Origin of the sequence: Sinorhizobium sp. NFACC03, from assembly GCF_900103435.1 — a bacterium.
Classification (GTDB): domain Bacteria; phylum Pseudomonadota; class Alphaproteobacteria; order Rhizobiales; family Rhizobiaceae; genus Ensifer.
In genome coordinates this window covers 1-57,671 of sequence record NZ_FMXF01000015.1, presented here as the reverse complement: position 1 = coordinate 57,671, position 57,671 = coordinate 1, and the positions used below count along the sequence as shown (strand labels likewise).

Sequence of the window (57,671 nt, the reverse complement as noted above, 5' to 3'; positions counted from 1 at the left end):
ACGAGGCGCGCGAGGGCTACGTAAAGGCGCTCACCTCCCAGCGCTTCGGCTAAGATTGCCCTTTCGGCGCCCGCGTCTTTGCCTGTCGGGCAACGTCCGGAAGGATGAGACATCGAGAGCGGCCCCTCACCCTAACCCTCTCCCCGCGAGCGGGGAGAGGGAACACGGAGGGCGCGGCATTTCCCTTCTCCCCGCCTGCGGGGAGAAGGTGGCGGCAGCCGGATGAGGGGGCAATCGCCCCGTCCCCGCTGCGCACCCATGAGGCACCACGAACGATCCGCCTGCGCGGACAATGCTATAGGAAACGACTAACATGATCCGCTACGGAACCAACCCGATCGCCTGGAGCAACGACGACGATCATACGATCGGCGCGCATCTGACGCTCGAGGATTGCCTCTCCGATTGCCAGAAGATCGGCTTCGACGGCATCGAGAAGGGGCACAAGATGCCAAGCGATCCGGAGGCACTGAAGCAGAAGCTCGCCTCCTACGATCTCGTCTTCGTTTCCGGCTGGCATTCGACCAACTTGCTCACCCACGACGTCGAGGCCGAGAAGAAGGCGATCCAGCCACATCTCGACCTCCTGAAGCACAATGGTTGCAAGGTGGCGATCGTCTGCGAAACCTCGAACGCCATTCATGGCGACGACACGAAGTCGGTTGCCAACGATAAGCCGGTACTGCCGGCCGACCAGTGGAAGAAGTTCGGTGCCGACCTCGAAGCGATCGCTGAGTATTGCGCCGGCCAGGGCATCGACCTCGTCTACCACCACCACATGGGCACGATCGTCCAGACCGGCGAGGAAATCGACCTCCTGATGCAGAACACCGGGCCGGCGACCAAGCTGCTGCTCGATACCGGCCACGCCTGGTTCGGCGGCTCCGATCCGGCGGAAGTCGCAAGCAAGTACATGCACCGTGTACGCCACATCCATTGCAAGAACGTGCGGCCGGCCATCCGCAAAGTCGTCGAAGGTGAAGACCTCTCCTTCCTCGAAGGCGTGCGCCGCGGCGTCTTCACCGTGCCCGGCGACAGCGAGGGCGGCGTCGACTTCCTGCCCGTGCTGAAGATCGCGGCCGAGCACGACTATTCCGGCTGGCTGGTGATCGAGGCCGAACAGGATTCGGCCGTGCGCAACCCGTTCGAATACCAGTCACTCGGGCTGAAGTCGCTGAAGGCCCTTGCCAAGGAAGCCGGGCTCGACAAGTAAGCTCACGGTTTCGGTCGCCGGACTTCACGGGGATTGCCCCTCATCCGGCTGCCGCCACCTTCTCCCCGCTTGCGGGGAGAAGGGATATGCCGCTGGCTCCCCAATTCCTCGCGACGTAAGGTGGAGAGCATGCGGCAAACTCCAGATTCCCTCTCCCCGGCTGCGGGGAGAGGGTTAGGGTGAGGGGCAAGCCACACGTTCAGAGCGCCCCGGGAAAGGAATCAGGGAGACCGTCACATGTCCAAGCTGCTCGTCAAACCGAAGGCCAAATCGGGCCTGATGCAAAACGTGACGCCGGAGAGCGCCGGGTGGACCTATGTCGGCTTCGCGCTTGAACGGCTGAAGGCCGGCGAAACGACCGAAGGCGAGACCGGTGACAAGGAAGTCTGCCTCGTGCTGGTCTCCGGTAAGGCGAAGGTATCCGTTGACGGCGAAAGCTTCGGCGAACTCGGCGGGCGCATGACGCCGTTCGAGGGCCAGCCCTATGCCGTCTATGTGCCGAAGGGCAGCCGCTGGCAGGCAACGGCGACTTCGGATCTGGATCTTGCCATCTGCTCGGCACCGGGCGGCGAGGGCTTCAAGGCGAAGGTCATCGCGCCGGGCACGCATCCGCAGATGACGCGCGGCAAGGGCACCAACACCCGCTACGTCACCAACATCATGCCGGAAGATGACGGTTCGGCGCAGTCTCTGCTCGTCGTAGAAGTGATTACGCCCGGCGGCCACACCTCCTCCTACCCGCCGCACAAGCACGACCAGGACGACCTGCCGGCCGAAAGCTATCTGGAAGAGACCTACTATCACCGGCTGAACCCGCCGCAGGGTTTCGCCATGCAGCGCGTCTATACCGACGACCGCTCGCTGGACGAGACCATGGCGGTCGAGGACGGCGACGTGACGCTGGTGCCGAAGGGATATCACCCCGTTGCCGCAGTACACGGCTACGACGTCTACTATCTCAACGTCATGGCCGGGCCGAAGCGTATCTGGAAGTTCCACAACGCCCGCGAACACGAGTGGCTGTTCACCGGCGTGTAAGTTTCTACTTACGCAATCGTGGCCCCATGCCTCCAGCCGCTGCAGCCAGTGGCGATTGTCGTCGATAGTCAGGCGTGAGCTATCCAAGCTCAAACCCGGAAAGCGGCATACACTTTTTGCTGCTCCGCTCTAGCTTCTGTGCTTTCAGGGAGGCCTCCATGCGCATCGACGGGCAATGCCACTGCGGCTACGTGACCTATGAGGCCGAGATCGATCCGGGCGACGTCGCGATCTGCCATTGCACCGATTGCCAGCAACTGACGGGATCCGCCTATCGCGTGACCGCAGGTACTGCCCGCGAGAACTTCCGGCTGACCGGCGGCGAACCGAAGCTCTATACGAAGGTCGCTGAAAACGGTCGCCAGCGGCTGCAGTTCTTCTGCCCGAACTGCGGCTCGCCGATCTATACGACCGGCACGGACGAGGATGCGTTGGAAGTCGGCATCCGGGTCGGCACGATCAACCAGCGCCGGGAGCTCAAGCCACGGTCGCAGATCTGGTGCTCCTCGGCGCTGCCCTGGATCGGCGACGTCAGGAAGCTGCCCGGACGCGACCGCGATGAGGCGCCCTACTCTTAGATCACGATGGTTTAGAGCGGGATGCGGGCGGAAAACCGCACACACTTTTCCTCATCCCGCTGGCCGCTCAAGCGGCGGCCAGCAGGCCTTGCTTCAACGGCGCCCAGGCTTCGCCGATGACGACGGAAGCAGGTGTCGCCGTCATCTGCGACGGGTGTGCATCGGGGTTCGCTGCGAGATAAGTTTTCACAAGGTGATAGCCGATCGTATAGCCGGCCCAGCGCGGCAGCGCACGATCGCAGCCAAAGAACCAGCCGGCATGATCATAGCCCTCCGCCCAGAGTTCCCGCTCGGCGCGCTCCAGCAAATCTGCCCAATCGCCCGCTGCAATCGCGTGGTTCCAAGGATGGCCGTCGCCGCCATTGATCTCGACATCGAAGGCATCCGCAAGGCCCTCGGTGACCAGAGCTTCGCCGAGCTTGGAGCCGTAGCCGCAGGTCGCGTGGCGGAAGGAATGATGCAGCTCATGCGTCAACATTCTCCGCAACTCGCCGGCGGCAAGGCTGACATGGAAGTTCTCGTTGTCGGGGTCCAGCGTCAGGTAGACCAATCCTCTGCGATAGCAGCTACCGGCCACACCCAGTTCGGGAATGGTCTCTCCCGGCCTGTTTTCGACGACGATATCGATGGGAGCGGCACTGTCGGCGGCAGGAACACGCGCGCCGACCCGCTCGGCCGTCTCGTCCACCTGGCGCAAAATCTGTTCGCGCCAAGCGGCAAGCGATCCATAGGCCTCAAGTAAGTGAACACGCAGGTCCAGCATCTGGCGAATCTCCCGTCATCGACATCACTCTACCGCGCGGCAAGGTAAGCATGCGGCCGGTGATTGCAACGCCGAGCGAGAGAAGGTTTCAACCTGCAAGCGAACCTGCGGCAAAAGGCGCAGGTCGGATGGCCGCCCTCGGCACCCGCCTGACGCCAAAAGCGGCACCTATGCCGATCAGGACCGGATCGTCGTAGCCGATCACGGCGATGCCTGTGGCAAGGTCGCGCAAGGCGCCTTGCCAGCGCCGCTCGTTGTCGCGACTGACATTGGCCGAGATGACGACCGGGGTCTCGCCGGATAATCCCTCCGCCTGGAGGCGCGCGGCGATAGCAGGTGCAGTGCGACCGCCCATGTAGAAGATCGTCGTGGTCTTCGGATCGGCCAAAGCGCGCCAGTCCATGTCCGACGGCAAACCGCCATGACGGGAGTGGCCGGTGACGAAGCGCACCGCCTGGGCATGGTCGCGATGGGTGAGCGACAGGCCGAGACGCGCCGCCATGGCGCTTGCGGCGGTGATGCCGGGCACGACATCGACCGGGATCCCTTCCTGCTCCAGACGGGCGATCTCTTCGCCGGCACGGCCGAAGATCATGGGATCGCCGGCCTTCAGGCGAACGACACGTTTGCCGGCGCGCGCCAGCGCCACCATCATGTCGTTGATGTCCTCCTGCCGGCAGCTCTCGCGCCCGCCGCGCTTGCCGACCAGCATGCGCTTGGCCTCGCGCCGGGCGAGCTCCAGAACCTCGTTCGAAACGAGATCGTCGAACAGGATGACGTCGGCGGCTTGTAGGGCCCGTACCGCCTTCAGCGTCAGATACTCGCTGTCGCCGGGGCCAGCGCCGACAAGCGTCACGCGACCGGTGGTGGCATGGTTCGCCGACAAGCGCTCCATCTCCGCCACCAGCCGCGTCTCGACACCCTCCTCCGGTGTCGCTTGAAAAGCGAGATCGACGAACCGCTCCCAGAAGGCGCGGCGCGGCGCGCCGGGCTTGAGCCGGGCATTGACCTCGTCTCGCAAAGCCTGCGCCAGCGCTGCCCAATCCTTCAGCACCGGCGGCAGCAGCGTCTCGATGCGCCGGCGGATCGCCTGGGCGAGGATGGGTGCCGCACCATCGGTCGAGATCGACACCACGACCGGCGAGCGGTTGACGATGGAACCGAACTGAAACTGACAGAAAGCGGGCTTGTCGATGACATTGACCGGTACGCCGGCCTGTTGCGCCGCCGCAAAAAAGGCTTGCGCTTCGTCGTCGCTCTCGCAATCGGCGACCGCAAGCGCGGCACCGGCAAGCACATTCGCCTGCCAGCTCTCGCGGTGATGGACGAGACGACCAGTGGGATGAGCGGCGCCCTGGCTGATCAAAGCCGCGCAGACCTCGCCGAGCTCTTCCTCCGGCGCATAGATATGAACCTCGGCGCCGCAGGCGGCCAGCAGTTCCGCCTTCCAGGCCGCGGCATCGCTGCCGCCCGCCACCACGACACGCTTGGCTTCGAGCGACCAGAAGACCGGCAGCTTGGCAAGCGCGGCCATGCGCACCGGCTCGCGGCGCGATTGAATTTCATTCCGCAGCGGCAGCAAGGCATCCATCGACGATCCCCCTGATCTCGGCGCGGCAGGAGCCGCAATTGGTTCCGGCGCTCAGCGCCCGCCCGACAGCTTCAACCGAACGGCAGCCGCCGCGGACAGCCGCGACGATCTGATTGACGCCAACATTGAAACAGGAGCAGACGGTCGCTCCGGGGTCCGGCCGGTCGGCGCCCGGCCGGCCGGCAACGAGCGCAAAGCGCGTGCGCAGGTCCGTATGCGAGGCGCTCAGCTGTTCGACCGCCCAGTTGCGGGCTACGGCGACGGGTTCAGGTGCGAGAAACAGCGCCAGCAGCAAGCGATCGCCGTCGAAGAAGGCGAGCCGTCTTTGGCCGGAGGGCCCATCCGCATAGCCGATCGGCTCGATGTCCCCAGTAAGGCCAAAGGTCTTCCGGCACCAGGCGACCCAATCCTCCGGCGTCGTCTCTGCAGCAAGTTCCAGACGCCAACCGCCCCTCGCCTTGGCAACGGCCCAATAGCCGAGATCGAGACCCGAGGGTTTCGACGCGCTGACCGCAAAGCCGTAGGTCGAAGCGGAAAAACGGCGGATCGCAACGGCGGCATTTTTCGAGGCCGGCTGGCCCGAGACCGGATCGGTAACCGGCGGGACCAGCGCATCGATGCGCGCCTTGGCGGCAAACTGGTCGTTCCAGTGCATGGGCACGAAGAGATTGCCACGCGCCTGGCGCTCAGTGATGAGTGCGCGGACGATCGCCGAGCCGTAAGGGCTCTCAAGGGAAACGAGATCGGCGGGGGCGATGCCAAGATCCATCGCGTCACGCGGGTGGATCTCGACGAAAGGTTCGGCGAGGTGGGCGGAGAGGCGCGCGCTCTTACCGGTGCGGGTCATCGTGTGCCAGTGGTCGCGCACGCGGCCGGTGTTCAAGGTCAAAGGGAAGCCGCCACTGACGCGGGCCGGCACGGCGCTCGCAACCGCGACGAAGCGGGCACGCCCATCCGCGTGGAAGAAGCCACCATCGGCAAAGAAGCGGGTCTCGCCCTCTGGCTTCCCCAGCGATTGCGGCCATTGGAACGGCGCGAGCGCGTCGTAGGCCGCAGCATCGATCTCCGCATGGGCGCCGATGTCGAAATCGCGCCGCCCGTCATTCTCGAACGCCGAAAGACCAGCATGCTCGGCGAAGATTTCTGAGGGTGAGGTATAGGCGAAGGCACCCTGGAACCCCATACGGCGCGCCACTTCGTTCAGCTGCCACCAGTCGGCGCGGGCCTCCCCCGGGGCCGCGAGAAAGCCGCGCTGACGGGAAATGCGGCGCTCGGAATTGGTGACCGTCCCGTCCTTCTCGCCCCAGCCGAGCGAGGGCAGGAGCACATGGGCGTGACGGGTGGTGTCGGTCTCCTGGAGCACATCGGAGACGACGACGAAGGGACAGGCCTTGAGTGCGGCCTCGACGGCGTCGGCATCCGGCATGGAGACCACGGGATTGGTCGCCATGATCCAGATCGCCTTGATCCGGCCGTCTGCAACCGCACGAAACATGTCGACCGCCTTCAGCCCCGGCCTGGTCGCGATCGATGGCGCGCCCCAGAAGCGGCGCACCTGATCGCGGTGCCCGGCCTTTTCGATGTCCATATGGGCGGCAAGCATGTTGGCGAGGCCGCCGACCTCGCGGCCGCCCATGGCATTGGGCTGACCGGTCAGCGAAAACGGCCCCATGCCCGGCCGGCCAATGCGGCCGGTGACGAGATGACAGTTGATGATGGCGTTGACCTTGTCGGTGCCCGAGGAGGACTGGTTGACGCCCTGGCTGTAGCAGGTGACGACGTTTTCCGTCGTTTCGAACAGGCGGAAGAAGGCGGTGATTTCCGACGGTTCGAGCCCGGTCGATTGTGCCAAGGCGGACTCGTCAAGCGCGCTCGCCGCTGCGAAGGCTTCGGCGAAGCCGCTGGTATGGGCAGCGATAAAGGACCGGTCGTTAGTGGGGCTGGCGGCCAGATGGGCGAAAAGGCCGTTGAACAGCGCCGCGTCGCCATCCGGCCGGATGGCAAGATGCATGTCGGCGATATCGGCGGTCATCGTGCGGCGCGGATCGATCACCACCACCCGCATCTCGGGCCGCGCCGCCTTTGCCGCGGCAAGGCGCTGGTAGAGCACCGGGTGGCACCAGGCGAGATTGGAGCCCGTCAGCACCACGAGATCGGCAAGCTCCAGATCCTCGTAGCAGCCCGGCACCGTGTCCGAGCCGAAGGCGCGGCGATGACCGGCGACCGAGGAGGACATGCAGAGCCGCGAATTGGTGTCGATGTTGCCCGAGCCGATGAAGCCCTTCATCAGCTTGTTGGCGACGTAATAGTCTTCGGTCAGCAACTGCCCGGAGACATAGAAGGCAACCGAATCCGGCCCATGTTCTGCGATCGTCTGAGCGAAACGTGTGGCGACGATATCGAGCGCCTCGTCCCAGCCGGCCTGCTTGCCGTCGACCTCGGGGTAAAGAAGCCTGCCGTCTAGATCGAGGGTCTCGGCCAACGCCGAGCCCTTGGAGCACAGCCTGCCGAAATTGGCAGGATGCTCGACGTCGCCGCGAACGGAGACGGCGCCGTCCTCGGCCACCGTCGCGATAACACCACAGCCGACACCGCAATAGGGACAGGTGGTTCTCGTCTCAGAGGGCATTGCCTGTCCTCCTCCGGCATCGAGGCGCTGTTGAACCGGCGCCCTGAAGCCCTTCCTCCGTCATTCCTGTGCTTGTGACAGGAATCCAATCACGCGAAATCTTTCGCGTGATGGGTCCCCTTCGCGCCGTGGACGCGGCGCTGCTGGATCCCTGTGACAAGCACAAGGATGAGGAAGAGCGTGAGGTAGCGCGCAAGAGAACAGAACGGGGAACGCAATCATCCATGCGATTACTCCGCCGCGATCAGCAGGCTTTCGAGTGCGATGAACAGCGCGCCGCCGTCGTTGCGCACCGGGATCGTGCGCACTGCGCCGTCGTCGGCGCCGAGCGCCTTGCCGGTTTCGAGCGAGATCACCCAATTGTGCAAGGGGCAGGTCACTGCCGTGCCGTGCACGATGCCTTGCGACAGCGGTCCACCCTTGTGCGGGCAATGATCCTCGATGGCGAACACCTCGTTTTCGCCCGTGCGGAACACGGCGATCTTGCCCTGGGGTGTCTTCACGCAACGCGCGCCCCTCAGCGGAATGTCGGAGATGTCGCCGATTGAGATCCAGTTCATATCCATCCCCTCACTCCGCGGCTTCTGAAAAACCGACCGTCGCCATCGGCCGGAACTCGTGCTTGTCCTTGCCGGAGACGCGCTCCGACCAGGGATCGACCTGGGCGAATTTCTGGCTGAAGACGAAGCGGTCGAAATAGGCCTTGCGCTTGTCGGCATCGCCCATGATCTGGCGGCGGATTTCGTCTAGGCCGACGCGTTTCGCCCATTTGTAGATGCGCTCGAGATAGCGGGCCTGTTCGCGGTACATCTGCGTCAGCGCCACGATATGCTCCAGCGCCTCGTCTTCGGTCTTCACCAGCCCGAGCACCTCCGTACCCTTGATGTCGAGCCCGGCAGCACCGGCGAAATGGATCTCGAAGCCGCTGTCGACGCAGACGACGCCGATGTCCTTGCAGGTGGCTTCCGCGCAATTGCGCGGACAGCCGGAGACCGCCATCTTCAGCTTTGCCGGCGTCCAGGAACCCCACATGAACTTCTCGATGCGAATGCCGAGCCCCGTCGAATCCTGGGTACCGAAGCGGCACCAGTCGGAGCCGACGCAGGTCTTCACCGTGCGCAGGCCCTTGGCATAGGCCTGGCCGGAGACGAAGCCGGCCTTGCCGAGATCCGCCCAGACAGCCGGCAGGTCTTCCTTCTCGATGCCGAGCAGGTCGATGCGCTGGCCGCCAGTCACTTTGACCAGAGGGATCTCGAACTTGTCGACGACGTCGGCGATCGCCCGCAGTTCCTGCGCGTTTGTGACGCCGCCCCACATGCGCGGGACGACCGAGTAGGTGCCGTCCTTCTGGATATTGGCGTGGACGCGCTCGTTGATGAAACGAGACTGGTAATCGTCGGCATATTCGTCCGGCCAGTCGCAGACGAGGTAGTAGTTGAGCGCCGGACGGCACTTGGCGCAGCCGCAGGAGGTCTTCCACTCCAGCTCCTGCATGACGGCCGGAATGGTCTTCAGCCCCTTGGCCTTGATCAGCCGGCGCACGTCATCATGGCCGAGCTCGGTGCAGGTGCACATCGGCTGCACGGCGGCCGGATTGTAGCTGTCGCCGAGCGTCAGCGTCATCAGTTGCTCGACAAGGCCGGTGCAGGAGCCGCAGGAGGCGGACGCCTTGGTATGGGCGCGCACGTCGTCGAGCGAGGTCAGGCTCTTGGTCCCGATCGTCTTGATAATCTTGCCCTTGCAGACGCCGTTGCAGCCGCAGATTTCCGCATCATCCGGCAAGGCTGCAACGGCCGCCATAGGGTCCAGCGGCGACCCTCCCTGATAGGCCTGGCCAAAGATCAGCGTGTCGCGCATTTCGGTAATGTCGGTGCCACGCTTCATCAGATCGTTGAACCAGGCGCCGTCGCCGGTCTCGCCGTAGAGCACCGTGCCGATGATGCGGTTCTCCTTGAGCACCAGCCGCTTGTAGATGCCGGCGGTAGCATCGCGAAGGACGATCTCCTCGCGTCCGTCGCCGTCGGCGAAATCGCCGACCGAATAGAGGTTGATGCCGGTCACCTTCAGTTTTGTCGGCGTATCGGAATGGACAAAGGCGGCGCTGCGATCGCCGGCCAGGTGACGCGCGGCAACCCGCGCCATCTCATACAGCGGTGCCACCAGGCCATAGACCATGCCGCCGACCTCGGCGCATTCGCCGAGCGCCATGATGTGGCCGTCGGACGTCTGCATACCGGCGTCGACGACGATGCCGCGGTTGGTGGCAAGCCCCGCCTCCTTGGCAAGGCCGACATTCGGTCGGATGCCGACCGCCATCACGACCAGTGTCGCCGGGATGATCCGGCCGTCGTCGAGTTCAATGCCCTCGACCTTCTCCTCGCCGACGATCCGCTTGGTATTCGCTTTGGTGATGACCTTGATGCCACGCTCTTCGACCGCCCTCTGCAGCAGGTAGCCGGCGGACGGGTCGAGCTGCCGCTCCATCAGAGTCGGCATGACGTGCAGGACGGTGACGTCCATGCCGCGTGCATTGAGACCGGCTGCCGCTTCGAGGCCGAGAAGACCGCCACCGATGACGACAGCCTTTTCGCGCGACTGGGCCGCAAGCAGCATCGCCTGCACATCGTCGAGATCGCGATAGGTGATGACACCGCGCAGGTCCTTGCCCGGTACCGGAATGATGAAGGGCACCGAACCGGTCGCGATCACCAGCTTGTCGTAACTCTCGGTGACGCCATGGTCGGAGGTGACGGTCTTGGCGTCACGGTCGATGGCGATGATCTTGTGGCCCTTGTAGAGCGTGATCTCGTGCTTGATGTACCATCCGTCGCCGTGGATGATGATCTGCTCGTAGTCCTTCTCGCCCGAAAGCACCGGCGACAGCATGATGCGGTCGTAGTTGACGCGCGGCTCGGCGTTGAAGATCGTCACCGCGTATCGGCCCGAGGCCTTCTCGAAGAGTTCTTCCAGCATGCGGCCCGGCGCCATGCCGTTGCCGATGATCACGAGCTTTTCAGTGGTGTGTTCAGCCATGGGATCACTCCGCAGCTTCGACGAAGCGGTGGCGCTCGTAGAGGAACTTGAGCACGGCTTCGCGGCATTTGAGGTAGGTTCGGTCGCCGGCAAGCTCGATGCGGCGGCGCGGTCGGGCGAGCGGCACGTCGAGGATTTCGCCGATGCGGGCTGATGGGCCATTGGTCATCATCACGATGCGATCGGAAAGCAGCACCGCCTCATCCACGTCATGGGTGATCATCAGCACCGTGTTGCCGAGCTCGGCATGGATCTGCATCACCTGGTCCTGCAGATGCGCGCGGGTCAGCGCGTCGAGCGCACCGAACGGCTCGTCGAGCAGCAGCACCTTCGGCTCCATGGCAAGCGCGCGGGCGATGCCGACGCGCTGCTTCATGCCGCCGGAGATTTCGGACGGGCGCTTGTCCGTCGCATGCGCCATCTGCACGAGTTCAAGATTGCGCATCGTCCAGTCGTGGCGCTCGGCCTTGCTCTTGGTGCGCGAGAAGACCTTGTCGACGCCGAGGCGGACGTTCTCGTAGACGGTCAGCCAGGGCAGCAACGAGTGGTTCTGGAAGACGACGGCGCGATCCGGCCCCGGCTCGTCGGCAACGCGGCCGTCGAGCAGCACGACGCCGGTCGTCGCCAGCGTCAGGCCGGCAACGATGTTGAGCAAAGTCGACTTGCCGCAACCTGAATGGCCGATGATCGAGATGAACTCGCCCCTGTCTACAGAGAGCGACACCTGTTTCAGCACTTCGGTGCGCACGCCGCCGCGTTCAAAACTCTTGTCGATCAGTTCCAGCGAAAGATAGCTCTTGGTCATGGCTTTCCCCTCTCTCAAGCGGTTGCGGTGCCGCGGGTGACGACGCGGCCGACGAGGGCGATGAGGCGATCGAGCAGGAAGCCGACGATGCCGACATAGATCAGCGCGACGATGATGTCGCTGATCAGCGAGGAGTTCCAAGCGTCCCAGATGAAGAAGCCGATGCCGACGCCGCCGATCAGCATTTCAGCAGCAACGATCGCCAGCCAGGAGAGACCGATGCCGATGCGCAGCCCCGTGAAGATGTAGGGGGCGGCGGCCGGCAACATGATCTTGGCAAAATATTCAAAGGCGTTGAGGCGCAGCACCCTGGCGACGTTCTGATAATCCTGCGGGATGTTGCGGATGCCGACAGCGGTATTGATGATGATCGGCCAGATGGCGGTGATGAAGATCACGAAGATCGCCGAGGGGTTGCCGTCTTGGAAAGCAGCCAGCGACAAAGGCAGCCACGCAAGCGGCGGCACAGTGCGCAACACCTGGAAGATCGGATCGAGCCCGCGCATGGCAAGCTGGCTCTGGCCAACCAGTGCGCCGAGCGCGATGCCGACGACGGCCGCGAGCGCATAGCCGACCGCGACGCGCTGAAGGCTCGCCGCGATGTGCCAGAAGAGCCCCTGGTCGACGCCCTGGCCGATATAGAAGGGATGGGCGATGAGCTCCCAGCTTTCCTCCAGCACCCGCGTCGGCGACGGCAGGCTGGAATCGGGCGCCGAACAGACAACCTGCCAGGTGATGAGGATCAGCGACAGCGTGACGATGAGCGGCGCGATGTTCGCGGCACCGGCGGCGAGCCTTTCGAGCAGCGGACGGCTGCTTCCGGGTTTCGCCGAGCGGGTAAAGGCGATCACGCGCGCGGCAGGTCGCGGCGCCGACTGGCCCTTGAGTTTGAGGTTGGTGACGGTCATGCCGTTCTCCTTGGTATTCGAAAGCGGATGCTGGCGGGCCATGCCGGCCAGCATCGGCGATGGCTCAGGCGACGCGCGAGATCGAAAGGCTCTTGAGGTAGGCTTGCGGATCCGCGGGATCGAAGATCTTGCCGTCAAAGAATTTTTCGACGCCACGCGAGGTGGAAGCCGGCACGTCGGTGACGCCCAGATCCTTGGCGGCCTCACGCCAGATGTCCTCGCGGTTGACCTTGGCGACGAGCGCCTTGACGTCGGTATCGGGCGCAAACTTGCCCCAGCGGATATTCTCGGTGAGGAACCAGGTATCGTGGCTCTGGAAGGGATAGGAGGCGTGATCGCGCCAGAACTTCATGAAATGCGGGCTCTGTTCGACGACCTTGCCATTGCCGTAGTCGTACTCGCCCTTGAGGCGATCAACGATGTCCTTCGGCGGCACGTTGAACCAGCTACGCTTGCCGACGATCTTCGCCAGTTCGTCCTTGTTCGCCATGTCGTCGCACCATTGCGCCGCCTCCTGGATCGCCATGGTAAGCGCCCTGGCAGCACGCGGATTCTTCTCCACCCAGTCGGCGCGCATGGCGAAGGACTTTTCCGGATGCTCGTTCCAGATTTCGGCGGTGTTGACGGCGGTGTAGCCGATCTTCTGGTTGACGAGCTGCTCGTTCCAGGGCTCGCCGACGCAGAAACAGTCCATGGTGCCGACCTTCATGTTGGCGACCATCTGCGGCGGCGGCACGACGATGGTTTCGACATCGCTATCGGGATCAATGCCACTGGCGGCGAGCCAGTAGCGGATCCAGAGATCGTGGGTGCCGCCGGGGAAGGTCATAGCCACCTTGGCGGCGGCACCTTCGGCCTTCTTTTTGGCGAAAGCTTCCTTGAGCGCGGATGCATCGAGGCCGACCTTGAGGTCGGCATAGGCCTGGCCGACCGAGATTGCCTGGGCATCGAGGTTGAGGCGCGCAAGGATCGCCATCGGCAGCGGCTGGTTGTTCTGAGTGACCTTGCCGGTCGAGATCAGATAGGGCATCGGCGTCAGGATATGGGCGCCGTCGATGCCGGCGCCGGAGGAGCCGAGCACCAGGTTGTCGCGGGTCGTGCCCCAGGAGGCCTGCTTGACCACCTCGACTTCGGTCATGCCGTATTTGTCGAAGAGGCCCTTCTCCTTGGCGATGATCAGCGGTGCCGAGTCGGTGAGCGCGATGAAGCCGAGCACGGCCTTGGTGGTTTCCGGCCCGGAGCCTTGCGCAAAGGCACCGGATGGGAAGGCCGACTTGACCGCGCCGAAGAGCGCAACGGTCGCGGTGGTCTTCAGCAGGCTTCGGCGGGTCAGACCGCCGGTCGAAAACTTGGTCATGCGCAGGTTCCTCTGCTGGCCGGATAACGGACATAAAAAAACGCCGCTCGGTGCTTGCGTCCGGGATCGGGAGGAACCCTCGGAAAACAAAAACCTTGCGACGTCGGTGTCGTTGGCAAACGCGATCTGGCGTTTGAGATAGCTTCAATCGCCGTTGACCGAAGCATTTCTAGAAAAGCAAGGGCCGTGCCAGTTCGCCGCCACGCCCCTTAGTGGTTTGAATTCAAATCGTAATTTCCGGATGCAGATGCGGCGCCCATAAATGCGCCTATTGTAGACTCTGCTGAATTATTGTGCGGTGCACACATTCCGCATCGGGATTCTGCACAAACATGGTGCGCCATCCTCAACCCTCCTGCTCGACCGAAACGCTCTCCGCCAAAGCGCGAACGGGGAAAGTGCGAACATAGGCCCCGATATCTGCGGGATCGAAAACGTGCCCATCCATGAAGGTTTCGCCCGGCCTCTCGCCTTCGACACGAATAGCGGGAGCGGCGGGAGCGGCGGCCTCGCCGAGCGCGTGGCGATAGAGGTCGGGGCGATAGGCGGCAGCCGCCAGCGCCTGCATCTCGGGCGATAGCCGCACCTGTCCCCAGCGCGCCATCTGGCTATAGATCCAGAGCGCCTGGCCGGGACGGGGGTAGTTGGCGTGGTCGCGATGAAAAACGAAGTAGTCGTCGATCACTCGCCTGTTGCCGGCCGCATCGATGGCGAACTCTCCGGCGAGAACCCGGCGGATGATTTCGATCGGGGCACCGATGTAACGGGGGGCGGCAAGCAGTTCGGCAAGCGTGCCGCGATTGTCCGGCTCATCACACCAGCGCGCCGCCTGGTCGAGGGCTAGAAGCAGGCGCGATACGGTCTCGGCGTTGCTCTCCGCCCATTCGGGCCGCATGCCGATCACCTTTTCCGGCGCCAATGGCCAAATGTCCTGCTTGGCGGCGACGATGCGCCCGAGTCCACGCTCGGAGGCCACCATGTTCCAGGGCGCGCCGACGCAGAAACCATCGATGGCGCCGGCGGCAAGGGCATCCGAGGTCAACGGCGGCGGTACCACCACAAGCTTGACGTCGCGGTCCGGATCGATGCCGCCTGCGGCAAGCCAGTAGCGGACCTCGTAATTGTGTGAGGAGAAGGGATAGGTGACGCCGAGCCTTGGCGCCGCCTCGCCGCTTTGGCGCATGCGGGCAAGCACCGCGGCGAGCGCACGCGCATGGGCGAGCGCATCCTCTACTTCGCCAAGGGCGCCTTCCTCCTGCATGCGGGCGAAGAGCCGGTTGGAAAGCGTGATCGCATTGCCGCCGCGCCCGAGCGAGAAAGGGGCGATCGTCGGCGAAGGATTGGAGCCGAGGCCGAGCATGGCGGCGACCGGCATCGGCGAGAGCATATGGGCGATATCGAACTGACGAAAGGCGAGGCGGTCGCGTACATTGGCCCAGGAGACATCCTTGACGAGATCAAGCGTCAGCCCCTCCTTGCGCGCGAAGCCAAGTTCCGCCGCCACGATCAGCACGGCGGCATCGACCAGCGGAATGAAGCCGGCGCGGATCGTCCGTGCCCCCTCGCCGCTCAGTCTCACCGGCGCCGGCAGCCCGTCACCCATCGCCGCTCCGAGTCGCGAACTGTCGATGGTCGTCATGATGTTCACTCCGGTGTCTCCTTCCGACAGCATCGGAAACCGCGCTCTCACATCAGCAGGCCCGCGGCCGTCACCACGCTCTGCGCGATCTCCGACATCTTCTTCTTTTCGTTCATCGCCGTCTGGCGCAGCAGTGCGAAGGCCTCGTCCTCTGAAAGCCCGCGCATCTTCATCAGGATGCCCTTGGCGCGCTCGATCACCTTTCGCTCTTCCAGCGCCGATTTCGCATCGGCGAGCTCGCGCTGCAGCCGGCTGAAGGCATTAAAGCGGCTGACGGCCATGTCGAGGATCGGTTTGACGCGTTCCTTCTTCAGCCCGTCGACCACATAGGCGGAGACGCCCGCCTCCACCGCCGCCTCTATCGACGCCGTATCGGAGCGGTCGACGAACATGGCGATCGGCCGCCCGACGGTGCGGGTGAGCTGGAACAGATGCTCCATCATGTCGCGGTTGGGGTTTTCGATATCGATGACGATGACATCGGGCCTGAGCGTGTCGATGGTGCGCGCGACGCCCTGGACCTCGTGAATGACTGTGACCTTGCGATGACCGGCCTCATGCAAGCCTTCCTCGATGATCGAGGCGCGGATGGCGTTCTCGTCAATCACGAGAATGGTGAGGTCCCGGTGCGTCATCGCTCGATCATGATGCAGCGCAGCATTTTTCGCAACAGGATTTGCCTAATGTTTTGACATTTGTATTAGATGCATAAAATTTAGGCGAAACGCCAATCGATTGGGCGAGGTTGAGGACGATAGCGGGATGCGGTCGGACGATGTAAAAGACGTCGTAGTAAAAGGAGCGGCGCGCGGATGGCAAAGGGTCAGTTCAGGATGCTGCGCAGCGCTACCGCGGGCATTGACGCGGTGGAGGCGGAAACGCGCCATTCCTTCGCCCGCCATACCCACGACCAGTTCGGCATCGGCCTCATCTACCAGGGCGCACAGAAATCGCTCAGCGGCCGCGGCATGGTCGAGGCCGGCGCCGGCGACATGATCACCGTCAACCCCGGCGAGGTGCACGACGGCGCACCGATCGGTGACGCCGGCCGTTCCTGGCGCATGCTCTATTTCGATCCTTCCGTCATTGCCACCGCCGCCGCGGATATCAGCCAGGGCCGCTCGGACGCTGGAGAATTTGCCTCACCGGCTTTTAAGGACGCCGAAGCGGCAAACCAGTTCCGGGCACTGTTCACGGCGATCACCGGTCCCGAAGCAGAGGATGAGACGATCCGGCGCGAGGAGCAGCTTCTGCTGCTGCTTGCGAACGTTCTTGGCACCGGGAAACCCCAGCATCACGAAAGGCCGGCAACCGTCACCGCTGCAAAAACGATGATCGACGACGATCCGACGGCGACGATCACGCTTACCGACCTCGCCGCCGAGGCGAGGCTCAGCCGCTTCCAGCTGGTGCGCAACTTCGCGAAAGCGGTCGGCCTGACGCCGCATGCCTATATCGTCCAGCGCCGCATCGATCTCGCCCGCCGACTGATCGGCGCAGGCACACCGCTGGCAGAGGCCGCATTCGCGGCCGGCTTTGCCGACCAGAGCCACATGACGCGCGTCTTCGTCAGCAAATACGGCCTCTCGCCCGGCACCTATGCCGAGGCCAGGAAGTAACACCCGCAATTCCGTTCAAGACCCGTCTCCCCCTCCGGCGCATTGCTCAACCTGCGCATCGACAGCGCGGCACTGCAACGGAGAACGGACATGTCGGAAAAATTTCAGGGCTATCTCTATCTGTCGCTGGCGATGATCCTCGTCGGCAGCACGGTGATCGCCAGCAAGATCATTGCCGCCGGGCTTGCGCCCTTCACCGCGACAGCTCTGCGCTTCGCCATCGCCTTCCCGCTGTTCCTGCTCTTGATGCGACTGACCAAGACGCCCTGGCCGAAACTCGGGTGGCGCGACTGGCTGATCCTCATCGCCCAGGCGGGTGCCGGTAGCGTCGGCTACACCACCCTGCTGATCGCCGGCCTGAGCCTGACGTCCGCAACCGACGCAGGCGTGATGATCGGGACCCTGCCGATCGTTTCCGCCGCAATCGCCATCCTGCTTCTCGGCGAGCGCCCCGACCGCCGGATGCTTGCGGCGATCGTGCTCGCCGCTGCCGGCGTGCTTACCATCGTCTTCAAGCCCGGCGAAGGCGCCGCGCACTCCCCGTTCGGCATCGCCCTCATCTTCGGCGCCGTCATCTGCGAGGGCCTGTTCATCCTCATCAACAAGCGCGTCAGGGCCGAGATCTCTCCGCTTGCCCTTTCGACGCTGATGGCAGGTCTCGGCCTCGCCGTCGCCCTCATCCCCGCGCTCTTCGAGGCACCTTCGGCCGCACGGATCGACAAGGGCGCGATCGTTGCGGTTCTCTACTATGCGCTCATTCCGACGGTGGTGGGCTTCGTGCTCTGGTATGCCGGCTCCGCAAGGGTGAGCGGCACCGAGGCTTCCGTCTTCACGGCGCTGGCGCCTGTCTCTGCCGTGCTCTTTGCCTTTCTTCTGCTCGGCGAACCGGTCGGCACCCATCAGTTGCTTGGGATCGGCTGCGTGCTCGCCGCCGTACTTGGCCTGACCGTGCCCCAGATCCGCGCCAGCCGAAGGACAGCGCGCGCCTTTCAGGCAGGGAAGGCTTGAGCCAGAATGAACGCATCTAATCCGAGGGCCTCCATGCACTTCCAACACGCAGACGATATCTGGCGCGACTTCCCGGAGCTCAACGTCGGCGCACTCTTCATCGACAACGTACGCAGCGAAGTTTCGGTCGAGGACCATGTTCGCCGCTTCCAGGCGATCGCAGAGGACCGCCTCGGCGCCGGATCGGAAAGCGATCTGCCGGAAATCCAGGCATGGCGCCGAACCTTTGCCAGGATGGGGCTGAAGCCGACACAGTATCGCTCCGCCTCCGAGGCGCTGCTCCGGCGCTTCCGGAAAGAAGGCAGCCTGCCGGCGATCCATCCGCTGATCGATCTGTGCAACGCCGCCTCGCTCGCCTCCGCGATTCCCATCGCGGTCTTCGACCTTTCGAACGTCAGCGATTTTCTGCACGTCCGCCGCGCGGTCGGCAACGAGACCTATCTGACCTTCGCAGACGAAACGGAAAACCCGGAACCCGGCGAAGTGATCTTCGCGGATGCCGAAGGACGGGCCCATGCCCGGCGCTGGACCAACCGGCAGAGCGGCCATTCGGCGATCCGGCCGCAGACGGCGCATGCGCTGATCGTTGCCGAAGCCATGCACGAAACGGCGCGAGAGGACGTCGCGCGTTTGATGACTGCGCTTTCGGAAGCGATCTCTGCAGCTTGGAGCACTCGCCCGAGCATGGCCATGCTGGATCGCTCGTCACCGCGTTTCGATTTTTCGATTTAGGGAAGTCGTTCCGACACGGCGCGGCAGGCGCCGGAAAACCGGCCGATGCCTCAGGCACCGGCCGGACGAGAAATCGATCACGCCGCCTTGGCGACGTGATACTCCTTGATCGCGACCATCTTAATCGCCGGATAGCGTTCCGCCTCGTAGCGCAGCGAGAAGCTGTCCTGCGCCAGGAACACCGGGTCGCCATCGAGGTCGCGGGCGATGTCGCCGCGACGGGCCGTGACGAACTTGTCGAGTTCGGCAGGCTGATCAGCCGAGATCCAGCGGCAGACCGAGAAGCGCGACATTTCGAAGGAAACCGGCAGGCCGTATTCGGCGCTGAGGCGCTCCTTCAACACGTCGAGCTGCAGCGCGCCGACGACGCCGACGATTGCCGGCGAGCCGTCTTCGGGCGAGAAGAGCTGCACGACGCCCTCTTCCGCCATCTGCTGCAGCGCTTCCTTCAGCTTCTTGGCCTTCATTGCATCTTCCAGACGCACGCGGCGCAGGATTTCCGGCGAAAAATTCGGCACGCCCTGGAACACCAGCGACTCGCCCTCGGTCAGCGTGTCGCCGATCCGGAGCGTGCCGTGGTTGGGGATACCGACGACGTCGCCGGCATAGGCGGTGTCGGCGAGCTGGCGCTGCGACGCGAAGAAGAACTGCGGGGCACTGAGGCCCAGCTGCTTGCCGGTGCGCGACAGCCGCGCCTTCATGCCGCGCTCCAGCTTGCCGGAGCAGACGCGGGCAAAGGCGATGCGGTCGCGATGGTTCGGGTCCATGTTCGCCTGGATCTTGAAGACGAAGGCCGTCATCTTGTCGTCGGTGGCGTGCACCGTGCGGATATCCGCCACCTGGTCACGCGGCGGCGGCGCGATGTCGCCGAGCGCGTTGATGAGATCGCGCACACCGAAGTTGCGCAGCGCCGAACCGAAGAAGACCGGCGTCAGGTGGCCTTCGAGGAAAGCCTTCTTGTCGAAGGGCTTGCAGGCCTCGATCGCCAGCGTCAGCTCGTCGGTGAAGGCGTCGCGCTCGTTCTCAGGCAGCCGGTGGGAAGCCATTTCCGGACCGTTGACCTTGGTCGGGATTTCCTGCGTGTCGGAGCCGCGCACGGTGTCGTGGGCGAGATTGTAGGAGCCGCAGAAGGTCTTCGAGCGGCCGATCGGCCAGGTCACCGGCGCGCAGTCGAGCGCCAGCTTTTCCTCGACCTCGTCCAGGATCTCGAAGGGATCGCGGCTTTCGCGGTCCATCTTGTTGACGAAGGTGATGATCGGGATGTCGCGCATGCGGCAGACTTCGAAGAGCTTCAGCGTGCGCGGCTCGATACCCTTGGCGGCGTCGATGACCATGACAGCGGCATCGACCGCCGTCAGCGTGCGGTAGGTGTCGTCAGCGAAGTCTTCGTGACCGGGTGTGTCGAGAATGTTGAAGACGTTGCCGCCATATTCGAAGGTCATCACCGAGGTGACGACCGAGATGCCGCGCTCGCGCTCGATCTTCATCCAGTCCGAACGGGTCTGGATGCGATCCTTCTTGGCCTTGACCTCGCCGGCGAGCTGGATGGCGCCGCCGAACAGCAGCAGCTTTTCGGTGAGAGTGGTCTTACCGGCGTCCGGGTGGGCGATAATCGCAAATGTGCGGCGGCGGGAGACCGCCTCGGCGAGAGTTTCAGCCATGTCGTAGAATCCTGTGAGTTGCCGCGTCCTTTACAGGCTCGGCCCCGATTATGCAATTGACCGAGGCGCCCGCCGCCCGGCTTATGCGGTCATGAGCACGCACCCCTCCGTTTCCCGCCCGACCCTCAACCTCGTTCGCCTGCCGCATGGCGAAGGCCTCGAGCTGCCCGCCTATGAGACGGCAGGCGCCGCCGGCATGGATTTGCGCGCAGCCGTTCCCGGCGATCGGCCGCTCAGGCTCACCCCGGGCAAACGCGCCCTCGTTCCGACCGGCTTCATCTTCGAGGTCCCCGTGGGCTATGAAGCGCAGATCCGCCCGCGCTCGGGCCTTGCCTTCAAGCACGGCATCACCTGCCTCAACACCCCCGGCACCATCGACAGCGACTATCGCGGCGAGGTGAAGGTGCTGCTCATCAATCTCGGTGACGAAGACTTCCTCATCGAGCGCGGCATGCGCATTGCCCAGATGGTGATCGCGCCGGTCACGCAGGTCACCGTTCGCGAGAGCGACAATGCCAGCGAGACGACGCGCGGCGCCGGCGGCTTCGGCTCGACCGGGGTTTAATCTACGCAACGGAAAACCGCTTCACACTTTTCCTGGAATTGCTCTCTTAAATTAACGGCGGCAAGCGGCGCTTGACCGGCGACGACTTGACGATCGAAGTGTTGGTCTGCGCCTTCTCGGCGATCCGGTCGAGGATCGTGTCGAGCTGCGCCATGTCGCGCACGAAGAGCTTGGCGATGAAGCAATCGTCGCCGGTGACCTTGTCGCATTCTACGATTTCGGGCGTGTCCTGGATCAGCCGCTCAACGATGTGCAGCATGCCCGGCATCGGCCGCACGCGGATGACCGCCTGCAGGGGATAGCCGACCTTCTGGGGATTGAGGGCGATGGTGAAGCCATCGAGAACGCCGCGCTCTTCCAGCTTGCGCAGACGATCCGCAGCACTCGGCGAGGAAAGGCCTGCCTCCTGCGCCAGCTCCTTCAGCGATACCCGGGCATTGGCTGCCAGAATGTCTAGGATCCGTCGGTCAATCTCGTCCAGCATCACGGCACCATAAGTCAAAGTAACGAACAGAACTTCGATAATTAGGCAATATAACACAATTGCCTTCGTTCATCCATGGGAAAGGCTGCAAGCACCGGCTATTCTCCGATCACCAACATGGAGTGGCGAACATGAATACCGAACTCAAACGCGGCAGCATCGAGATGACAGCCGCGATGCTGATTTCCGGAACCATCGGCTGGTTCGTGCTGAAGTCGGGGCAGCCGGTGACGAGCGTCGTCTTCTGGCGCTGTGTCTTCGGCGCCGTGACACTCGTCGGCATTGCCTGGTTTCTCGGTCTGTTCGATCGCCGCCACTTCAGCCGACGGATGCTGCTGCTTTCGATCGTCGGCGGCGTCGCGATCGTCGTCAACTGGCTGCTGCTCTTCGCCGCCTATTCCCACGCCTCGATCTCGATCGCGACGATGGTCTACAACACCCAGCCCTTCATGCTCTTGGGGCTCGGTGCGCTCTTCCTCGGCGAGAAGATCACGGCCACCAAGATCTTCTGGCTGTCGGTCTCGTTTGCCGGCATGCTGGCGATCATTTCGGCCAAACCCGGCCACGGCTTCGCGCCGGAAAGCTATCTGACGGGTGTTGCGCTGGCGATCGGCGCGGCCTTCTTCTACGCGATCGCAGCGATCGCGACGAAGCTGCTCAAGGGTACGCCGCCGCATCTGATCGCGCTGATCCAGGTGATCACAGGCACCTTGATGCTGGCGCCGATGGCGCTCGCGGCGCCCGCCCCGTCTGGTGCCGCGCAATGGTCGATCCTGGTCACGGTCGGCATCGTCCACACAGGGCTGATGTATGTGCTGCTCTATGGCGCGATCCAGCGACTGCCGACGCATATGACCGGCGCGCTCTCCTTCGTCTACCCGATCGCCGCCATCGTCGTCGATCGCATCGCCTTCGGCCATCAGTTGCAACCGATCCAGATCCTCGGCTCGATCGCCATCCTCATTGCCGCCGCCGGCATGAATCTCGGCTGGAAACTTCGCCTGCCCTCTTCTATCAAGCGGGAGCGCGAAGGGAGAACCGCATGATCACCTGCTACCTGAAATACGTCATCGACCCCTACAAGGCCGCCGAGTTCGAGCACTATGCCAAGCTCTGGATTCCGCTCGTCAACCGTCTCGGCGGCACGCATCACGGCTATTTCATGCCGCATGAAGGGGCAAACAACATCGCGCTCGCGCTCTTCAGCTTTCCGAGCCTTGCGGCCTATGAAAGCTACCGCCAGGAAATGGCCGCGGATCCGGAATGCCAGGAAGCCTTCGCCTATGCCGAGAAGACGCGCTGCATCGTCAGCTATGAGCGCAGCTTCATGCGGCCGGTCTTCGAATAGTCCCTGGTCGATAAAGCGCGGATTAACGCCGCGCCTCCGATGCCATGCTCAGCGCAAAGCCGAAAAGCGCGGTGCCCATGGCCCAGCGCTGCACCACCATGAACAGCGGTCGCCCGGCGAGGAAGGCCGCGATGCCGCTGGCGGCAAGCGCGATCATCGCATTGACGGTAACGCTGGTCATGATCTGAATCGACCCGAAGACCAGCGACTGGCCGAGCACATTGCCGAGTTCCGGCCGGATGAACTGCGGCAGCAACGAGAGATAGAGCACCGCCACCTTGGGATTGAGCAGGCTCGTCAGAAACCCCATGACGAACAGCTTCTTCGGCCCATCCTTCGGCAGATGGCGGACCTGAAACGGCGAACGCCCTCCGGGCCGCACAGCCTGCCAGGCGAGATAAAGAAGATAACCGGCGCCGGCAATTCTCAGCGCATCATAGGCAAAGGGAACGGCGAGAAGCAGCGCGGTGATGCCGAGTGCGGCCGAAATCATGTAGACGACGAAACCGAGCGCCACGCCGCCGAGCGAGATCAATCCGGCGCCCGGCCCCTGGCTGATCGAACGCGAGATCAGGTAGATCATGTTCGGCCCCGGCGTCAGCACCATACCGAGTGCAAGGAGGGCAAAGCCGATCATATCTTTCAACTCGGGCATGGAGAGGCGCCTTTCGCTCGTTTTCTGCAAGCTCTACCGATCCCGCGTCGGCGGACAACGCCAGACTTGTCACCCGATCAATTTTGTCGTCAGGCGCCCAGCGGTCGTCGTTCCTTGATTTCCCTTTTTTGTCCGTCTGCGCTAGAAATCGGCATCACCATCGGAAGGAATGCCCATGACGCTCGCGGCTCTCATTGCCTATAGCGGCGCACTCTTCATCGCTGCGGCCATTCCGGGTCCCGGCGTGACCGCGCTCGTCGCCCGTGCGCTCGGCTCCGGTTTCCGCGAAACCTTCTTCATGGTGCTCGGCGACATGATCTACCTGACGGCTGTCGTGCTCGGGCTGGCGCTGATCGCCCAGACCTTCACCACGGTCTTCTTTGTGGTGAAATTCGCAGGCGTCCTCTATCTCGGCTACATTGCCTGGAAGCTCTGGACCGCGGGGCTGCTGCCCGAGGATATCAAGGCGAAGCCGTCGACGAGTCCGGTGATGTCCTTCCTCTCAGGTCTGCTCGTCACCCTCGGCAACCCGAAGACGATGCTGTTCTATGTGGCGCTGGTGCCGACGCTGATCGACATCGCTGACATCGGCCCCCGCGACTACGGCCTTTTGCTGACGGCAACCTTCCTGGTGCTGTTGGCGGTGCTGGTTCCCTATATGCTGCTCGCGGCGCGCGCACGTGCTGCTCAAGCAGCCAAAGGCGCTGCGAACACTGAACCGGGTCGCAGCCAGCGTGTTGGCGGGAACGGCCGCCTATATCGCCGTCCGCGCGAGCTGAAAAAACTTTTCCTGAACAACAACTTCGCCGGTGCTTTTTCCTCCGGCGAATCGTCGCTGCGTGTTTGTCGTTCTGGAATTGAGCAGTCATTGTTCCTATTCTCATAAGTGACAGTTCACGCCCAAGGGAGAAACCCATGTCCGACACACGCAAGCCCGGCCGCGGCCGCGTCTATTCCTCGATCACGGAGACGATCGGCGATACGCCCATCGTGCGGCTGGACAAGCTTGCCAAGGAGAAGGGCGTCATGGCGAACCTGCTCGCCAAGCTCGAATTCTTCAACCCGATCGCCTCGGTCAAGGACCGCATCGGCGTGGCGATGATCGAGAGCCTGGAAGCCCAGGGCAAGATTACTCCCGGCCGTACGACCCTGATCGAGCCGACTTCGGGCAACACCGGCATCGCGCTCGCCTTCGTCGCCGCCGCCAAGGGCTACAAGCTGATCCTCACCATGCCGGAAACGATGTCGGTCGAGCGCCGCAAGATGCTGGCGCTGTTCGGCGCCGAGCTGGTGCTGACGGAAGGTGCCAAGGGCATGAAGGGCGCGATCGCCAAGGCGCAGGAACTGGTCGAGACGCTGCCCGACGCCGTCATTCCGCAGCAGTTCGAAAATCCGGCCAACCCGGAAATCCACCGCAAGACGACCGCCGAGGAAATCTGGAACGACACCGAAGGTGCTGTCGACATTTTCGTGTCCGGCATCGGCACCGGCGGCACGATCACCGGCGCCGGCCAGGTGCTGAAGGCGCGCAAACCCTCGATCAAGGTGATCGCGGTCGAGCCGGAAGAATCCCCCGTGCTTTCCGGTGGCGCACCCGGCCCGCACAAGATCCAGGGCATCGGCGCGGGCTTTGCGCCGGCGATCCTCGACACCTCGATCTATGACGAGATCGTTACGGTCAACAGCGCCGAAGCGATCGAGGCTGCCCGCCTTGTCGCCAGGCTCGAAGGCGTGCCGGTCGGCATTTCCGCCGGCGCGGCGCTCACCGCAGCGATCGAGATTGGCCAGCGCGAAGAAAACGCCGGCAAGACCATCGTCGTCATCATCCCGTCGTTTGCCGAACGCTATCTCTCGACCGCGCTGTTCGAAGGCCTCGGCGCTTAAGCCAATGGCTTTCCTGCGATCGGAAAGGGCGCCCGTGGGCGCCCTTTTTCTTTCGAACGGACCTCTACGCCGCCGCCTGCAGCCTCTCGCCGGCAATGCGGTAGGAGATCGCTTCGGCCAGATGAATACGCCCGACGGTCGGCGCGCCGTCGAGGTCCGCAAGTGTGCGCGCAACCTTCAGCACACGGTGATAGCCGCGGGCGGAGAACTTCATCTTTTCGGCGGCGTCCCGGAGAAGCTGCAGGCCTGATGGATCGGGCTCGCCGATCTTTTCGATCATCGCGGTCGAGCAGCGGGCGTTGCTGGTCAGTTCCGGATGGCCGAGGGCGACGAAGCGGTCGACCTGCAAGGCGCGGGCGCGGGCGACCCGGCGCGCCACCACCTCGCTGCTTTCGGCTGCGGCCGGCTTCAACAGATCGGCGGCACTGACGGCCGGAACGTCGATGCGGATATCGATGCGATCCATCAGCGGACCGGAGATGCGCGCCTGGTAATCGGTCATGCAGCGCGGGCCGCGGGCGCAGCTGCGCCCGGGTTCACCCGCCATGCCGCAGCGGCAGGGGTTCATGGCGGCGACGAGCTGGATGGCGGCAGGATAGCTCACCCGGTGATTGGCGCGGGCGATAATGCATTCTGCGGTTTCGAGCGGCTGGCGCAGTGCGTCGAGCACCTGCGGCGTGAATTCCGGAAACTCGTCCAGGAACAAGACGCCATGATGGGCGAGCGAGGCCTCGCCGGGCTTGGCGCGCAAGCCGCCACCGACCATGGCAGCCATGGTTGCAGAGTGATGCGGCGTACGGAACGGCCGCCGATCCGAGAGTTTGCCGCCCGGCAACTGACCGGCGATCGAGTGGATCATCGACACTTCGAGCAGCTCGGCCGGATTGAGCGGCGGCAGGATCGACGGCAGCCGCGCGGCGAGCATCGATTTCCCTGATCCCGGCGGCCCCACCATCAGCAAATTGTGGTTGCCAGCGGCCGCCACTTCGAGCGCCCGCTTGGCGCTTTCCTGTCCCTTGATGTCGGCGAGATCGGGCAGGTTGGCAGCACCCGAGCGGATCGCGGCTTGAGGCCGCGAAAGCACCTGCGTGCCGCGGAAATGGTTGGCGATCGCGATCAGGCTGCGCGGTGCGAGAATGTCGATCTCCGCACCTGCCCAGGCAGCCTCCGCCCCGCTTTCGGCCGGGCAGATCAGCCCCTTGCCGAGCGCATTGGCGCCGATCGCGGCGGGAAGGGCGCCGGCAACGGCGGTAATGGTGCCGTCGAGATTGAGCTCGCCGATCACGACATAGGGTGAGAGCGCATCGCCGGGAATGGCGCCGAGCGCCGCCATCAGGCCGAGCGCGATCGCGAGATCGAAATGGCTGCTTCTGCCACATTCCCAGAATCTTATTCAGAGTACCTTTAAACGAGCATTCGTCATCGGGATGCAATTGTCGACCCATACCCCTCAGTTCCCTGTTCGATCCTTCTGGAGGATCGAACATCCGCACGGGGCGATGTTCCCCGTCCCGATGCTTCCGGCTAGCCATGATAAGGGATCGTTGTCACCGGAGGCCGTAGCGAATGCGAAGGACAGGTGATCCGAGCTCGTCTCGGGTCACTTGTTGACAGCGATCCCGTTCATGGCACCATGGAACCACCGGGCGGAAAACAAACAAAAGTGTGCCTGGAAGACGGTCGTAAGACCGGCTTCCAGGCACTCCGTTTGGAGGAGGCAGCATGTCACATCAGCGGTTGGCTATCGAGGGAGAGACAGGCACTCCTATCACGCGGTTGGAGTTCGCGGTGAGGCTACTCTCTGAGGCGCTTCCAACGCATTGGCGCGGCTACGACGGCATCTGGCTCGTCGTGGCCGCGATGTTGTTCAATTCGGCTCCTCTAAATTTCCTTCTCAACTTGGGCGCTCCGCCACGCGACTACCGTCAGCTTGAGCTATTTCGAAAGTTAGAGAGGAGATGTTCTGGCCTATCCAGTCGCGGTGACCCGGATGAGGCTGGGCCGTGGCCGGTCGGTGGTGGTTCGCAAGTGATCGATTTCTTGGTACTGCGGATGCTGCATTACCAAAACATAACGCGCCCAATGGCAATGATTGTACGTGCCGAGAACGGGGGCTCTGAGCATGGCTACGTTTACGTGCATTTGGACGAGCGTGAGCGTTGTGGAGACCCGCTGACAGCTGATGATGTCTGGGCTTGTGTCCGATCAGGCCTAGATCAAATGAAGCACGAGTATCCGATATCCTATGCTCGTTATGAGCCGGTGCTTCGATCCCGCGACGATTTAAGTAGCTTCTTGAGATGGGCCAATGGGCCAAAGGGGCGCGAACCCGTGGACAGGCTAGACGACGCGCGGGCTTATCAGCTCTTGGAAAACAGCGAGAGGAACCGCGGTTGGAGTGTCGAATTCCGAGATGACCTAGAAACGTGGGCTGCTATCGTGAATCGCAAACCAGAGCTAAGGGCGACGTAGGCCGGGGTCTGACGGTATGGCAGCATGCTCGTTTTCGGGACTTGACCCGGCCGATTTCCACCGCACGCCAACCCCATAGAACTTCCCAGTGGCTGTTTCCCCCCAACCGGTAAATTCAATACCCAAGCTTTCGTAGTAATCTTGGAGCGCTCGATGAGATGGGGTCCACCAATTCCCTTTCTCCGCCGCTTTCACTGTTTCCCGAGCCATTTTCGCCTGTTCAGCAATCTCGGCCTGCTCTTTGTTGCAAAGGGCGCGAGCTGCTTTCAAGGAAACGGGAATTGCCTCTATATGGAAATCGCCAGTGATGGCTCTGCCTGACAAGTCGGTCGTGTTCGGAGCAGACCACTTCGCGCCCGATCGGGTAATCTCCCCCCCGATCTTTGCATCTCCGAGGAACTCGATTCCTTGCGCAACGTAGAAATCAACCATTTTGAGGTTCGTTTCCGGCATCCGCTCGGAAGTCTCGACCGTCGAAAGTGACCGTCGCAAAACGCCAGCGCGGTCAGCCGCGGATTCCTGCGTCAGGTTCAGGAGTGCGCGGGCAGCTCGTAGTGCGTCAGCTGGGGCCGGAATTCTCATCGGTCCGACAAGCCGGTCACCGAAAAAAATGTCAACGATTTACCCTGTGGGGTCTTCCAAAATCCAAGGAGGCCTCTATAGATACCGTAATGGATTAAAAATGATCCAAAATGATTCGGAGGATCAATGAGCTACGATGATTCGGCATGGCGGGTAATGTCCCGTCTAACGCTCGCGGCAGACCTCCGGCGTCTCGCGGACGACCTCGAAAATGCCGCCCCTGCCCCAGCGGCGAGCTCATCCGCTGTCATGATAAATTCATGGATGCGCACCACACGGGAAGTGCCGTGCCTAGTTGGAAGAGTTCTCGGCCACCCGATCCTTGATGATCATAGCCTGATTCAAACGAGCGAGCTTTTCTACATCGATGAGCGTGGTGAGTTCGCGCGCACTAGGTCGCGCTGGTACCGCCTTGGGACGCACGGGGCGATGAGCTCCGGAGGTTCAGTGAAAGCGAATTAGCGCCAGCGATCATTGGTCACTGATCGAACAATGTTGCTGGGCTTCTCGGCGTTGCCACACTGGAATGAGAGATGACAAGACGCTCCGGAAAATCGTATCGCGTGCCATGGACCGACCCCTCGGAAATCACCATTCCCGTCTATATGGCGTACTGCGCGATTGCGGCCGCCCTCCGGCCATGGAATAGGAACGGTGCGGGTTTCAACGTCGTGCTGTGCCCGCAAGAAGACTACGACTTTGAGGTCTTTCAAACGGCGGGCCGAATTTTTGTCGGACGTCTCGGCGACGAGGATCGCCCCTGGGTGTACGAGCTATCGAAACGCTGGCAACGAGAACAAGGACTGGTGTCCGAACGCGAGCGCGTCGTTTATTTCAAACCGGTTGGGTACAAGGCGAGCGATGAGGAAAAGCTTTCCGCCGATGCCATCTTGGACGTGCCGATCAGGACCCGAAGGCATGCGGAGGCGGCGCTTCGCCGCTTCAACGTGCCGCTCGATAACAGGTACGTCGATCTGCTGCTCACTGAGCCGTGGACGCGACTAGAGAGAGCGTTCCAATCGCGTCGATCGCCGTTGATCGCGTTCGATAGACTGCAGCGTGTTTCGACGATATCGACATCGGCTGACGCTCCCGCGCCCGATGCGGCCGGGCCCCAGCTTTCGGATTTGCACGGTCTCGGTCCCGCGGTCGCGTGGGGGACGGAATTGGCAACCGATCTCGCCGACTACAACGCGGGCAATATCGCTTGGGATCGCGTCGACAGCGGCGCTTTGCTGTCAGGACCGCCGGGCACCGGCAAGACGCTATTCGCGCGCGCTCTGGCAAAAACTTGCGATGTACCAATTATTTATGGCTCCTTTGCCTCATGGCAGGAGAAAGGCTCCATGGATGCGCTCTTGAAAGAGATGCGTAAAGCGTTTGACGATGCCGCTTCCAAGGCACCGTCGATCCTGTTCTTGGACGAACTCGATGCGTTCGGCGATCGGAACACGGGGGATCACCACCAGAGTTACATGACGGGTGTCATCACCGGTCTCCTGCAATTGCTTGACGGTTTCGAACGGCGTGTCGGAGTGGTCGTGCTGGGGGCATGCAATTATCCTGACCGCGTCGACCCTGCCATACGTCGCGCGGGACGACTTAATAGGCACCTCGAGATTCCGCTTCCCGACGGCGGGGCTAGGCGATCAATCGTCCGATATTACAGCGGCGTCGAACTCAACGCGGAACAGGCGATTGTGTTCGATCTCGCCACGGAAGGGTTTGCAGGAGCCGACATCAAACTGCTCGTAAATGACGCGGAGAGGACGGCGCGGCGACAACGCGTAAATTTAGCCGCGTCACACATAATGGAGCATCTGCGCCCTGTGATCGCGCTGCCGGAGGAGCATATCTATGCGACGGCGGTCCACGAGGCAGGGCATGCGCTCGTCGCAGCGGAATTGAAGTTCGGGGAATTGGTTAAGGTTTCCGTCACGACTCACGGGGTCTTCGATGGCCAATCTCAACTCGGGTACACTCGCTACGCATTTCCGTCGGTGAGACGAAGAACGCGTTCGGAATTCCTGGATGAGATTGCTGTGCTTCTCGGCGGAGTCGCGGCGGAGACCGAGGTCTTCGATTCTTTCGATTGCGGCGCGGCCGGTCCCGAGGCCGCTGATCTAAGTATAGTCACGAGGTTGGCGACCATCCTCGAAAGCGGCCTTGGAATGGGACACACGCTGGCGGTTGAAGATTGTCGACCGCGACGGCTTGAACAGCTGCGCGATTCAAATCCGGAACTTCGGAAAAGAATTCATGATGTCATTGAGCAGCAATTCGAGAGAGCACGGTCCATCGTTCGAAGACAGCGCGCCGTATTGGACCAGCTCGTTGAGCAGTTGATGCTCGCCAAGGAACTGTCGGGGGAAGAGGTAACGTATATCGTGCAGAGGCATCGGACATCTTGGGTCAGCCTTGCAAAAATGCCCCGGCGAGCGGGGATGTGATGGTCAAAAAACACCGACGCCGAAAGACTTCGGGTCCTCGACGGGTACCACCGGCGGAATCTGTAGCCGCCAGCGAGGCAGGAAAATCTGTTGGCGCGGCCCTCGACGAAGTCGGTTTTAAGCCACTGGGCCGCCGAATAATCGTTGGCAGGGGGACTGTTCGAGGAAACAGAGATGGCAATTGCGCTCCCGACAACGGAGAAACGCAGACGCCAGTCTATGTGACGCCACCGGACGCTCCGTTGGGGTACGATCCCGATGATCCTGACTTTGCGCTGAAAGTGGCGAAGCATGTACTGTCTGGCGATGATAGAGATTTGGTCTCAAAGGAAGTCAGTGCTGCGCTACGTCGCTGGAAACTTCGGGATTGAGTGGAAGGTGACCATACTATTCGGCAAACGCGCGAACGCAGGGCGCGTATCATGAAAATATGGATAGTTTCCGACCTCCATATCGAGTTTGGAATTCCTTTCGCCGCAACGCCGCCGCCTGGTACCGACGTCCTCGTTTGCGCGGGCGATGTCCTCACCAAGGGGATTGTGCCAAGTGTCGAATGGCTCGCAAGGACCATAGGCCAAACACTGCCAATCATCCTGGTCGCAGGAAATCACGAGTTCTACGGAGCTTCCATGCGGGAAAGCATCCGTGATGCCCGAGAGGCGGCAGGCAGCCACCGCAATATCTATTTCCTAGACAACGACGCGGTCGAAATCGACGGCGTTACGTTCGTCGGGGCAACGCTATGGACGGACTTTCGCCTATTCGGCCGCGATCCTGCCCTCGCAATGGAGAGTGCTCGACACGGAATGAATGACTTCAAGCGGATAAAATTTTCAAAGCAGCCGTATCAGAAATTCCGCCCGATTCATGCGTTTCGCAGGCATCAGGAATCCAAAGACTTTATCGCGTCCGCTCTCCGTGACAGCGGCGGGCGAAAGATGGTTGTTGTCAGCCATCATGCGCCTTCTAGCCGATCGATTCCTCAAGAATTTCGAGACGATCCGTTGTCGGGTTGCTACGCCTCGGACCTCGAAGGTATGCTGCTCGAAACGCAGCCAGACCTATGGGTGCATGGCCATGTTCACAGCAGGTCCGACTACAGAGTTGGCAAAACCCGGGTCGTTTCGAACCCGCGTGGTTATCCAGGTGAGAGGACTGGCTTCGATCCGGCTTTTTTGGTTGACGTCCCGCGTGTTTAGTTCGGACTTGCCGTGCAAAGGCCGCTCAAGGACTAACTACCACCTCGGCCTTCAAGTTTTCCACATGCAACCATTGAAGATCGACGAGTCTGGACGCCTTTTGTGAGCCGATATAGCGAACCAAGGCTTCACCGCTACAGGTGCCGTCGCATTCCGTCTTCGTCTCTTTTTCTCCGAACCGGGCAGTTACGGTGAAGCCTTTTCGGTCGATCTGAAGATAGCGGTGATGGTCGGCTCGTTCACTCTTAGAATACTTGTTAGGGCTAACCGAAAAGAGCGCAGCATCGTCGTAAGCGGTCTTGAGGTGCACGCCGACCAAGTCGAGCAGTTCTTCGGCGAGTGAAAACAAATCGGCCTTGTCCGGGACATCTCGGTGGTGAAAAACCGTGTTCCTCGCGCCGCGTACGATACTAAACTTCTCCTTGAAGTTCGCCGCGCCGAAAGCGGAGTCAACTGCGAAGGCTCCTTTAATATTGGCCCAATCGGCAACGAGAAGGTTCTCCAGATCGCTAAGTTTGGTATATTCGACAACATCCCGGGTAGCTGCCCCGTTCGCCACTAGGGCCCTGGCTTCCTTGTTGGTCGCAATTGATCTGGAAAAGTCGTGTACCGCGTTGATGACATCCAAACTCAGCTGCTTGGTGCCAATTGCAGCGATGCAAGGATCGCTGTGATGGTGGGGATCAGAGCGTAGGACCTCGATGTCGTAGGCTTCTTTCCACCAGCGGTCAGAATTATAGAGTCCGTCGAACGCCTGAACAACGAAAGAGCGGTAGGAGCTTTCAAACAGGTTGAACAACGGATACAGCCTGGACATCTCGGCTATTCGTCTGTTGTAAGCCTTGTGGACACGTTCGATGAAATTGTCCGGCCATTTAGGAAGCTCACCTTTCTTGACCTTATTCAGTCGAGAAGCGCCAATGGCGTCCCTCAGACTGTCCAGCATGAGAGAGTGATTAGCGATTGGGATAAAATTCGCTATCTTCGATACAACGTCCTGCGGCGGGTTCGCCGGAAGCAGCCCCCTTGTCATCGCCAAATAGTCCACCATATAGTCACCCGCGCCAGAGCATCGCGATCCGCGATCAAAAAACAATTGAACAAAATCCGGTTGACTGGGTTTAATGTAAGCGATAACGTAATGCCACTCTGAAGTTGAGGAACAAGTCTTGATCCACTACCTGGTGCAGGGCGGCCTCGGAGTATAAAGCGAACTAGCACCACTGAGGCCCCTTCGGGGGCCTTCACTATTTTCGGACCTTATTTCGCTCTTGGACGTCAGCTGTTGCCGAGGAGCCGGGCAAATAACCCTCGGACTCGACGCATCTAGCTACCGAAAACACCAATCTGAGAGTGCGAGCAAATCGAAGCCATCCATTATGGATCGATTTCGGTGGTGCCATCCAAGGGTAGAATTCTCCCTTTAGTGCTTCTGATACATCTCCGCCGGCTCGTGTAGGAACATGTCACGCACCAAGCGGCCGCTGCTTTCCGCATGGGATCGAGCGGCATTTGGCAGTTCCGCTTTCGCGAGCTTCACGTCGTCGAGCGCGATCTGCTGTTCTTTCTCACCAAGATCGACGCGCACCAGGTTGGGCCTTCCAACGAGCAGTCCTGCTTGCCCGATGACGTTCTTGGACTGCGCCGAAGCCGCCATCCTGAATAGCAGCGGGGCTTTTAGCGAGAAGCCCCAGTCGAACAACCCTCCGGTAAGATGGCGCTCTGCGAGTCTAACGGTTTCGTCTCCGGTCCCGATCGACAAGATGCGGATGTTGTCCGGCGCGATGTCGTAGCTGGCCAGCACGTCTACGACGGCGAGCATGACCGGGTTGTTCGCCCATATACCGCCATCTACCATCTTGTAGCCGTGGTTTTCGACCGCGGCCATATAGGACGGGGCCGCCGCCGTATGAAGCGCGATATCGACGATCGATGCGTGTCTATCCCGCTGGTAGACCGGATGGTGCGGCGTCTTGTAGATGAAAGGCTCACCGTGCTCGGCCTCGTAACACGGAACGAGAGTCCGGCACGTCGTGTCGTTGAGGACCTTCTGGTTAAAAACCCGCAGGAGTTCGTCCCTGAGGGCTTCGGAACGATGCTTCGGTGCGCGGATGGACTTCAGAAACCGCCACCATCCCGTCAGTCGCTTCGGAGGTGGAAAGATGAATTCGCCCCGTTCCGTGTAGATTTTAGAGACTTCGGCCGCCGACATTCCAGTGGCCAGCCCGAGAGCAATGATGCCGCCAGTCGATGTTCCTGCGACCATGTCAAAGTATCCCCCGATCGAAGCACCCTTGAGGTATCGACGCTCGATCTCGGCAAGATAGGACGCCCCGAACAGCCCTCGAATGCCACCGCCATCGAGCGATAGAATGCGAAAAGGCTTGTCCGTCGGCCAAGGGAGCTTTTCCCTGAAGTCACGGTAGGTTCCGTCAGAACGCCTGGGAGGGATGTAGTTCATGTCGGGTTCTCCGCGGAAAATCGACGGCCGGACGCAGGAGGGTGGCGGCCGCCGCCATCCCAAACACCCGTCATCAGCCAGAATTCGTAACAAGTAAGCCAGTCGATCGCCCAGGGGACGGTCGTCTTCGATATCAGCCGCCAGCCGGTCCACTGCACGCCAGCAGGGTCGAAGAGGCAAAGGATCGGGTCGCGGTCGCGATTGTAGACGTGAGGGAGCGATCCTTCAGCGTTTCCGGGAAGGCGGGTCAGCCGAGGTGACACGATCCGCACGCTCGGCCCCTCCAGGACCTGATCGACGCCGTAGGCAATCTCGATCAAGTAAGTGCGGTTTTGTGGTGTAATACGGCCAAGCCACAAGGCCTGATCCCTTTTCGCGTCGAAGCGATATCCGAAGGCGGGCCAATCCGCACGCATAGCTTCCGCCTGTTCGTCAATGGTATATGGCATGAAACTCATTCGACCGGGTCTCCGTAGAAGCCGTGACGGGTCGCGGCTACCGGAGAGATAATCTTCGGCGCGGCAACCGCCGGAGTGGCGGCAACCGCCGCCGGTACCAGAAGTCCGCCCTTCTTGGTGTAGGACTGCGTCGCGCTCTGGATCGAAGACCCCGTGGCCTTGGCCATGCGCCGAATTGTCTCCGTTACCACGTACTCCCCGAACAGCTGCTTTAGGATGCCGGGGATTTCGATCGGGTCGGTGCGCTCGGACCGCAGCGTCTTGATAGACTCGACAAGTGTGCGGAGGTCGGAAGCGAACTCGTTCTGTTGCTGTACGGACTCGGGCCACCGATCCGTGAAGACATCATCGTAGTGGGTCGGATTGCGCACGCACAGCTTCCGATCAAGCATACTTGCTGTGTCAATCTCCCGGATGATCAGGGCGCAAAGGCTGAGCAAGGCGTCGGTCAAAGTCTGGCCGGGGGTCGCGGACCTTGCCGCGAAGTACGCGAGCAATACAGAGGGTGCCATGCGGCCTTTCCTGCCCATCTGATCGTAGCGGATGTTGCGGAAGCGCTTCAGGAGCTGCAGAGCCAGCGTCGCCATGTTTTTAACGACGAAGGGCGTTTGATCAGGGACGTCATCGACATCGGCGTCCGCCTTGACGCGAAGATGGTCCTGCCATTTCTTGCGAAAGGCTTCCTGCACTGCAATTTCGACGGGGGTTCGCTCCTTGTACCACTCCGCGAAACCGTATGCGTTCGTCGGAACCTCCTGATCCTCGGAGGAAGGGCTAGGCCCCTTCGCGTGCATGATGTGGCTGCACCGTTCAATCATGCCAACGTCACGGAAACCGGGGCTGATGTCCAGGTGCATGCGGTCGTTGTAGACTAGGGTGACGCATCGGGTCTGCCTGATCACTTCCTGAACGGGGTAGTCGGAGAGCGCATCTTCGAGCGCCTTCAAGACTCCGAGCGGGCCAAGACCCCGATAGCGTGCGGAAAGCTGAGCGATGATATCGATGTCGTACTCGTCGTCGGTGCCGCGAGTGGAAATCGTCGCGTCGATGGCCATCGATCCCTGAGGGTAGAAGTGTTCGATGCCGTCGGCGAAGAACACCGATGCCTCCAGATGACGTCGCGTCGCTGCATAGCGGCTGTCCGCCTTGGCATGAAGCGACGGCGGCAGTTGCACAGAGAACGCGATCTCAGCAAGATAGCGGTCCGTAGGGTCGAAGAACGGGTTGATCCCGGTGGGCCTCATAACGTTCATTGCTACTTCTCCTAAATCGAGGCTTCCCGCCTCCCAGATCGGTTTCCGACGCCCTCCCCTCCGTCGTACTCGTGAATCGAAGCGCCTAGAGGCGTGCGTCGATCCACCTCCAGTCCTCTTTGGTCAAAAGGCCCTGGTAGTCCCTCGTAACCTTAGTCACCAGAAGTCGGTCGTTGCTGTCGAAGTGCTTTTTGATGCGATCCACGATCGCATCAGCACCGATAGCCGTATCGACAAGCCAGCAGGACTCGAGACACTTGAACCAGTCCCCAATCTGCTTGATAGCTTCGTGCAGGCCGGAGTAATCTTGGCCCTTCTTCTTGAGATCGTAGTTGATGGCGTAAATCACGTCTTGGACTCCTGATGTTCGCGGGTCATAATTCAAGACATCGACCCTTCCTGACACTATGTGCGCCTGGAACGGGGGAGCCGGACATCGGAAAATAAAATTTTATCGATGTCCGGATCGGGGCCTTTCGCGCGCATACGTGAGTGATCAACGGGAGCGGCCGATAGCGTGACGAAAGCCATACCGAAAGACGTCCGCGACCTCGACGAGGTCAGGGAGCGGATCGAAGGGCTGACGGGCGTGGAAGCCCTGAAGCTTGAGCAGATAGCGAGGCGCTTCGTCGCCCCCTGCGATGCAGGAGACCTCGTGCAGGAGGCGTTCTCGCGGATTATCGAAGGGACCAGGAACTGGCCGGCCGATCTCGAGTTCTTGCCCTTCATGGTTCAGGTCATGCGCAGCATCGCATCGACCGACCGACGCAAAGCCGATCGGCGTCCGGAACTTCGTGTCGTACCCCAGCATGGCGAACAGCTGACGTTCGATACTGTTGCCGATCCGAAGAGCACGCCTGAAGAGATCGTCGGGGAGTGGGACGAATTGGCGGCTGCCAAGGAACTATTCGCCGACGACGACATAGCCACGACCTACATCGACGCGATCGTCGCGGGGTTCCGTCGGTCGGAGATCATGGAGCTTTGCGATCTTGACGCCAACGGTTATGACACTGTCACCAGGCGGATTAAGCGGAGGCTCGAGAAGCGCTCCCTAAAGGATGTGCACAATGCCTGACAGAGATAACGCCGCTCACAAGCTGGCTCTCGCCGATATCCTTGTCGAGGACATCCTCAATATGTCGGACGACGAAATTCTCGCCGAAGCCGCCGAAGATGGCATTTCGGCAGACGCCGCGATCGCCCGCGTCAAGGGACGGTTCAAGGCAGCCGAAGCGAGCCTATCGAAAGCCAAGCTCAAGGCCGCGAGGGCTGCCGTCGATGAAGACCGTCAACGAGCCAGCGTGGTCAGGCTCGAGAGCAAGGACATCGAACGATATAGAAAGGCAATCCGATCTGGAGATGGGCTCACACTCGCGGCGCGAAACGGTACCCATATGTCGACAAATGATGAGCTGAATCTGATTGCAGACATGATCGAGCTTGGTATCGATATCGAAGATAAAGATTGACGATGCTGGTCACAGATAGAGTTATCGACGAGTTGGGTATCACGGAGCCGCATGAGATCGACATCGAGGCGATAGCATGGCACCTCGGTGCCAAGGTCAAGTACTGTCAGGTCGACGGATGTGAAGCCTGCATTCTCGGTGGCACTGACAAGGCGATCATAAGGGTGTCCGATAAAGTTCGCAGGCAACGGCAGAGGTTCTCTATCGGGCACGAACTTGGTCATTGGTGCCATCACAGGCGGCGCGCTCTTTATTGTAAGCCAGAAGATATAGGTTCACTGGGCGCGGGCAAACCAACCGCCAGGAGAACCGAAGAGAAAGTCGCCGATACCTACGCCTCAAATTTGCTGATGCCCTGGAAGGTCTTCAAGCCCGTCGCCAAACAATTCAAGAGCTTGAACTTTGATACCGTCACCCAAGTGGCGACGGCATTCGAAACCAGCCTGACTGCGACCGCAATCCGGCTGATCGATATGGATCACACACCCGCATTGCTCGTCTCCTACGGACCGAAAGGGCGTAAATGGTTTGCCCGGTCTAAAAGTGTTCCCGAACGCTGGTTTCCGCGCGACGAGGTCCATAGGGATAGTCCGTCATTCGACGTTCTCTACGGCAAGGCCCCCGAGAGCAAAATGGTTCGCAAGATCGAGGCCGATACGTGGTTCGATCGTTATGGTGCAGACCGTTACGAAATCACCGAACAGACGAGACGCGCGCCCGACGGCTCGATCCTCACGCTTCTGGTTATAAAAGATGAAGCTATGCTCAGCGATGAAGATGCACGCGGCTGGAGCGGGAAGAGATAATAGCGGAGCGACGACCCGAACGGGACGATTCTGGCGTTTGCCTATCGAGCGCCCAACTAACCTATCTCACCGACAGGCGCGGTGGACTCCAGCCAAGCTTTTACATCGGTCGCCGCTTGTCCCACGCCGTTCGCAGATTTTCCAAGCAGCGCACATTCCCAAACCGTGCACACACGCCACCCTGCCGATCGCAGCAGTTCGACATTTCTCTTGTCTCGAAGTCGATTCGCTTGAAACTTGGCGAGCCAGAATTCGCGACGCGTGCTCGGGACAGTCGATCGCTTGCATCCGTGTGAGTGCCAATAGCAGCCATGAACGAAAACGACCGCATTGTATTTGGGGAACACGATATCCGGGCTGCCGGGAAGGGCTCGGTCGTGTAGTCGAAATCTCAATCCGGTTCTGTGCAACGCTCGCCGCAAAACCAGTTCGGCACCGGTATTTTTCTGCCCAACGCTCGCCATGATCTTGGATCGCGTCGCTGTATCGACCGTGTCCATTCAAACTCTCATAACGACCTGCGTGGTGACGAGCGCCTCCAGATGTCGATGAAGATCGCGCGGTGTAGCGCCGCCCCTGATCAATACCCCCATCTCCATGTTCTTTTCCATGGCGTGGCCCGTGAGGTTGGCGCTCGAGATAAAGCAAAGCCGTTCATCGACGACGGCGACTTTCGCATGAACCTTGCCGCCGGAGAAATTCGCCTCTTTCTCGGTCCAGGAGAAGATGCGGGCTCCTGGCAGAGCCCCTTTCATCTTGCTCATGGCGTCGATCGAGACCGTGCCGCCATGTTTTTCGCTCGCCTCGAGCAGCATCGAAATACTCACGCCCCGATCCTTGGCACGCGTAAGCGCTGACATGACCGAAGCTATATCGTAGGCGACGAAGCTCGTCATGAACAGGTGCTTCTCGGCCGCGTCGATAACCTGGAGCAGTGCTTGCTCGGTCTTACGCGTGGCGATCAATTTGCTCGAAGGGCCCGTCCATACGAGCTCGATCTCCTGCTCTCCGCGCGCTTGGTTATAGCCGGCGGCAGCGCCTGTGAGCATGCCGGCCAACTCGGCAGGAGGAATGTCCGTCACCTTCCATGCGCCGAGCAGTGCCGATAACCGCATTTGTGCGGCGGGATTGGAAGCCCACCCCGTCAGGGAAACGCTTTCGGAGGCTGATTGCAGATGCCGGACCTGAGAAGCCAACTGGCTCACTTTGCCGGGCGGACTATTGGCGACGATGTCTATGATCGCATCGAGAAACACTTGCACTTACGCCTATCCTCAGTCGAAGAACGCCGCGTCCGAGACTTCGAGAGTCGGTACGAGGAGCGTGCGATCGAGGTAGCGATTTCCCTTTTCACACGACGTTTCGGATACGAACGAGCAAGCGTGGCACGCCGCGGCATGCAACGACCGATCGTTCTTGGGACTGTGCTCGGCGCATAGAGGGTCCGAAGAACAAACGGACGCCCGGTCGAGTGCCTGCCTGAGCAACCGCCCGAGGCTTTCCGGCTTGCCGAGGTCGACGAGCCCCCCGAGCGTTCCGTCCGAATCCGCGGCAGCCGTGTAGATCAGTATGCCCGCTTGGCGCTCGCCATTTTCGGTGTCGGCATAGATTCGCTCGCGAATGCTGGCGGCATTGTACCCGCATTCGAGCGCGAGCTCTCTAATGAGCAAATGCGATAAGCTGTGAAGCAAGGCGTATCTGATACCGGGATAACCTTCGTTGGGGTCGAGCTTTCGGGCATGACGCCATCCGCGGTGGCCTTCGAGCAGCATGCCGTTTCGGGCTTGTACGGCTGGCAAGCTTTCCCAACGCGTAACCTCGTCCTCGCCGAAGCGGATAAAGATTCCTTCCCCATGCACTTCCGTCGCCGGCACCCAGGTCGGCGCGCCTTTGCACAGAGCTGCGCGGGGTGCCGCCTCGCCGGCATTGGCGTTTTCTTCGGGCGCTTCCACACGCGTGAAGCCAAGGAGGGCATTGACCTCCCGCAAGCGCTCCAGCAGCAGGACGCCGGCGATCTTTTTTTCGAAGCCCTTCGGCGAGGCTGCCGGCTTGCTGAGAAAATGCGGCCAATCAGTCGGAGGATTCGGATGGGTCAGAACGCCCCATTCCGGACCCTTCATGTCAGATTCCGTCACTCCTTCCTCGCCGCCGCCGCTTTTGATCGCTTGGATCACATCCCAAATCGCTTTGGGATCATGCTTGTCTATCCCCGGGAGCGCGCCGGTCTTCTTCAGGGTTTTGATCGTAACGGCGACTTCGCCTTCGGAATCGAGATCGGCGAAATAATCCCAGCCATCCTGAACCAGTTGACGTATGGGGTCTCTGGTCAGAGGTATCGCCAATGCCGACAAGGTGATCGGGAACCAGCTGTTCGTCGCCCCGAGAAGGACGGCCCGCGCCTGTTCTTTGCATTTGGTGTCGAAGTGATCGAGGTGCGGATGGCGACCTCGGCAACTCGGAAGATTTTCCTGTCCCGCTTTGCCGAATGCCTGCGCGAGATTCCGCGACGCAGAGCATTCATCGCATTTTACCCATAGATTTTCGGTCTGCAAAGACGCGCCGCTTTCATAGAAGCGCAGCTTTCCTTTGCACGGCGAAGTACCGTTGTGGACGAAATAGTGCCACGGGAAATCGTCGAGATGACCGCCGCGGCATGCCAAAAGAAAGCGTGCGGGGACCGCGTCGGCATCTTTGGCCGGCTGGTCGTTCTTCGATCCTTTGCAATCCTTATGAACGAATCGCGTGCGCTCCGGCCTGAACCTGTTCTCGTTACATTCGAACAATCCAAGATCATAGGGCGAAAGAAGCCCGCACTTGACGCAGCGCAGCCAACGCGGAAACGGCCGCACGGGCACGCCCACGAACGCTTCCGCCGAGAAACGATCGACGTTGTCGTCTTTTTGAAACGGCGGTCTTCGCAGGCTCTCCACCTGGGGGCCCAACTCTCTGCGGACGGCGGCGAGCAAGCGCGCCTCTTCGATCGGCGTGCAGCGATCGGGCTCCCATCGGTCGATCCCGAGTGTGACCACCGACAGACTCGGCAAATCGACGAGCGCTCCCGGGCCGTAGGTCCAAAGCAACTGACTGGGGCGAACCTCCCCGACTGGCGTTTTCTCTCCGATCATGGTGCACCCCCGTTTTCGTCATCGGCAACCTGAGGATGCCATCCGGGGTCCGCCCCCCCAAACCTCGCCGTACTCATGATCAGGCGCACACCGGGTTCGACTTCCCGCATCGACATGGGAACGGTGAAATTGTCCCAAGCCTGTATGCCAGGTCGCCTCAGCAGGGGGTACGTCGTGGCCTTGTCCGGCCCCTTCTTTTCATAAGCGAGCGTGCGGCCGCCCTTGCCCGCCTCGGTCGCCCATTCGTCGAGGCGTTCTTTCAGTTCGGCCATGGCGAGATCGCGTATCGTCGCCTCCTGAGAGATGTTCCAGGCGCGATCGACGAGCAAATCACGCGCCGCCACGGCTTCCGTGCGGTCGGGTTTGTCGAGAGCGCCCGCTCCCGGATTGGGATTGAACGGTGCGTTGTCGAGGCGCATGACGCTGAGGAGCGTGCCGGTGAGCCCGCGGTCCATGGCGCGAGGCGAGAAAGGTGTCACCGACTGCGCTTCGACGTGCTTGTAGAACGTCGCGTGATAGTGCTCGAAGGTCTCGTAGTGCGAAAGATCGCGCGGGCGTGCCCACGTCAACACGGTGCAAACGATACCAGGCGAGGAACGTCCGACACGGCTCGTCGCCTGGATGTACTCGGCCGTACCCTTCGGCTGCCCGTTCACCACCATCAAGCCGAGCCGGTTCACGTCGACGCCGACGGACAGCATGTTCGTCGCTAGGACGACGTCGATCGCGTGCGTTTCGCCGTCCTCCCAGCGTGTGACGTAGCGGCCTTCCGCGGGATCGAACGCCGCTTTGAATTTGATTTCCAGCTGATCGAGATAGTCCGGAATGTCGCGGCTGGAGACACGCGATGTGAGCTCCCGAATGTTCTTCACGCTTCGCTGCTCGAGGCCGGGTCTGTCGACCTCACTCATTTTCACCCGGTAAGCGCGGGTTTGGACGTCATCCTCGGCGAGGCGACGCATGCCACCGAGTTCGCGCAGCGAATTGAAATAGCCCACGGTGGTCAGGTACGGATCGGCCGCCTGACCGAAACGATTGAACAGCCCCTGCGACGCCGTGAGAAACGCCGTATAGACGCGGATGAGCATCGCGGGCCGCGAACTGCCCGGTGAACATACGCCGATATAGCGCCTGCCGGCCAGCATCGATATCGGGCGCTGGATCGAAAAGAAGTTGTCCGACACGTCGAGGCCGTGCGGCGGAAAGACGGCGACGCGGCGCATGAAGACGTTGTTGACCTGCTCCGCAGCCTTGCGAACGGTCGCCGTGGAAGCGACGATCTTTGGCTTCACCGATAGTCCGTCGAGTTTCCAACTGCAAAGATCGTCGATCGCGGTCTCGTATAGCCCGACCATCGTGCCGAGCGGTCCACTGATCAGATGGAACTCGTCCTGAATGATCAGATCGGGAGGCCTGATCCGGCTTATCGTTTTGGCGGTCGTCTTCGGAAGACCCTTGCCGGCGGGATGGTTGCCGGTGCAATCGGCATCCGGCCACAGCAGTCCGTGCCGGGGGCATTCGGTAGTCGCTTTCCCGAACAGAGTTCTGACTTCGCCGCGCCATGCCATCAAGGCGAATTTGTCGACGGTGGCGATCATCATCGTCGGCGGACGATGGTAGATTTCCTCGTCGACGACCAACACCGGTATGCCAGGATGCGGCTTTTTCGAGGATTTGCCTTTGGAGAACGAGCACTGACCCTTCTTGTCCCCGCAGTAGATGGCCGTGCGTTTGCCGAACGTATCCACTTCGACGTCGTGCTTGGCTGATATCCCGCACCCACACCAAGGGCAGCTCGTCAATTGTGCCGGGGAGGTGCCACCAGCATCGTACTTGTCGGGATCGCGAATGTCTTGGATCGCCTTGTGACTGTCCGCCGTCGTTCCTGGCGTGACTTTGTTGCCGACCCACAGCCCTATGGTGAAGGGCTCTTTTCCGAGTGAATGATCACCGGCGGCTTCAGCCTCCTGGCGCATCAATTCCATCGCGCAGATCAAGGTCGATCCGCGCTGGAACTGCTGCAAGGTCAGAAGCCGCAAGGTGTAGCGCATGATGACGGTCAAGCCGCGTGTGCCGTCATAGCCACCCAGATTACCTTGCATTCTCCGGATGGCCATCGCGAAGGCGGCGACACCCAAATAGGCCTCGGTTTTACCGCCACCCGTGGGGAACCACAAAAGATCGGCGATTGCTTCGACGGACTCCGTCCGATGCTTGTGCGCCGGGTTCGCGAGCGCCGGGATGGAAAGCAACATGAAAGCGAGCTGGAAGGGTCGCCATGACCGGTTCTTCCTTTGCTCGAAGGAAGCGAGGTCACGGCTCTCACCGCGTCGCCGGGACAGCGCGTACATGCTGTGGACGCGCTGCTGGGCCATAGCGCGGTTAGCGAAGCGAAACGCGGCGAGGGGCTTGTCGTCTCCCGTATTCGCCAGGACCGCAATACCCTCTTCTAGTCTCTCTTTGATGAGAGTGCAGCGCGCGAGAGCGGCCTTCGCCTGATCTTCGTGGCCGTTCAGCTCCTTGGGGATACGCGCCTGTTGTTCTGCGATCCAGTCGCCATAATCTCCCGCCAAAACCGACAAGGCCTTCACGAGGTCTTCTCGCGGCATCGTCGCCAGTACGTCCATATCGAGATGGCCCTGATCGACCATGGCCCGCATGGCGGGGCGATCGTCGGGACGAGCCCCTGGCGTTTCGGTGACAGGCACTTCGTAGCGCGGAACGACGGACGTCCTGACTTCCGTCGCTTTTTCCGGGTTTTCGGGCGCGACCTCGGCATGGACGGAAACGCCATGGCCGACGGCGAACTCGACCTGCTGCCTGTAGATCATTTCGAGAGCGCGGCGTTCCTCGTCCTCCTTCGCCGACACTGGCGCGCGGCGTCTGAAGATCGCGCTTTCCTCACCGCCCTGCACGGCACGCACGATGAGTTCCGGTTGAAACAACCAGGCCGAATCCTTGTTGTCGGGTGGGTCGATCTGTGCGTTGACGAGGAAGAGCGTGACGAGGCGATCGCCGTTCGCGCTTTTCGCTCTGACCGCGCCTTGGACGCGCACCTCCGGCTGTTCGGAATCGGGGGCCCTGTGGGTCACGACACCCGTGACGAGGTCGATGGTCAATGTTCCGCCCCGCGGCTCGCGCTGCCATACTTTGAGCGCCACCTCGGTTTGCTCGGTGCGGGTGACATTGCCGTCCTCGTCCCGCACCTTTCTATTAATCGTCTTGGTCAAACCGTGATCATAGCTGCGAACATACCGGCCCCAACGGGCCTCGACGACGATCGATTTGACGTCGCCGTCCACGCAGAACGTCATCCCCAGGCTCGAGGGCACGAGCGATTGATTGTTAGTGGCGTCGATTTCGTCGGATGCCTCGGCTTCCGCATCGACGCGTCCCGTCGTCCCGTCGAACTCTTCGCCGGGAACGTGCCGTCCGGTGTGCACCTCGAGATCGTCCGGCTCGTCGTCGGCGTCTTCCTCGGCGAGGGGGCCATCCAACCCCTCGACACCGCCATCGGCTCTTTCCTGCGGTGCCAGCTTCCCGACCAGATACCGATCGCGAACGCCCATATCGAGAATGCGCTCGTGAGGTCCGTTCGCGGGCCCGAGAAGGTCGTCGATGACGGCGAGTTGAAGGAGTTCGCGAATGTAGGCTTCATGCTGAAGAAGCGGAACGTCGTGGACGGTAGAAATCCCGAGCTTAGGTAGCGCCGCGGTGAAGCTCGCCCAAGGCAAGCGCGACACCGCACCGCTGGCCGGTGGCGATATCGAGAGGTCTGCGAGAGACGCCGCGGTACCGACCTTCGCCAACTTGTCGAAATATAACGTCGTCCGATGCAAGTCCGAGCGGACACGCATTATCCTGGCTACACGTTCGACCTTTCCGGAGGTGCCGACGATCAATACCCAGTCACCTTCGTCGATCGCACTAAACCGCGTACGCTCTCCATCAAGTTCGACGACAAACTCCGGATACTGAAATGTCGTGGCCTGCAGGTCGTTGCCGACCACCAACCAAGCATTGATCGCGCGTCCCTCGGCCGCTTCGTCGCTCATTGTACCCCTCCCGCAACCGCGAAATCGTTTCCCAGTAAATCGGAAACATGCTGTGGTGTTTTGAATCTGTTGACCGACAATATATCGACAATATCCTTTCCACACAGGAATATTATCGGGTGCTGGTCTTCCCTCACTTCTTCATAGGCTTGGCGCGCTACTGCCGAAGTCGTGACGAGGAACTCCGACTCCACGAGGCCTTATTCTGGAAATCAAGCGCGCCACTTCCTTCACCCCGACCGTATTGGCGTTATCGACGCCATTCCCAAGCCGGTAACATTTGGCTTCCAGCGAGAACGCCGCGTAGACCGGATCGTCGATCAGCCCGATCCTGTATCGGCCGACGGCATCCCGCCCGCCGTCGATCGAACCGCGCGTGATCTCGTCGATGACGACATCTCGTTCAAGCTTAGTCGAAAGGGCCTCAACGGCCTTGAACGGGCTCCCAACAATGCGCCATCTAGCTCTCAAGCGCTGCCTCCAAGTGCGAAGAGGCCGACCTCATCTATCTCGTCGCCTCTGACCGAAGTTGGTGGCAACTGCAGCTGATACTGGATTCGGTTTAATTCATTCAGTCGGACCAGAAGAACGGCCCTTGCGCGTTCACTTACGGTGAACCGCAAATTTTCTCCTATGGGAAGGTAATTAACTTCATGGAAACCGTACTCGAGATCAACGTCGCCAAATCCGTACGCGACAATAACTGCATCATTTAGCTCAATCTGAAGTTTTCGGAGAGCTTCAACGGCTTCTGAGTGCATCCTCACATCGTGAAGATCATTATAGAAATCAGTCATCCCCTTAGATTCTGTGATCATATACTTTTGACGCGCTTCGAAAAACCTCCTTCCAATCTCTGCCAGCTGGGGTGGGTCTTCCACCAACGCTCTTGAAGGGAACGGAAAAGTCTCAAAGATCGACTCCTGAGTGTACCGTAGGCGAGACTCCTTGCGTCCGCCGTGCCGCCACGCCCAGATCGCATGTATGTCTGACGACAGAACTGCGAAGGTGGAATAGTTGGATTTCGCAATAACACACAGCGAGTCCCCGAAAATCAGGTGATTGGGGAGCAAAGTGAAACAAGGATACTTTGTCGCCCCTCTCGCCATCACGATCACCTGCGGCATTGGGTCGCCGCGAAGCCAGTGTCTTGGGTGACTTTCGAATAAGCGGCCCCGGCCAATAGCATGATATAGCGCCGGCCGTCGTTCTTTGTGCTGCCACCATTTTTGTGGAATTGGTGCCCTGAGTACGAATTCCCCGTTTTCGTCACGCCGCTGGCGAACGGGCTTAACTGTGTCCTCAATCACCGAGAACGCAACATTGTAGGCTGCGCTCCGCTCTTCACTCCAATCCCAAAAATTAATAATCCAACGATCTGTCGAATGATCTGGATTCTGATTTACCTGCTTCGCAATGATATATGGGTACAGAATATCTGCATACTCTGGCCGTTCGCGCAGAGTGGCAGCTGCCCATTCTGCTGAGACGAGAAATCCTTCACCGTTGGGCGCAGTTCCTTCAAATACCAAATTTAGATTCGATGCTAGTGTTTTAGGAAGCCAACTATCGTCCGTCGCATGGAGCTGTGTGGATATAGTATCAACAATCGTATTGTTGAGATTGAAGCTGCCGGCCCACGTTTGCCTTGTTATGAAGACCTGATGAACCACTATAGAGGCTTTCCCGGGCCACTTGAGACTCGTGCGGGCATTGTAAATAGTGCCTCCGGAGCTTGCGATCTGATCAAATCCTATAACGCGTGAGTCTCCATGTGAAATAGTGTCCGTCCCAAGCAAGCCAAGGAAACCGCCAGGGGCCAGCATTTCAAATCCACGCAGGTAGAAAAAGACGACTAAATCAGCCTTCCCTTTTTTGTTGCATGAAATGTAGTTGGTAATGTACTTCCTGTAGCTGGAACCGAGGGCTTTTTTCATCCTCGTGTCTCCCAAGAACGGGGGGTTGCCTACAAGCGCGTCAAATCCACGTTTGGACGCGACAAACACCTCCGGGAATTCCAGTGGCCAGTGAAACGGGCGTCTTGGTTTCTTCCCTTCACGAGAATCAGCGTTGAGCCCTTCCATTGCACGCTGCTGCAACAGCTCGACAGTGCCCGGGTTTCCTTCGAGAGCTAAACCGACCTCAATCGATAGAGCCGTCGTGTCTAGCTTATGTCCTTGCGCCTTAAACGCTTCCGCAACCAGAGCATCCGCGGCCGCTTCAGCGATCTGAAGTTTGCGACGCACCTCCATGTCGAGGCTAGCCATGGCCTCTATGTCGCGAATATCGCGTATCGGTGTTTCTCGGAGGGACGAGCGCAGTTCGATTGCTTCGTTTACGGAGGTGTCGATTCTAGCCGCGAACAGCTTTCTGGTGGTTTGGCTCTCCGATTTCAAATCGAAAGCAATTAGCTGCGTGATATCTGTTATTCCAAGAAGGCTATCACCACATCTCAGGTTGTGATCCAAGAAGCCAAACGGCCGACCTTTTGCCAGGGTTACGAGCCAAATCGATAGCTTGGCGAGCTCGACTGCCAACGGGTTCATATCGACACCGTACAGGCAGCGTTCTGCGATCAGTCTCCGCGCAACGACGAGTCTTTCCTCGCTGTTTCGCGGCAGCGGCTCGCACGCCCCTGAATCGTCAACGACTTCGCCTTTTGACGTCACAGTCTTTCCGGCGGTCTCGGCTTCCGACCATGCCTCCGTCAAACGCTCGGACAAAAATCTACACACCTGTACGAGGAATGCGCCCGAACCCATCGCCGGGTCACAAACCTTCAGGTTCAACAGTTCGGATGGAGATTTAAGCTGCCATTCATCACGGGTGGCACCAGTCGACGGTCCTGAGTAGACCAGCGGCTCTAAGGTATCTCGGACAATAGCTTCGGTGAACGATTTCGGTGTGTAGTGCGTCCCCGTCTCCCTCCGATCGGACCCGCTCGCCACCATGAAGGTGCCCTTTGGATAAACGAGCGGATACCCCCATGGGTCAGTGCGGAGCAGGTGAAAATATGGCTTCACCCGATCCCTAAGTGCCCGATCGGCATGACATGCCGCCAACAACTTTTCGACCGCATCATCGTCTACGACGGCATGCAGATCACTCCGTATGCGACTCGCTGAACTTTCCGTGCGCTCCTTGAACAGCTGTTCAAGCGCGTCCGGCCCCCTGGCTGACGCATTCTCTACTTCTGGAAGCGTAGCCCACGGATTCAGTGCATCCTTCGTCGCATCGAGATCAAGCGTGACTTCGTTCGCACGCTTGACCGTACGCTCCAGAAGACCTTCATACACGTACCCGATCTGCTCGACATCGAGCGCCATGTAAGAAAGCGTCCGTCCCCTGAAGAGCTGAACCGCTTCGAGCAGCAGCAGCACCGTACGATTGTCGATCGGCAGTGGCCGCGCCAGATCGGCTTTCCAGTTCGAGCCGCGTGGCCGCCCCTCCAAGAACGGGAACCGGTCGGGATCGAACAGTGACCCGCCCATTGCCGGCAAGCGCAGCGCTTCATGGTCGATGCCGCCATAAACCGCGCGGAAGAGCGAGAGCAGCCGCGACCAGGCATCCCACCGCTTTTCGAGGACTTCCGGGGACTCGGTCAAAAGCTGCGATCGCAGTGTCGAGACCGCATAGTTGGCCTCGTAAAGCTCGTCGCCCATCAGCAGAAGGCCGCGCTCTTCCGCCGAGAGCAAGAACACGATCCGCATCATCACGGTCAGGCCGGCTTCGTAGAGATCGGTCGGCTCCACCCCCTCCAGCAGGGTGCGATTGCTGTCCACATGCGCGCGATCGAGCGCTTGGATCAACACTTCGACGGCGCGCCTGACCTGCTCGCCCAGTGCGTCGGTCACCTCATCCTGATATTTGAGCGAATTGTCGAGCAAGGCCGGTAGCTGCTCGCTGCGATCGACAAAGAAGCGCCGGATACCCAGCAAGCTGACGAAGGCTTGCAGCGTGATCGGCTCCTGCGCCCACAAGCGTCCATACCAGCTCGCGAACGTCGTCACGGCACCCACTGGGGCGTCGACGAGCATCCACTGCTCGCCGTTGGTCACGAGACCGAGCCGGACACCCGCCGCACGGCACAGTTCGACCATACGCTCGCCGGGGCTCGCCGACCACGTGCCTTGCTTGAACGCTTCACTCAGGACAACTTGCGGCTCGTAGGCCGCGATCAGCATCAAAGGCGTCGCGCTTTGCCCGTCGACGACGACGAAATCCGGCATCAATGTGACCACGTGCTCCGGCAGCTCGCATCCGATGGAAGGCAGATCGGTGCCAGATTTCAGAACGTCGGCGGAGCCGTCTTCGTCGAGCTCCAACCCCTGGCGCAGAACAAATGTGATCCAGGCGTCGTGGATACGCAGGGCGTCCGGATCGTCGAGATCAATGGCTTCGCGCCACTCGTCGTAAGCCTGACGGATCGTCTTTTTCTTGGTGCCGTCCAGGCCTTCCAACCCCTGGGGAAACGCCTCTTTGAGAACCGGCTCCGCGAGGAACGGGCCGGAGACTTCGATCAACGAAAGCCATTCGGAATGCTGCGACGTGTAGCTCATGCTGCCGTCCTCCACGGATGGCCTTCGGGGACTAGAAAGATTACCGCCGCGGGGAACGTCTTGACCTGAAAGCCGGCGAAGCGCTGCTCGATCGCTTCGATCTCTTGTTTCTTTTCCTCGGGGATGCGAGCGAGTCGCAGTTTGAGAGCTTCGATATCGCGCCTCAGTTGCGTTCGGTCGTCTTCGGACCAGAACGAAAGCTGCCGCGGCTCTTTTTCTTTCTTCAATTCGTCCCTGATGGCGCGCGCCAATTCGTCAAGAACGGCGGTGATGTCGTACGCTTCTTGTTTTTTCCGGTTCTCCAGCGTGTTTTCGAGATTGCGCAAGCGGTCACGCGATCGCGCCTCCACGGCTTGATGGACCGGCTCTCTGTGCTTTTCGAAACGCCGCTGCAGTCCCTCGAACAGACGGTCGTCGGAGGGGATTGTCTTGGCTTTTTCGAGCCAGGATTCGACCTGGGTCACGCGCGCCTCTCTGGCGAACGATCCGTCTTTGAGGAGGCCTCCCGCCACCGTCAGTTCTTCATGAAGACGGTGATGATTGCCGCCGGTGACGACCAGACGCGAAACCACCACGACGGCGATGTCGTCGATTTCCGACTTCGGGAGTCCTCTGACGTCCACACGGTTGATCTTCTTCACGTCGCTCTGCGCCCAGATTTGTGCGCGCATGAATCGCAAGCACATCTGCACTAGGCGGTGATTGAGGTGGATGAGAACGACGTCGTCGCGCCCTTTGGCCACGTCATGGTCGAAGGTGATCGGCCGTGTCTTGCCGGTATGGGGATGCCGCAGGCCTTCCACGCAGCGCGCCCACGATCCCGTCAGTGCCGGCATTTCGAAGACCGTACCGCTGGGGGCACCGGCCAGTTCCACCGGTATCAGCGGCGGTTTCTTTTCGAGGGCGAGGCCCGTCTTGACGGCCGCGCAAATGCGCTCCGGCGTCAGATGAAAATCTCGCGACGTTTCGTGAAGTCGATCATGCAGTTTGGCGATGCGCTCTTTCAACTGGCGCTCGGCACGCACGAAGCGCTTCGCTTTGGCGCTGCGCGCTTCGGCTTCCCGCGTATCCAGTTCGCGCCGGGTCCCTTCGATGAGACCCGCCATCTGTGGCGCGATCACGGGATTCACGCTGCCCATGTCCTCGCGCATGGCTTCGAGCTTGGTGAGCGCGCGGATGATATCGTCCCGGTGTCCCCCGAGTGTATTTCTACCTGCCACAACGCCGTCGACCGGATGCCAGATCAGAACTTCTCCATACTTCTGGCCGTGACGGTCGATACGGCCGTTACGCTGTTCCATCACATTGGGATTGTAAGGGATTTCGAGGTGGATGAGGCAGTTACAATAATTCTGGAGGTCGATACCTTCCGACGCCGCATCGGTCGCCAGCAATATGCGAACCGCCGCGTCTTTCGGATTTGTTTGGAACGCGGCTTTGACCTTCTCGCGCTCTTCCTGATCCATGCCGCCATGGATGATGGATAGACGATCGCCGCCATACCCGCTCGCGGCGAGTATCTCGTGTAGCCACCGATGCGTGGTGCGATATTCGGTGAAAAGGATGACGCGCCGGTCGTTCCACTCTCCGCCCGTTTTCAGGTTCTCTTCGATCCAATCGACGATCGCCTTGGCTTTGCTGTCGGTGCGGTTGGCGGCTTTCTGTGCCCAGTCGCGCATGCGCGACAAAAGACGATTTTCTTCGTCGGTCAGGGGGGCGCTGCGCTTGCTCGCTTCCTCGACCGCTTCGCTCTGTGCCGTTTCGACCTGGCTATCGTCCGCGTAATCTTCCTCGGCTTTGAGGATCGCTTTGCGCAGAATGCGATCTCCTATCCTGTCGTCGACGATCTTCGGCTTGCCCGTCGTCAGAGTCGCAAAATGCCGCTCCAGCGTGGAGGCGAACGCCGCCGGCGAAGAGAACAGCCGCTTTTTCAGGATCGTGTTGACGAACATCGTACCCGCCGCGCCGGCTTCACGCGCGGTCTTTTGGCGACTGGTGCAATAGGCGTCGAGCGTCTTGTGCATGTCACGTTCGTCGGCGGTGAATGGGATCGACAGCGCCTGCAGATTTCTCTTCGGGTAGAGCGGCTTGCCATCTTTGTCGACGAGATCGGTCTTCAGGCGGCGGATCATCACCTGCGAGAGCTGCTTGTCGTCCGGCAGGATGTTTCGCGAAAACCGTTGGTCGTCGAGGAGCTCGAGGAGCGAGGTGAAAGACTCGGTATAGCCGTTGTGCGGGGTCGCGGTCAGAAACAGACGGTGCTGAAAGTGAGGCGCGATCTGCCGCACGAACCGGGTTCGCTGGCTTTCGAGCATGTAATGCGCGGTGCCCGCCGGGGCGACGTTGTGCGCCTCATCGACGACGAGAATGTCGAATTTTCGCGGATAGGTCGCCCTGACCGGCAGGATATCCCGCAGCATCCTCATGGGCTCGCCGGCTTTCGCCCAGTCGACCGACACGATCAGACGCGGAAACGAGGCCCAGGGATTGGCGTGGATGCCGCGCGCGCGGCGCAGCTCTTTGACGTATTCGGTATCGACGATTTTGAACTCGAGGCCGAACTTTTCGAGCATCTCGACACGCCACTTTTCCTGTAGCGAGGCGGGACAGACGACGAGAACGGTACGCGCGCGGTGGCGCAGCAGAAGCTCCTGGATGACCAGCCCCGCTTCGATGGTCTTGCCCAAGCCGACATCGTCGGCGATCAGCAGATTGGCGCGCGCCATATCGATGGCGCGCACGAGCGGATCGAGCTGAAAATCTTCGATGCTGACGCCGCTACGAAACGGTGCCTGCAGAAAACTCCTGTCGGCGTTGGTCGCCGCGCCCCAGCGCACGGCGTCAAGAAAGGATTCGAGACGATCGGAGTCGTCGCGGCCCGTGATCTCGGGAAGGCCCGCGCGTTCGACGATATGGGCTCCCGGCTCGATTTCCCAAATGACGTCGAGTTCTTCGGCCAAACTGTCTTCGTCGACAGACGACAACGTCACGCGGTGTTGCGGCTTGACCGTTTCACCCGGTGCCTTGCCGGCCTGGACATCGGCGACGATCCAATGACGTCTTCGTACTTCGACGAGTTGCCCTGGCTCCGGCACGCCACGAACCATCGTTACCCCTCCCGCGGGTCTCGCTTCTATCGCGCTTGTCATCAAGCGGCTCGTTTCTTGGGCCCGGTGTGCTCTTGGACGTGAGCCACGATCGACTTGCCGATCGCTTCGCCGAGTTTCACCGGGACGGCGTTTCCGATGAGGCGTCCGATCGTTTTGCAATAAATCGGATCGCCCTTGCGCACGAATTTATAGCTCTTGGGAAAGCTCTGTAGGATCGCGCCCTCGCGAAGCGAGATGGCCCGGTCTTGCTCCGGATGCCCGAACCGGCCGTTGCCGAACCCGAAATATTGCGTCGTCATCGTCGGTGCCGGCTGGTCCCACTCCATGCGTCCGTAGACGCTCGGATAGGTCTTACCCGTCGTGCGCTTGTGGCAGTCCGCTACGAGGTCCTCGTCCCAATCACGCCAGGTGCCCCCGGGAACGGAGGCGCGCATGCGGCGCATATTGAGGTCGGAAAGTTCGCTCGCTTGATGGAGCGGATCGGACGCGCAAGCCTCTCCGGCCTTTATGCGCGGCAGCTTGCCGATCGCTTGGCGAACGGTCTTGGGTTTCAGTTCGGTCCGCACGAGGTCTATCGGGCCCAGTTTGGAGGCGAGCAGCACGAGCCTTTGCCTTTGCTGCGGCACACCGAATTCACTACAGTCGACCACCTGATAGGTGACGTGAAACCCCAGGGACTGGAGCTTCGATACGAACTTTTTGAAGACCGCCTGCCTTGCGAGATTGGGCACGTTCTCCATGGTGATGAAGTCGGGATCGAGCTCTTCGGCGAGGCGTCCGAAATGACCGAGCAGATGCCAGCGCTCGTCGGACGGACCCAGTTTTTGTTGATAGGTGGAGAACGGCTGGCAAGGCGCGCAGCCCGCCAGTAGCGTGTAGTCCGCGCCCTTCACCTTTTGCACGAGATCGCGGCCATTCAAGTCCGCAACAGACTTCAGGAGGAAGGCGGCCTCGTTGTTCTCGGAGTACGGATAAGCACAGGCCGGATCGATATCGACGCCGAGATTGACGTCGATGCCGGCGTTCTCCAGTCCCTTGGTAAGGCCGCCAACTCCGCAAAACAAATCGATCGCCGCGATGCCGCACTCGCGTGAGCTACGCTTCGTTTTCTTCTTGGCTGCGCTCGACGTGCGTGGCATTTCCCCCTCGATCGTTCAAGATTTTTCCCCGGCCATGCCGGCCTTGATCGCCAGCAAGCGCGCATATTCTTCGACACTGATGACGACCACGACCGGACGGCCGTGTTTTTCGACAGTGACCGGCTCCGCACAGGCGGTGTCGATCATCCCGAAGCCGTAATTGGCGTCTTTGGCCGACAATGTCTTCACAGAATCAGCCGCCAGAAATCGCCATTTTGGCCATATTCGTCAATGGCCTGCGCGAGGGCAAGTATTGTTTGGACCTATCCGGAACAGATTTTGGCGTCGCCGTCAGTGATTATGGAATGTCGATATCCGCTTCGGCCCGCGCGGCGTGGGGCCTCACCAAGTAAGGACAACGGCGGAAAAGGCCGAAGGTTGAATCACCCCGCTTTGTAATACTGGACACGCTATATAGTCTTCGAGTTCGATTTCGATCCAAAATCACTTAATGGCTGTATTCACTCAGGGGGAAAATTTGACGCTTCATTCGAACATCATCGGAGAAATCAAAGAGAGCACGAGACTTTATCGGGTCTTCCCACGGCATCACTTCCTGTCTTTGTTCAAGGAGAACCGAAACGCTCTGGCTCGCCCCGCCATTTGGGAGGACCCGTTCGAGAACGTCGTTCTGAAGGCCGAGACCGTCACGGGAAATGGGGAGCGAGGAAGATTTGGCTTCCACAACGATGTTTATGGCCAATGCTGGACATTGGAAACGGCCTCGGACGCGATCTGGCAAATCTACTCTCGCGGGAAGGACGCGATACGGGTCCGAACGACTGTCGGAAAGTTATTGCACAGCCTGGCGGCCAACCATGGTGAACGGGCCCCCGCGACCTGCTTCATCGGGCGCGTGGATTATCTTTCCGACAACGGGCTGCGCGAATTTTCCCGCACAGTTTTCAAAAGCGGCATTGGCGGAGAAGCGATCGCGCGTTCGCTCCTGGCGAAACGCAAAGCATATCGGCACGAGAACGAGGTGCGCCTGATCTACATTGAGCGAAGCGACACCAAGCATCCGGATGGGCTCTATAAGTACGCGCTCGAGCCACGTGATATCATCGATCAAATCATGGTGGATGGCAGAGTGACGTACGACGAGTTTCTGCCATTCAAGAAAGAAGTCATGGAACTCACACGCCTGTCGGAGCGCCAGGTCATGCGGTCGCTGCTGTATCAGCCGCCCAAAGATTTCTTGGTGGAAGTACCGTAGGTAAAAGCCCACCTCTCACGAATTTCTGCTTCGCTCGAGCCCTCCGTCACCCTCAGAAGCGAAGGGGTGGCGGCGGAACCAGCGAAGGACGAACCGGCCTGCTTTGATGGTGGGCTCCCGAGCCCTCTTTGTCTTGCGCGAAGGATCGTCACCCGCATGGGCGGAGAACTGGAGCGCCTTGTGATGACCAATAGCATCGTCACGGCGGCAGCGCCCAGCCTGTCGATAACACGACAATGCTGGTCGGCCTTACCCCGCCTAACCCTGGCCCGGCATGTGAGGCAGCCAGAAGCCCACTAGCACGGGCTGCTCCATACGCACTCTCGATCAAGCGGCTGCGTATTCGCGCCACGGCTCATACCAATCCTCGAGGTTATCCTGTTCCATAGCCGCACGAAGACTAGCTCTAACGGAATCTGCTTTGTCTGATTGGAGGGCAGCGTTCAGGCTTCGCATCATCGCCGCGTCTTGGGGGTCTACGACGACTATCGGCTCGCCCTCAAGGTTAAGTTCCTGTCCTTCAACCCTGTCCAAGTAAGGTTGGACGGTGGTGACGTTCTTATGACCCATCATTTGCCGGGCGTTCTCAAGAACCAGACTGGCCTGCCAGAATGGTCCGTGCAGCGCGCGATCCTTCAGGTACAGGTTCCTCACGATCTCCTGACAGAAGGCATGACGCAGCATATGGCCAGAGCCAGGGACTCTCGCCTCGCCGAAAATTAGACCGAGGCGGTTCGAGATTGCTTCCTGAGATAGGGCCCTGTTCTTGTTTGATAGGAAGACATTATCCGGAAGAGATTTCCGCTTTTTGAACCGGCGACGCACAAAATCAGCACGAGTGGTCCAGACATAGTCCAAAATCTCAAGGAATAGCTTTATCGGGATTGGCGCATGTCGAAGCCCAGTTTTTTCTTCTATTTCACAAAAGACCAGTTTCCGGCCACTCTTTTGCATTCCTTTCAGAGCTTGCTTGATGATCCTCCGGTTCTCGGGAAAATGATGCTTTTTTAGAACCTCTTTATAGGATGCAATCTTCCTGAAGACGGCTTCATCTCTAAGTCCGTTAAAGAGTGAGGCGACTTTCAGGGTCGAGCACCCTCCCGCTCGAAATCCACCCCAAGCCATGAGGCTTGCGATTAGATAGTACTTCTCCGCAGTCTCCGACTGCCCGAAACGCGCAGCCGTATCAATTACTTCAAGAACCTGGTCCTCGTTGGGGGTGGTACGCTTCTTCCGCCCCTTCCTTTCTTCCGACTTCGCGTATTTCATTGGCGTGGTATGCAGCCCGTTCTCCGTCGAAAACAGTGTTTCCGAAAGATTTCCGAGCGTTCTCCCATGCAAAACCTGAAGTGTCTTGCCACGAGATTCCATCCAGTACCTGTAAAAAAGCAGAATTACGCGTAGTTTATTCGCGTTAGTCTTAGTGATGTTGAATTTTTCTTTGAAACTAGTACCTCTGCACAGAGGATTTGACGTGTTGGTTGGGTTGCAGCGTGGGTAGGCTGTTGTGGTCGACGAGCAGTTTGATACTGCGGGCGACACCGGGCTGCCTTTGGATCAAGCCGGCGTGCTCGAGGGTGCGCACCATCTGGTGGACGGAGGGTGGGGTGACTCCGAAATAGCGTTGCAGGTCGCGTTCGGCGGGCGCGCGTCCGTTGATCTGGCTGTAGGCCCAGATGAAGGCGAGGTACTGGCCCTGCTTCTCGGTGAAGCCGGGTGCTGCTGGCGTCTTCCCGTCAAGTAATTGATTCATTTTTCGATTCATCCGGAACCTCCGCAACCGAAGGAGGCTTTCCGGATGAAT

General features: G+C 60.7%; 47 protein-coding genes and 2 pseudogenes (1 of these 49 running past the window's edge). 19 read left to right on the top strand and 30 right to left on the bottom strand.

Annotated elements, in window-relative coordinates:
* From iolD to BLU35_RS19120, 4 genes are all read left to right on the top strand, one after another.
* Positions 1–53 carry the 3' portion of a 3D-(3,5/4)-trihydroxycyclohexane-1,2-dione acylhydrolase (decyclizing) gene (gene iolD / locus BLU35_RS19140; protein WP_093234068.1) on the top strand. 1,801 nt of this gene lie to the left of the window's left edge, so the window shows 53 of its 1,854 coding nt (coding positions 1,802–1,854); the start codon falls outside the window, past its left edge; the stop codon is at positions 51–53.
* A 260-nt stretch (positions 54–313) separates the two neighbouring features.
* Positions 314–1,213 carry a myo-inosose-2 dehydratase gene (iolE, locus tag BLU35_RS19130; RefSeq protein ID WP_057247957.1) on the top strand — a complete coding sequence of 300 codons (900 nt, stop codon included), beginning with the start codon at positions 314–316 and terminating at the stop codon, positions 1,211–1,213.
* Between the two features lie 237 nt (positions 1,214–1,450).
* On the top strand, positions 1,451–2,251 hold the full coding sequence (gene iolB / locus BLU35_RS19125; RefSeq protein WP_057247956.1) for a 5-deoxy-glucuronate isomerase: 801 nt from the start codon (positions 1,451–1,453) through the stop codon (positions 2,249–2,251).
* A 158-nt stretch (positions 2,252–2,409) separates the two neighbouring features.
* Positions 2,410–2,829, top strand: a complete 420-nt coding sequence (locus BLU35_RS19120; RefSeq protein WP_057247955.1) for a GFA family protein — start codon at positions 2,410–2,412, stop codon at positions 2,827–2,829.
* A 67-nt stretch (positions 2,830–2,896) separates the two neighbouring features.
* On the opposite strand, the gene BLU35_RS19115 is transcribed toward BLU35_RS19120, so the two are convergent.
* From BLU35_RS19115 to BLU35_RS19070, 10 genes are all read right to left on the bottom strand, one after another.
* Positions 2,897–3,592, bottom strand: coding sequence for a DUF2268 domain-containing putative Zn-dependent protease (locus tag BLU35_RS19115; RefSeq protein ID WP_093234067.1), 696 nt, complete (start codon positions 3,590–3,592; stop codon positions 2,897–2,899).
* Positions 3,593–3,680: 88 nt separating this feature from the next.
* A complete protein-coding gene (gene cysG / locus BLU35_RS19110; RefSeq protein ID WP_093234066.1) occupies positions 3,681–5,183 on the bottom strand; it encodes a siroheme synthase CysG in 1,503 nt (500 codons plus the stop codon).
* Positions 5,155–7,812, bottom strand: a complete 2,658-nt coding sequence (locus BLU35_RS19105; RefSeq protein ID WP_057247952.1) for a nitrate reductase — start codon at positions 7,810–7,812, stop codon at positions 5,155–5,157. Before BLU35_RS19105 ends, cysG begins: the two co-directional genes overlap by 29 nt.
* 230 nt (positions 7,813–8,042) lie before the next feature.
* Positions 8,043–8,378 carry a nitrite reductase small subunit NirD gene (gene nirD, locus BLU35_RS19100; RefSeq protein WP_057247951.1) on the bottom strand — a complete coding sequence of 112 codons (336 nt, stop codon included), beginning with the start codon at positions 8,376–8,378 and terminating at the stop codon, positions 8,043–8,045.
* A 4-nt stretch (positions 8,379–8,382) separates the two neighbouring features.
* Positions 8,383–10,845, bottom strand: a complete 2,463-nt coding sequence (gene nirB / locus BLU35_RS19095) for a nitrite reductase large subunit NirB (RefSeq protein WP_093234065.1) — start codon at positions 10,843–10,845, stop codon at positions 8,383–8,385.
* A gap of 4 nt (positions 10,846–10,849) precedes the next feature.
* Positions 10,850–11,650, bottom strand: coding sequence for an ABC transporter ATP-binding protein (locus BLU35_RS19090; RefSeq protein WP_057247949.1), 801 nt, complete (start codon positions 11,648–11,650; stop codon positions 10,850–10,852).
* Positions 11,651–11,664: 14 nt separating this feature from the next.
* Complete coding sequence (gene ntrB / locus BLU35_RS19085) at positions 11,665–12,558, bottom strand: nitrate ABC transporter permease (protein ID WP_082641185.1); 894 nt, start codon at positions 12,556–12,558, stop codon at positions 11,665–11,667.
* 64 nt (positions 12,559–12,622) lie between these two features.
* Positions 12,623–13,915, bottom strand: a complete 1,293-nt coding sequence (locus tag BLU35_RS19080; protein ID WP_093234064.1) for a CmpA/NrtA family ABC transporter substrate-binding protein — start codon at positions 13,913–13,915, stop codon at positions 12,623–12,625.
* Positions 13,916–14,261: 346 nt separating this feature from the next.
* Positions 14,262–15,554: a CmpA/NrtA family ABC transporter substrate-binding protein gene (locus tag BLU35_RS19075; protein WP_286161562.1), complete on the bottom strand. Its 1,293-nt coding sequence runs from the start codon at positions 15,552–15,554 to the stop codon at positions 14,262–14,264.
* A gap of 47 nt (positions 15,555–15,601) precedes the next feature.
* The gene (locus tag BLU35_RS19070) at positions 15,602–16,189 is read right to left on the bottom strand and encodes an ANTAR domain-containing response regulator (RefSeq protein WP_058324614.1); all 588 of its coding nucleotides are present in this window, start codon (positions 16,187–16,189) and stop codon (positions 15,602–15,604) included.
* A gap of 177 nt (positions 16,190–16,366) precedes the next feature.
* Here BLU35_RS19070 and BLU35_RS19065 point away from each other — a divergent pair, with 177 nt between their 5' ends.
* The 3 genes from BLU35_RS19065 to BLU35_RS19055 all read left to right on the top strand — a co-directional run bounded on the left by BLU35_RS19065 (position 16,367) and on the right by BLU35_RS19055 (position 18,913).
* Positions 16,367–17,173 carry an AraC family transcriptional regulator gene (locus BLU35_RS19065; RefSeq protein WP_093234062.1) on the top strand — a complete coding sequence of 269 codons (807 nt, stop codon included), beginning with the start codon at positions 16,367–16,369 and terminating at the stop codon, positions 17,171–17,173.
* Positions 17,174–17,263: 90 nt separating this feature from the next.
* Complete coding sequence (locus BLU35_RS19060; RefSeq protein ID WP_093234061.1) at positions 17,264–18,181, top strand: DMT family transporter; 918 nt, start codon at positions 17,264–17,266, stop codon at positions 18,179–18,181.
* Between the two features lie 33 nt (positions 18,182–18,214).
* Positions 18,215–18,913, top strand: coding sequence for a B3/B4 domain-containing protein (locus BLU35_RS19055; RefSeq protein ID WP_057247944.1), 699 nt, complete (start codon positions 18,215–18,217; stop codon positions 18,911–18,913).
* A gap of 77 nt (positions 18,914–18,990) precedes the next feature.
* On the opposite strand, the gene BLU35_RS19050 is transcribed toward BLU35_RS19055, so the two are convergent.
* Positions 18,991–20,574: a peptide chain release factor 3 gene (locus BLU35_RS19050; protein ID WP_058324610.1), complete on the bottom strand. Its 1,584-nt coding sequence runs from the start codon at positions 20,572–20,574 to the stop codon at positions 18,991–18,993.
* A 91-nt stretch (positions 20,575–20,665) separates the two neighbouring features.
* Here BLU35_RS19050 and dut point away from each other — a divergent pair, with 91 nt between their 5' ends.
* The gene (gene dut / locus BLU35_RS19045; protein ID WP_093234060.1) at positions 20,666–21,139 is read left to right on the top strand and encodes a dUTP diphosphatase; all 474 of its coding nucleotides are present in this window, start codon (positions 20,666–20,668) and stop codon (positions 21,137–21,139) included.
* A 46-nt stretch (positions 21,140–21,185) separates the two neighbouring features.
* Here dut and BLU35_RS19040 read toward each other — a convergent pair whose 3' ends face one another.
* Entirely contained in the window at positions 21,186–21,623 is a 438-nt protein-coding gene (locus BLU35_RS19040; RefSeq protein WP_057248242.1) for an Lrp/AsnC family transcriptional regulator, read from the bottom strand.
* 131 nt (positions 21,624–21,754) lie between these two features.
* Here BLU35_RS19040 and BLU35_RS19035 point away from each other — a divergent pair, with 131 nt between their 5' ends.
* Positions 21,755–22,669, top strand: a complete 915-nt coding sequence (locus BLU35_RS19035; protein WP_057247941.1) for a DMT family transporter — start codon at positions 21,755–21,757, stop codon at positions 22,667–22,669.
* Positions 22,666–22,971 (top strand): NIPSNAP family protein, encoded by a 306-nt coding sequence (locus BLU35_RS19030; protein WP_057247940.1) that lies wholly within the window; start codon positions 22,666–22,668, stop codon positions 22,969–22,971. Before BLU35_RS19035 ends, BLU35_RS19030 begins: the two co-directional genes overlap by 4 nt.
* A 22-nt stretch (positions 22,972–22,993) precedes the next feature.
* On the opposite strand, the gene BLU35_RS19025 is transcribed toward BLU35_RS19030, so the two are convergent.
* Entirely contained in the window at positions 22,994–23,626 is a 633-nt protein-coding gene (locus tag BLU35_RS19025) for a LysE family translocator (protein ID WP_057247939.1), read from the bottom strand.
* 175 nt (positions 23,627–23,801) lie between these two features.
* On the opposite strand from BLU35_RS19025, the pseudogene BLU35_RS19020 reads away from it, so the two are divergent.
* Together BLU35_RS19020 and cysK are read left to right on the top strand one after the other, a co-directional pair.
* Positions 23,802–24,405: pseudogene (locus BLU35_RS19020) on the top strand (LysE family translocator).
* A 136-nt stretch (positions 24,406–24,541) separates the two neighbouring features.
* Positions 24,542–25,510 (top strand): cysteine synthase A, encoded by a 969-nt coding sequence (gene cysK / locus BLU35_RS19015; RefSeq protein ID WP_093234059.1) that lies wholly within the window; start codon positions 24,542–24,544, stop codon positions 25,508–25,510.
* 64 nt (positions 25,511–25,574) lie between these two features.
* Here cysK and BLU35_RS19010 read toward each other — a convergent pair.
* Positions 25,575–26,876, bottom strand: a pseudogene (locus tag BLU35_RS19010) (YifB family Mg chelatase-like AAA ATPase); the annotation flags it as partial.
* Between the two features lie 1,091 nt (positions 26,877–27,967).
* Positions 27,968–28,414: a helix-turn-helix domain-containing protein gene (locus BLU35_RS18995; protein WP_286161558.1), complete on the bottom strand. Its 447-nt coding sequence runs from the start codon at positions 28,412–28,414 to the stop codon at positions 27,968–27,970.
* Positions 28,415–28,690: 276 nt separating this feature from the next.
* On the opposite strand from BLU35_RS18995, the gene BLU35_RS36695 reads away from it, so the two are divergent.
* From BLU35_RS36695 to BLU35_RS18980, 3 genes are all read left to right on the top strand, one after another.
* On the top strand, positions 28,691–29,026 hold the full coding sequence (locus tag BLU35_RS36695) for a DUF6634 family protein (protein WP_093234055.1): 336 nt from the start codon (positions 28,691–28,693) through the stop codon (positions 29,024–29,026).
* A gap of 71 nt (positions 29,027–29,097) precedes the next feature.
* Positions 29,098–31,014 (top strand): AAA family ATPase, encoded by a 1,917-nt coding sequence (locus BLU35_RS18985; RefSeq protein WP_286161557.1) that lies wholly within the window; start codon positions 29,098–29,100, stop codon positions 31,012–31,014.
* A gap of 422 nt (positions 31,015–31,436) precedes the next feature.
* Positions 31,437–32,213 carry a metallophosphoesterase gene (locus tag BLU35_RS18980; RefSeq protein ID WP_093234054.1) on the top strand — a complete coding sequence of 259 codons (777 nt, stop codon included), beginning with the start codon at positions 31,437–31,439 and terminating at the stop codon, positions 32,211–32,213.
* A gap of 25 nt (positions 32,214–32,238) precedes the next feature.
* Here the strand turns inward: BLU35_RS18980 and BLU35_RS18975 are convergent, their stop codons facing one another.
* The 5 genes from BLU35_RS18975 to BLU35_RS18955 form a co-directional block, all read right to left on the bottom strand.
* The gene (locus tag BLU35_RS18975) at positions 32,239–33,264 is read right to left on the bottom strand and encodes a hypothetical protein (RefSeq protein WP_093234053.1); all 1,026 of its coding nucleotides are present in this window, start codon (positions 33,262–33,264) and stop codon (positions 32,239–32,241) included.
* A gap of 372 nt (positions 33,265–33,636) precedes the next feature.
* Positions 33,637–34,674 (bottom strand): CBASS cGAMP-activated phospholipase, encoded by a 1,038-nt coding sequence (locus BLU35_RS18970; RefSeq protein ID WP_093234052.1) that lies wholly within the window; start codon positions 34,672–34,674, stop codon positions 33,637–33,639.
* A complete protein-coding gene (locus BLU35_RS18965) occupies positions 34,671–35,132 on the bottom strand; it encodes a type II CBASS E2 protein (protein WP_093234051.1) in 462 nt (153 codons plus the stop codon). Before BLU35_RS18965 ends, BLU35_RS18970 begins: the two co-directional genes overlap by 4 nt.
* Complete coding sequence (locus BLU35_RS18960) at positions 35,129–36,385, bottom strand: nucleotidyltransferase domain-containing protein (protein ID WP_093234050.1); 1,257 nt, start codon at positions 36,383–36,385, stop codon at positions 35,129–35,131. Before BLU35_RS18960 ends, BLU35_RS18965 begins: the two co-directional genes overlap by 4 nt.
* A gap of 85 nt (positions 36,386–36,470) precedes the next feature.
* Positions 36,471–36,734, bottom strand: coding sequence for a hypothetical protein (locus BLU35_RS18955; protein WP_093234110.1), 264 nt, complete (start codon positions 36,732–36,734; stop codon positions 36,471–36,473).
* Between the two features lie 168 nt (positions 36,735–36,902).
* On the opposite strand from BLU35_RS18955, the gene BLU35_RS18950 reads away from it, so the two are divergent.
* The 3 genes from BLU35_RS18950 (at position 36,903) to BLU35_RS18940 (ending at position 38,663) form a co-directional block, all read left to right on the top strand.
* Positions 36,903–37,463 (top strand): RNA polymerase sigma factor, encoded by a 561-nt coding sequence (locus BLU35_RS18950; RefSeq protein WP_093234049.1) that lies wholly within the window; start codon positions 36,903–36,905, stop codon positions 37,461–37,463.
* A 61-nt stretch (positions 37,464–37,524) separates the two neighbouring features.
* Positions 37,525–37,857 (top strand): hypothetical protein, encoded by a 333-nt coding sequence (locus BLU35_RS18945; protein WP_143032953.1) that lies wholly within the window; start codon positions 37,525–37,527, stop codon positions 37,855–37,857.
* A 2-nt stretch (positions 37,858–37,859) separates the two neighbouring features.
* Positions 37,860–38,663 carry an ImmA/IrrE family metallo-endopeptidase gene (locus BLU35_RS18940; protein ID WP_093234047.1) on the top strand — a complete coding sequence of 268 codons (804 nt, stop codon included), beginning with the start codon at positions 37,860–37,862 and terminating at the stop codon, positions 38,661–38,663.
* 56 nt (positions 38,664–38,719) lie between these two features.
* On the opposite strand, the gene BLU35_RS18935 is transcribed toward BLU35_RS18940, so the two are convergent.
* The 8 genes from BLU35_RS18935 to BLU35_RS18895 form a co-directional block, all read right to left on the bottom strand.
* On the bottom strand, positions 38,720–39,163 hold the full coding sequence (locus tag BLU35_RS18935; RefSeq protein WP_093234046.1) for a very short patch repair endonuclease: 444 nt from the start codon (positions 39,161–39,163) through the stop codon (positions 38,720–38,722).
* Positions 39,164–39,925 (bottom strand): DISARM system phospholipase D-like protein DrmC, encoded by a 762-nt coding sequence (gene drmC, locus BLU35_RS18930; RefSeq protein ID WP_093234045.1) that lies wholly within the window; start codon positions 39,923–39,925, stop codon positions 39,164–39,166.
* Between the two features lie 12 nt (positions 39,926–39,937).
* Complete coding sequence (drmB, locus tag BLU35_RS18925) at positions 39,938–41,788, bottom strand: MrfA Zn-binding domain-containing protein (RefSeq protein WP_093234044.1); 1,851 nt, start codon at positions 41,786–41,788, stop codon at positions 39,938–39,940.
* Positions 41,785–45,843, bottom strand: a complete 4,059-nt coding sequence (gene drmA, locus BLU35_RS18920; RefSeq protein WP_093234043.1) for a DISARM system helicase DrmA — start codon at positions 45,841–45,843, stop codon at positions 41,785–41,787. The genes drmB and drmA overlap by 4 nt, the downstream gene beginning before the upstream one ends.
* A 467-nt stretch (positions 45,844–46,310) precedes the next feature.
* Positions 46,311–50,402, bottom strand: coding sequence for an Eco57I restriction-modification methylase domain-containing protein (locus BLU35_RS18910; protein ID WP_176907317.1), 4,092 nt, complete (start codon positions 50,400–50,402; stop codon positions 46,311–46,313).
* Positions 50,399–53,509 carry a DISARM system SNF2-like helicase DrmD gene (gene drmD / locus BLU35_RS18905; protein WP_093234042.1) on the bottom strand — a complete coding sequence of 1,037 codons (3,111 nt, stop codon included), beginning with the start codon at positions 53,507–53,509 and terminating at the stop codon, positions 50,399–50,401. The genes BLU35_RS18910 and drmD overlap by 4 nt, the downstream gene beginning before the upstream one ends.
* 41 nt (positions 53,510–53,550) lie before the next feature.
* Positions 53,551–54,651, bottom strand: a complete 1,101-nt coding sequence (locus tag BLU35_RS18900) for a DNA cytosine methyltransferase (protein WP_093234041.1) — start codon at positions 54,649–54,651, stop codon at positions 53,551–53,553.
* Between the two features lie 15 nt (positions 54,652–54,666).
* Positions 54,667–54,840: a type II toxin-antitoxin system Phd/YefM family antitoxin gene (locus tag BLU35_RS18895; protein WP_093234040.1), complete on the bottom strand. Its 174-nt coding sequence runs from the start codon at positions 54,838–54,840 to the stop codon at positions 54,667–54,669.
* 262 nt (positions 54,841–55,102) lie between these two features.
* Here BLU35_RS18895 and BLU35_RS18890 point away from each other — a divergent pair, with 262 nt between their 5' ends.
* A complete protein-coding gene (locus BLU35_RS18890) occupies positions 55,103–55,867 on the top strand; it encodes a hypothetical protein (RefSeq protein WP_093234039.1) in 765 nt (254 codons plus the stop codon).
* Positions 55,868–56,194: 327 nt separating this feature from the next.
* On the opposite strand, the gene BLU35_RS18885 is transcribed toward BLU35_RS18890, so the two are convergent.
* Together BLU35_RS18885 and BLU35_RS18880 are read right to left on the bottom strand one after the other, a co-directional pair.
* Positions 56,195–57,136, bottom strand: coding sequence for a site-specific integrase (locus tag BLU35_RS18885; protein WP_093234038.1), 942 nt, complete (start codon positions 57,134–57,136; stop codon positions 56,195–56,197).
* Between the two features lie 178 nt (positions 57,137–57,314).
* A partial coding sequence (locus tag BLU35_RS18880) for a LexA family protein (RefSeq protein ID WP_502688161.1) occupies positions 57,315–57,671 on the bottom strand: 357 nt, incomplete at its 5' end.

What these genes read in the sequence shown, in the direction of transcription:
- drmD (WP_093234042.1), bottom strand. Translation starts at nt 53,509, where the DNA reads ATGGTTCGTGGCGTGCCGGAGCCAGGGCAACTCGTCGAAGTACGAAGA.
- BLU35_RS19025 (WP_057247939.1), bottom strand. Translation starts at nt 23,626, where the DNA reads ATGCCCGAGTTGAAAGATATGATCGGCTTTGCCCTCCTTGCACTCGGT.
- BLU35_RS19120 (WP_057247955.1), top strand. Translation starts at nt 2,410, where the DNA reads ATGCGCATCGACGGGCAATGCCACTGCGGCTACGTGACCTATGAGGCC.
- cysG (WP_093234066.1), bottom strand. Translation starts at nt 5,183, where the DNA reads ATGGATGCCTTGCTGCCGCTGCGGAATGAAATTCAATCGCGCCGCGAG.
- BLU35_RS18960 (WP_093234050.1), bottom strand. Translation starts at nt 36,385, where the DNA reads ATGAACGTTATGAGGCCCACCGGGATCAACCCGTTCTTCGACCCTACG.
- iolE (WP_057247957.1), top strand. Translation starts at nt 314, where the DNA reads ATGATCCGCTACGGAACCAACCCGATCGCCTGGAGCAACGACGACGAT.
- BLU35_RS18885 (WP_093234038.1), bottom strand. Translation starts at nt 57,136, where the DNA reads ATGAAATACGCGAAGTCGGAAGAAAGGAAGGGGCGGAAGAAGCGTACC.
- BLU35_RS19040 (WP_057248242.1), bottom strand. Translation starts at nt 21,623, where the DNA reads ATGCTGGACGAGATTGACCGACGGATCCTAGACATTCTGGCAGCCAAT.
- BLU35_RS18945 (WP_143032953.1), top strand. Translation starts at nt 37,525, where the DNA reads ATGTCGGACGACGAAATTCTCGCCGAAGCCGCCGAAGATGGCATTTCG.
- BLU35_RS19105 (WP_057247952.1), bottom strand. Translation starts at nt 7,812, where the DNA reads ATGCCCTCTGAGACGAGAACCACCTGTCCCTATTGCGGTGTCGGCTGT.
- BLU35_RS19065 (WP_093234062.1), top strand. Translation starts at nt 16,367, where the DNA reads ATGGCAAAGGGTCAGTTCAGGATGCTGCGCAGCGCTACCGCGGGCATT.
- BLU35_RS19050 (WP_058324610.1), bottom strand. Translation starts at nt 20,574, where the DNA reads ATGGCTGAAACTCTCGCCGAGGCGGTCTCCCGCCGCCGCACATTTGCG.
- BLU35_RS18995 (WP_286161558.1), bottom strand. Translation starts at nt 28,414, where the DNA reads ATGGTTGATTTCTACGTTGCGCAAGGAATCGAGTTCCTCGGAGATGCA.
- BLU35_RS19080 (WP_093234064.1), bottom strand. Translation starts at nt 13,915, where the DNA reads ATGACCAAGTTTTCGACCGGCGGTCTGACCCGCCGAAGCCTGCTGAAG.
- BLU35_RS18975 (WP_093234053.1), bottom strand. Translation starts at nt 33,264, where the DNA reads ATGGTGGACTATTTGGCGATGACAAGGGGGCTGCTTCCGGCGAACCCG.
- BLU35_RS19090 (WP_057247949.1), bottom strand. Translation starts at nt 11,650, where the DNA reads ATGACCAAGAGCTATCTTTCGCTGGAACTGATCGACAAGAGTTTTGAA.
- drmA (WP_093234043.1), bottom strand. Translation starts at nt 45,843, where the DNA reads ATGAGCGACGAAGCGGCCGAGGGACGCGCGATCAATGCTTGGTTGGTG.
- BLU35_RS19115 (WP_093234067.1), bottom strand. Translation starts at nt 3,592, where the DNA reads ATGCTGGACCTGCGTGTTCACTTACTTGAGGCCTATGGATCGCTTGCC.
- BLU35_RS18985 (WP_286161557.1), top strand. Translation starts at nt 29,098, where the DNA reads ATGACAAGACGCTCCGGAAAATCGTATCGCGTGCCATGGACCGACCCC.
- BLU35_RS18910 (WP_176907317.1), bottom strand. Translation starts at nt 50,402, where the DNA reads ATGAGCTACACGTCGCAGCATTCCGAATGGCTTTCGTTGATCGAAGTC.
- BLU35_RS18940 (WP_093234047.1), top strand. Translation starts at nt 37,860, where the DNA reads ATGCTGGTCACAGATAGAGTTATCGACGAGTTGGGTATCACGGAGCCG.
- BLU35_RS36695 (WP_093234055.1), top strand. Translation starts at nt 28,691, where the DNA reads ATGAGCTACGATGATTCGGCATGGCGGGTAATGTCCCGTCTAACGCTC.
- ntrB (WP_082641185.1), bottom strand. Translation starts at nt 12,558, where the DNA reads ATGACCGTCACCAACCTCAAACTCAAGGGCCAGTCGGCGCCGCGACCT.
- BLU35_RS19070 (WP_058324614.1), bottom strand. Translation starts at nt 16,189, where the DNA reads ATGACGCACCGGGACCTCACCATTCTCGTGATTGACGAGAACGCCATC.
- nirD (WP_057247951.1), bottom strand. Translation starts at nt 8,378, where the DNA reads ATGGATATGAACTGGATCTCAATCGGCGACATCTCCGACATTCCGCTG.
- BLU35_RS19055 (WP_057247944.1), top strand. Translation starts at nt 18,215, where the DNA reads ATGCACTTCCAACACGCAGACGATATCTGGCGCGACTTCCCGGAGCTC.
- drmB (WP_093234044.1), bottom strand. Translation starts at nt 41,788, where the DNA reads ATGATCGGAGAGAAAACGCCAGTCGGGGAGGTTCGCCCCAGTCAGTTG.
- BLU35_RS18965 (WP_093234051.1), bottom strand. Translation starts at nt 35,132, where the DNA reads ATGAGTTTCATGCCATATACCATTGACGAACAGGCGGAAGCTATGCGT.
- BLU35_RS19060 (WP_093234061.1), top strand. Translation starts at nt 17,264, where the DNA reads ATGTCGGAAAAATTTCAGGGCTATCTCTATCTGTCGCTGGCGATGATC.
- iolB (WP_057247956.1), top strand. Translation starts at nt 1,451, where the DNA reads ATGTCCAAGCTGCTCGTCAAACCGAAGGCCAAATCGGGCCTGATGCAA.
- BLU35_RS18980 (WP_093234054.1), top strand. Translation starts at nt 31,437, where the DNA reads ATGAAAATATGGATAGTTTCCGACCTCCATATCGAGTTTGGAATTCCT.
- BLU35_RS18970 (WP_093234052.1), bottom strand. Translation starts at nt 34,674, where the DNA reads ATGAACTACATCCCTCCCAGGCGTTCTGACGGAACCTACCGTGACTTC.
- BLU35_RS19035 (WP_057247941.1), top strand. Translation starts at nt 21,755, where the DNA reads ATGAATACCGAACTCAAACGCGGCAGCATCGAGATGACAGCCGCGATG.
- dut (WP_093234060.1), top strand. Translation starts at nt 20,666, where the DNA reads ATGAGCACGCACCCCTCCGTTTCCCGCCCGACCCTCAACCTCGTTCGC.
- BLU35_RS18935 (WP_093234046.1), bottom strand. Translation starts at nt 39,163, where the DNA reads ATGGACACGGTCGATACAGCGACGCGATCCAAGATCATGGCGAGCGTT.
- cysK (WP_093234059.1), top strand. Translation starts at nt 24,542, where the DNA reads ATGTCCGACACACGCAAGCCCGGCCGCGGCCGCGTCTATTCCTCGATC.
- BLU35_RS19075 (WP_286161562.1), bottom strand. Translation starts at nt 15,554, where the DNA reads ATGACGACCATCGACAGTTCGCGACTCGGAGCGGCGATGGGTGACGGG.
- BLU35_RS18900 (WP_093234041.1), bottom strand. Translation starts at nt 54,651, where the DNA reads ATGCCACGCACGTCGAGCGCAGCCAAGAAGAAAACGAAGCGTAGCTCA.
- BLU35_RS18890 (WP_093234039.1), top strand. Translation starts at nt 55,103, where the DNA reads ATGGCTGTATTCACTCAGGGGGAAAATTTGACGCTTCATTCGAACATC.
- BLU35_RS19030 (WP_057247940.1), top strand. Translation starts at nt 22,666, where the DNA reads ATGATCACCTGCTACCTGAAATACGTCATCGACCCCTACAAGGCCGCC.
- nirB (WP_093234065.1), bottom strand. Translation starts at nt 10,845, where the DNA reads ATGGCTGAACACACCACTGAAAAGCTCGTGATCATCGGCAACGGCATG.